This is a genomic window from Chryseobacterium endalhagicum (assembly GCF_016745235.1).
Classification (GTDB): Bacteria; Bacteroidota; Bacteroidia; order Flavobacteriales; family Weeksellaceae; genus Chryseobacterium; species Chryseobacterium endalhagicum.
The window spans coordinates 346,030-403,700 of sequence record NZ_JAELVM010000003.1; the positions used below are offsets into that span (position 1 = coordinate 346,030).

52 protein-coding genes (1 of these 52 running past the window's edge) are annotated in these 57,671 nt (G+C 38.8%); 21 read left to right on the top strand and 31 right to left on the bottom strand.

The genetic code is table 11. The annotated features are described in order from the left end of the window. A protein-coding gene (gene nhaA / locus JET18_RS17280; protein ID WP_202093087.1) for a Na+/H+ antiporter NhaA crosses the window boundary here: on the top strand, window positions 1-113 show its 3' end. Its footprint begins 1,066 nt before the window's first position; the window shows 113 of its 1,179 coding nt (coding positions 1,067-1,179); its start codon lies beyond the left edge, outside the window; the stop codon is at window positions 111-113. Here nhaA and JET18_RS17285 read toward each other — a convergent pair. Beyond that, complete coding sequence (locus JET18_RS17285; RefSeq protein WP_202093089.1) at window positions 110-1,123, bottom strand: YihY/virulence factor BrkB family protein; 1,014 nt, start codon at window positions 1,121-1,123, stop codon at window positions 110-112. The genes nhaA and JET18_RS17285 overlap by 4 nt on opposite strands. Window positions 1,124-1,531: 408 nt before the next feature. Further along, window positions 1,532-1,981, bottom strand: coding sequence for a DUF1569 domain-containing protein (locus JET18_RS17290; protein ID WP_202093090.1), 450 nt, complete (start codon window positions 1,979-1,981; stop codon window positions 1,532-1,534). A gap of 121 nt (window positions 1,982-2,102) precedes the next feature. On the opposite strand from JET18_RS17290, the gene JET18_RS17295 reads away from it, so the two are divergent. From JET18_RS17295 to JET18_RS17305, 3 genes are all read left to right on the top strand, one after another. Beyond that, entirely contained in the window at window positions 2,103-3,089 is a 987-nt protein-coding gene (locus tag JET18_RS17295; protein WP_202093092.1) for a GlxA family transcriptional regulator, read from the top strand. 278 nt (window positions 3,090-3,367) lie between these two features. Next, window positions 3,368-3,841, top strand: coding sequence for a 23S rRNA (pseudouridine(1915)-N(3))-methyltransferase RlmH (locus JET18_RS17300; protein WP_202093094.1), 474 nt, complete (start codon window positions 3,368-3,370; stop codon window positions 3,839-3,841). A gap of 69 nt (window positions 3,842-3,910) precedes the next feature. After that, complete coding sequence (locus tag JET18_RS17305; protein WP_202093097.1) at window positions 3,911-4,171, top strand: hypothetical protein; 261 nt, start codon at window positions 3,911-3,913, stop codon at window positions 4,169-4,171. A gap of 108 nt (window positions 4,172-4,279) precedes the next feature. Here the strand turns inward: JET18_RS17305 and JET18_RS17310 are convergent, their stop codons facing one another. The 4 genes from JET18_RS17310 to JET18_RS17325 form a co-directional block, all read right to left on the bottom strand. Next, on the bottom strand, window positions 4,280-4,735 hold the full coding sequence (locus JET18_RS17310; protein WP_202093098.1) for a tRNA (cytidine(34)-2'-O)-methyltransferase: 456 nt from the start codon (window positions 4,733-4,735) through the stop codon (window positions 4,280-4,282). A gap of 92 nt (window positions 4,736-4,827) precedes the next feature. Continuing rightward, a complete protein-coding gene (locus JET18_RS17315; protein ID WP_202093100.1) occupies window positions 4,828-5,643 on the bottom strand; it encodes a tetratricopeptide repeat protein in 816 nt (271 codons plus the stop codon). Next, window positions 5,640-6,206 (bottom strand): phosphatase PAP2 family protein, encoded by a 567-nt coding sequence (locus JET18_RS17320; protein WP_202093102.1) that lies wholly within the window; start codon window positions 6,204-6,206, stop codon window positions 5,640-5,642. The genes JET18_RS17315 and JET18_RS17320 overlap by 4 nt, the downstream gene beginning before the upstream one ends. A 4-nt stretch (window positions 6,207-6,210) precedes the next feature. Then, window positions 6,211-6,546, bottom strand: a complete 336-nt coding sequence (locus JET18_RS17325; protein WP_202093104.1) for a Sec-independent protein translocase subunit TatA/TatB — start codon at window positions 6,544-6,546, stop codon at window positions 6,211-6,213. A 581-nt stretch (window positions 6,547-7,127) separates the two neighbouring features. Between JET18_RS17325 and JET18_RS17330 the strand changes: the two genes are divergently transcribed. Beyond that, window positions 7,128-8,072, top strand: a complete 945-nt coding sequence (locus JET18_RS17330; RefSeq protein ID WP_202093107.1) for a hypothetical protein — start codon at window positions 7,128-7,130, stop codon at window positions 8,070-8,072. A gap of 275 nt (window positions 8,073-8,347) precedes the next feature. Here JET18_RS17330 and JET18_RS17335 read toward each other — a convergent pair whose 3' ends face one another. From JET18_RS17335 to secD, 4 genes are all read right to left on the bottom strand, one after another. Next, window positions 8,348-9,004, bottom strand: a complete 657-nt coding sequence (locus JET18_RS17335; protein WP_228728587.1) for a hypothetical protein — start codon at window positions 9,002-9,004, stop codon at window positions 8,348-8,350. 74 nt (window positions 9,005-9,078) lie between these two features. Next, entirely contained in the window at window positions 9,079-9,978 is a 900-nt protein-coding gene (locus tag JET18_RS17340) for a helix-turn-helix domain-containing protein (protein WP_202093110.1), read from the bottom strand. Window positions 9,979-10,032: 54 nt separating this feature from the next. Next, window positions 10,033-11,259 carry a TCR/Tet family MFS transporter gene (locus JET18_RS17345; protein WP_202093112.1) on the bottom strand — a complete coding sequence of 409 codons (1,227 nt, stop codon included), beginning with the start codon at window positions 11,257-11,259 and terminating at the stop codon, window positions 10,033-10,035. Between the two features lie 337 nt (window positions 11,260-11,596). Continuing rightward, window positions 11,597-14,512 (bottom strand): protein translocase subunit SecD, encoded by a 2,916-nt coding sequence (gene secD, locus JET18_RS17350; RefSeq protein ID WP_202093114.1) that lies wholly within the window; start codon window positions 14,510-14,512, stop codon window positions 11,597-11,599. A gap of 218 nt (window positions 14,513-14,730) precedes the next feature. Between secD and JET18_RS17355 the strand changes: the two genes are divergently transcribed. Beyond that, on the top strand, window positions 14,731-16,098 hold the full coding sequence (locus tag JET18_RS17355) for a PQQ-dependent sugar dehydrogenase (RefSeq protein WP_202093115.1): 1,368 nt from the start codon (window positions 14,731-14,733) through the stop codon (window positions 16,096-16,098). A 337-nt stretch (window positions 16,099-16,435) separates the two neighbouring features. On the opposite strand, the gene JET18_RS17360 is transcribed toward JET18_RS17355, so the two are convergent. The 4 genes from JET18_RS17360 to JET18_RS17375 all read right to left on the bottom strand — a co-directional run bounded on the left by JET18_RS17360 (window position 16,436) and on the right by JET18_RS17375 (window position 21,832). Then, window positions 16,436-17,644, bottom strand: coding sequence for a hypothetical protein (locus JET18_RS17360; RefSeq protein WP_202093116.1), 1,209 nt, complete (start codon window positions 17,642-17,644; stop codon window positions 16,436-16,438). Between the two features lie 8 nt (window positions 17,645-17,652). Beyond that, on the bottom strand, window positions 17,653-19,011 hold the full coding sequence (hemN, locus tag JET18_RS17365) for an oxygen-independent coproporphyrinogen III oxidase (RefSeq protein WP_202093117.1): 1,359 nt from the start codon (window positions 19,009-19,011) through the stop codon (window positions 17,653-17,655). A 217-nt stretch (window positions 19,012-19,228) separates the two neighbouring features. After that, window positions 19,229-20,245, bottom strand: coding sequence for a WD40/YVTN/BNR-like repeat-containing protein (locus JET18_RS17370; protein WP_202093118.1), 1,017 nt, complete (start codon window positions 20,243-20,245; stop codon window positions 19,229-19,231). A gap of 54 nt (window positions 20,246-20,299) precedes the next feature. Continuing rightward, the gene (locus JET18_RS17375) at window positions 20,300-21,832 is read right to left on the bottom strand and encodes an APC family permease (protein WP_202093119.1); all 1,533 of its coding nucleotides are present in this window, start codon (window positions 21,830-21,832) and stop codon (window positions 20,300-20,302) included. A gap of 166 nt (window positions 21,833-21,998) precedes the next feature. On the opposite strand from JET18_RS17375, the gene pnuC reads away from it, so the two are divergent. From pnuC to JET18_RS17400, 5 genes are all read left to right on the top strand, one after another. Then, window positions 21,999-22,676, top strand: coding sequence for a nicotinamide riboside transporter PnuC (pnuC, locus tag JET18_RS17380; protein WP_202093122.1), 678 nt, complete (start codon window positions 21,999-22,001; stop codon window positions 22,674-22,676). After that, window positions 22,673-23,362, top strand: a complete 690-nt coding sequence (locus JET18_RS17385; RefSeq protein WP_202093123.1) for a hypothetical protein — start codon at window positions 22,673-22,675, stop codon at window positions 23,360-23,362. The genes pnuC and JET18_RS17385 overlap by 4 nt, the downstream gene beginning before the upstream one ends. 90 nt (window positions 23,363-23,452) lie before the next feature. Next, window positions 23,453-24,220 carry a diaminopimelate epimerase gene (dapF, locus tag JET18_RS17390; protein WP_202093125.1) on the top strand — a complete coding sequence of 256 codons (768 nt, stop codon included), beginning with the start codon at window positions 23,453-23,455 and terminating at the stop codon, window positions 24,218-24,220. A gap of 30 nt (window positions 24,221-24,250) precedes the next feature. Next, window positions 24,251-25,276 (top strand): endolytic transglycosylase MltG, encoded by a 1,026-nt coding sequence (gene mltG / locus JET18_RS17395; protein ID WP_202093127.1) that lies wholly within the window; start codon window positions 24,251-24,253, stop codon window positions 25,274-25,276. Between the two features lie 170 nt (window positions 25,277-25,446). Next, the gene (locus JET18_RS17400) at window positions 25,447-28,029 is read left to right on the top strand and encodes a TonB-dependent receptor (RefSeq protein ID WP_202093128.1); all 2,583 of its coding nucleotides are present in this window, start codon (window positions 25,447-25,449) and stop codon (window positions 28,027-28,029) included. Between the two features lie 39 nt (window positions 28,030-28,068). On the opposite strand, the gene JET18_RS17405 is transcribed toward JET18_RS17400, so the two are convergent. The 4 genes from JET18_RS17405 to JET18_RS17420 form a co-directional block, all read right to left on the bottom strand. Further along, window positions 28,069-28,521 (bottom strand): adenylyltransferase/cytidyltransferase family protein, encoded by a 453-nt coding sequence (locus tag JET18_RS17405; protein ID WP_202093129.1) that lies wholly within the window; start codon window positions 28,519-28,521, stop codon window positions 28,069-28,071. 111 nt (window positions 28,522-28,632) lie between these two features. Then, on the bottom strand, window positions 28,633-29,652 hold the full coding sequence (galE, locus tag JET18_RS17410; RefSeq protein ID WP_202093130.1) for a UDP-glucose 4-epimerase GalE: 1,020 nt from the start codon (window positions 29,650-29,652) through the stop codon (window positions 28,633-28,635). Window positions 29,653-29,668: 16 nt separating this feature from the next. Continuing rightward, window positions 29,669-30,118 (bottom strand): hypothetical protein, encoded by a 450-nt coding sequence (locus tag JET18_RS17415; RefSeq protein WP_202093132.1) that lies wholly within the window; start codon window positions 30,116-30,118, stop codon window positions 29,669-29,671. A 19-nt stretch (window positions 30,119-30,137) separates the two neighbouring features. Beyond that, on the bottom strand, window positions 30,138-31,262 hold the full coding sequence (locus JET18_RS17420; RefSeq protein ID WP_202093134.1) for a DegT/DnrJ/EryC1/StrS family aminotransferase: 1,125 nt from the start codon (window positions 31,260-31,262) through the stop codon (window positions 30,138-30,140). An 86-nt stretch (window positions 31,263-31,348) separates the two neighbouring features. Here JET18_RS17420 and JET18_RS17425 point away from each other — a divergent pair, with 86 nt between their 5' ends. Continuing rightward, the gene (locus JET18_RS17425; protein WP_202093136.1) at window positions 31,349-32,953 is read left to right on the top strand and encodes a S8/S53 family peptidase; all 1,605 of its coding nucleotides are present in this window, start codon (window positions 31,349-31,351) and stop codon (window positions 32,951-32,953) included. A 325-nt stretch (window positions 32,954-33,278) separates the two neighbouring features. Here JET18_RS17425 and JET18_RS17430 read toward each other — a convergent pair whose 3' ends face one another. Continuing rightward, entirely contained in the window at window positions 33,279-35,813 is a 2,535-nt protein-coding gene (locus tag JET18_RS17430) for a phosphoenolpyruvate carboxylase (RefSeq protein WP_202093138.1), read from the bottom strand. Between the two features lie 217 nt (window positions 35,814-36,030). Between JET18_RS17430 and JET18_RS17435 the strand changes: the two genes are divergently transcribed. The 6 genes from JET18_RS17435 (at window position 36,031) to JET18_RS17460 (ending at window position 40,910) form a co-directional block, all read left to right on the top strand. Continuing rightward, the gene (locus JET18_RS17435; protein ID WP_202093140.1) at window positions 36,031-36,435 is read left to right on the top strand and encodes a putative periplasmic lipoprotein; all 405 of its coding nucleotides are present in this window, start codon (window positions 36,031-36,033) and stop codon (window positions 36,433-36,435) included. 14 nt (window positions 36,436-36,449) lie between these two features. Then, complete coding sequence (locus JET18_RS17440; RefSeq protein ID WP_202093141.1) at window positions 36,450-37,073, top strand: hypothetical protein; 624 nt, start codon at window positions 36,450-36,452, stop codon at window positions 37,071-37,073. Between the two features lie 636 nt (window positions 37,074-37,709). After that, complete coding sequence (locus JET18_RS17445; RefSeq protein WP_202093142.1) at window positions 37,710-38,873, top strand: iron-containing alcohol dehydrogenase; 1,164 nt, start codon at window positions 37,710-37,712, stop codon at window positions 38,871-38,873. Between the two features lie 302 nt (window positions 38,874-39,175). Beyond that, window positions 39,176-39,637: a lipocalin-like domain-containing protein gene (locus tag JET18_RS17450; RefSeq protein ID WP_202093143.1), complete on the top strand. Its 462-nt coding sequence runs from the start codon at window positions 39,176-39,178 to the stop codon at window positions 39,635-39,637. Window positions 39,638-39,700: 63 nt separating this feature from the next. Further along, entirely contained in the window at window positions 39,701-40,357 is a 657-nt protein-coding gene (locus tag JET18_RS17455) for a GDSL-type esterase/lipase family protein (RefSeq protein ID WP_202093144.1), read from the top strand. 115 nt (window positions 40,358-40,472) lie between these two features. Continuing rightward, window positions 40,473-40,910, top strand: a complete 438-nt coding sequence (locus JET18_RS17460) for a lipocalin family protein (RefSeq protein WP_202093145.1) — start codon at window positions 40,473-40,475, stop codon at window positions 40,908-40,910. A 22-nt stretch (window positions 40,911-40,932) separates the two neighbouring features. On the opposite strand, the gene JET18_RS17465 is transcribed toward JET18_RS17460, so the two are convergent. From JET18_RS17465 to JET18_RS17485, 5 genes are all read right to left on the bottom strand, one after another. Further along, on the bottom strand, window positions 40,933-41,778 hold the full coding sequence (locus JET18_RS17465) for a DUF5829 family protein (RefSeq protein ID WP_202093146.1): 846 nt from the start codon (window positions 41,776-41,778) through the stop codon (window positions 40,933-40,935). Between the two features lie 58 nt (window positions 41,779-41,836). Beyond that, window positions 41,837-43,189, bottom strand: coding sequence for a DEAD/DEAH box helicase (locus tag JET18_RS17470; protein WP_202093148.1), 1,353 nt, complete (start codon window positions 43,187-43,189; stop codon window positions 41,837-41,839). Window positions 43,190-43,390: 201 nt separating this feature from the next. After that, window positions 43,391-43,900, bottom strand: coding sequence for a hypothetical protein (locus JET18_RS17475; RefSeq protein ID WP_202093151.1), 510 nt, complete (start codon window positions 43,898-43,900; stop codon window positions 43,391-43,393). A gap of 238 nt (window positions 43,901-44,138) precedes the next feature. After that, window positions 44,139-45,788 (bottom strand): ABC1 kinase family protein, encoded by a 1,650-nt coding sequence (locus JET18_RS17480; RefSeq protein ID WP_202093153.1) that lies wholly within the window; start codon window positions 45,786-45,788, stop codon window positions 44,139-44,141. Between the two features lie 435 nt (window positions 45,789-46,223). Beyond that, a complete protein-coding gene (locus tag JET18_RS17485; protein WP_202093155.1) occupies window positions 46,224-46,427 on the bottom strand; it encodes a cold-shock protein in 204 nt (67 codons plus the stop codon). 179 nt (window positions 46,428-46,606) lie between these two features. Here JET18_RS17485 and JET18_RS17490 point away from each other — a divergent pair, with 179 nt between their 5' ends. After that, window positions 46,607-46,765, top strand: coding sequence for a hypothetical protein (locus JET18_RS17490; protein WP_202093163.1), 159 nt, complete (start codon window positions 46,607-46,609; stop codon window positions 46,763-46,765). Window positions 46,766-47,005: 240 nt separating this feature from the next. Beyond that, the gene (locus JET18_RS17495) at window positions 47,006-47,617 is read left to right on the top strand and encodes a class I SAM-dependent methyltransferase (RefSeq protein ID WP_202093165.1); all 612 of its coding nucleotides are present in this window, start codon (window positions 47,006-47,008) and stop codon (window positions 47,615-47,617) included. A 156-nt stretch (window positions 47,618-47,773) separates the two neighbouring features. On the opposite strand, the gene JET18_RS17500 is transcribed toward JET18_RS17495, so the two are convergent. Next, a complete protein-coding gene (locus tag JET18_RS17500) occupies window positions 47,774-49,282 on the bottom strand; it encodes a carbon-nitrogen hydrolase family protein (protein ID WP_202093166.1) in 1,509 nt (502 codons plus the stop codon). Window positions 49,283-49,370: 88 nt separating this feature from the next. Here JET18_RS17500 and JET18_RS17505 point away from each other — a divergent pair, with 88 nt between their 5' ends. After that, window positions 49,371-49,754, top strand: coding sequence for a hypothetical protein (locus JET18_RS17505; protein WP_090024423.1), 384 nt, complete (start codon window positions 49,371-49,373; stop codon window positions 49,752-49,754). Window positions 49,755-49,790: 36 nt separating this feature from the next. Here JET18_RS17505 and JET18_RS17510 read toward each other — a convergent pair whose 3' ends face one another. The 6 genes from JET18_RS17510 to purM all read right to left on the bottom strand — a co-directional run bounded on the left by JET18_RS17510 (window position 49,791) and on the right by purM (window position 57,536). Then, on the bottom strand, window positions 49,791-50,756 hold the full coding sequence (locus JET18_RS17510) for a hypothetical protein (protein ID WP_202093167.1): 966 nt from the start codon (window positions 50,754-50,756) through the stop codon (window positions 49,791-49,793). Between the two features lie 309 nt (window positions 50,757-51,065). Further along, complete coding sequence (gene guaA / locus JET18_RS17515) at window positions 51,066-52,595, bottom strand: glutamine-hydrolyzing GMP synthase (RefSeq protein WP_202093169.1); 1,530 nt, start codon at window positions 52,593-52,595, stop codon at window positions 51,066-51,068. A 175-nt stretch (window positions 52,596-52,770) separates the two neighbouring features. Next, window positions 52,771-54,009, bottom strand: coding sequence for a phosphoribosylamine--glycine ligase (gene purD, locus JET18_RS17520; protein WP_202093171.1), 1,239 nt, complete (start codon window positions 54,007-54,009; stop codon window positions 52,771-52,773). A gap of 88 nt (window positions 54,010-54,097) precedes the next feature. Next, window positions 54,098-55,615, bottom strand: a complete 1,518-nt coding sequence (purH, locus tag JET18_RS17525; RefSeq protein WP_202094352.1) for a bifunctional phosphoribosylaminoimidazolecarboxamide formyltransferase/IMP cyclohydrolase — start codon at window positions 55,613-55,615, stop codon at window positions 54,098-54,100. Between the two features lie 285 nt (window positions 55,616-55,900). After that, complete coding sequence (purN, locus tag JET18_RS17530) at window positions 55,901-56,467, bottom strand: phosphoribosylglycinamide formyltransferase (protein WP_202093173.1); 567 nt, start codon at window positions 56,465-56,467, stop codon at window positions 55,901-55,903. 76 nt (window positions 56,468-56,543) lie between these two features. Next, complete coding sequence (purM, locus tag JET18_RS17535; protein ID WP_202093175.1) at window positions 56,544-57,536, bottom strand: phosphoribosylformylglycinamidine cyclo-ligase; 993 nt, start codon at window positions 57,534-57,536, stop codon at window positions 56,544-56,546. Window positions 57,537-57,671 lie beyond the last annotated feature (135 nt).

Consider the following 57,671-nt stretch of genomic DNA (forward strand, 5'->3'; position numbering starts at 1 on the left):
TTCAGGATGAAGCTAAATTTGCCATTCTGATTGCATCATTCCTAGCAGCGGTTTTAGGATTTCTGATCTTAAGTGTAAGTTCCAAAAAAGATAAGGACGCGGTAGAAAACTAGTTTTTCTTCTGTTCTTCCAGTTTTCTTCTGTGCTCATCATCGCTTTCAAGGTTGGGCTCTGTAACCTGTGAATGGTAATGAATGGCTTCTTTTTTAATTTCATCTGAAAGAAGTTTCTCTATCCTCAGTTTTCTAAGGGCCATATTAAGCTCATTTCCGAAAAGAAGAAGATACACGTTCACATTCACCCAGACCATCAGCAGGATCATGCTTCCGATGGACCCGTAAAGAACGTTATACCGGGCAATATCTTTCACATAAATCGCAAAGATAAAAGTAGTGAGAACAAATAAAACCGTTGTTAAAATAGCTCCGGGAACCGCCTGTCTGAATCTGGCAATTTTCACCGTTCCCAGCCAGTAGAACAACGTCAGAAGGATAAAATAAAACAGCGGAAAAGATACAAATCCGATGATCTTGGAGAGGTTGTTCACCAGCCATGAAATATCATAAGCCGGCGTAAAAAGCTTCATCACGACTTCCACATAATACACCCCGAAAAGTGCCAGAAAGACAATGGTAATAAAGCCTATGGTGATAAAGAAGGAAAGAATGAATTCCTTTACATCGGTGAGCTTTTCATCTGAATTTTCATTAAATCCGTTAATCAGTGAAAACGTTCCGTTGGTTGCAAAAACAAGAGCCAGTATGATGGTAAGGTTGCTGATACCTTTCATATTCGGGATGATATTGGTTTCTATATATCCTCTTACATCGCCTTCCATATTGGAAGGAAAAACATTATGCATCAGCACTTCAAAAATATAAAACTGCAGCTTGTCATAATGCGGCATATACGGCAAAACGGAAAGCAGGAAGAGAAGAAACGGAAACAGACTGATGGTAAAGCTCCAGGAAATAGCGGCCGCCTTTCTCCCGATATTCCCTTTGAAAATCCCGGAAATATAAATCTGAAACATCTGCCAGAGCGATATTCCCAAAACAGGAAGATGGATACCGTCAAAAAACTCTTGAATTTTCAAGATAAATCTGGGAACTTTTATACTCATCTATTTGGTGTATTTCACTAAAAAAACAAACGTATTGGCATTACAAACAGGCTGTTTTAAATAGTCTTTCTACAAATATAAACATTTTCCCTTTTCCGCGTACACGGCTGAAACTGATCAATATGCACCGATTACAGTGAAAATATACGCTTCTTTCATTTTCACAAAGAAAATAGTATCTGAAAATGAATACAGACGGAGAAATTTTCCAATAAGTTAAATCTGAATCCGGGTTAAAAGTTAAGATTAAAAAGGCTGGAAGCTGGAAAAAAGAGGCTGGATGGACTATTGAACCTAATATAAAACAGTTACTTCTAAATTTATTAAAACAGTTTTAAAAAATTAATAGACCAGGCTGCAGTCTATCTTTGCACCTCCATTACTTCCTTCTTCAGACTTCCTAACCTTTTACGCATTAAACTGACGCAAGTGATGATCCATATGCTTGTACACAAAAATACCGATCTCTTCTTTTTTCATCTTTCCAAAAAAATCATGAATAAAATCCGGATTTGAGAAATGTTCATATGCCGCAATCTGATTCCTCCAGGTCTGTTTTTCGTGTTCCGTATCTCCATTTGCTTCTTTAATCGCAAAGCTTCCGGCCGGCATATTTTTCTTGATCGGTGTTTCATCTTTTACCATTCCCTTCAAAGCCATTTTTCCAAACAGCCAGCCTAAAAACTCCTGTTTGTAGGTCTGATTATTTCTCCCAAGTACCCAGTCATTCCAAACCGTACAGTGCTTCATCATCTGGAAAAGGTTCATTTTCCCCCATTGGGCGGTATTCTTTTGAGTAAGACTGTCGATCCTTGTGATCAGTTCTTCTCTTACATGATGATCAAATATTGTTTTCATAATAATTTCTTTCTGTAAAATTATTAAGGCTCCCAGAAAGTCCTGATCCGTAAAAATGACATTCAACAGGGTGTTTTGTGCCAAAAAACAGCTACCTTTAATCATCATATACCTGGAAACAATGAAACATATTTCAATCATAGTCTATCAGGGCGTACTGTCTACAGCGGTATCCAACACAGCCTCTCTTCTGATGAGTGCCAACGAATCTGCCGTAAGAAAAGGAATTCCAGCTCCTTTCAATATAGAACTGGTGGGCGTCCGGGATAAAACCATCCAATCCAATCTTCCCGTGCAGTTTTCCTGCAGCAGAATCATTTCTGAGGAATTTGAGACGGATGTTGTCATTATTCCGCCCATGAGTACGGAACCGGAACATATTGACAGCCTTCTGGCTGAAAACAATGATCTGATTCATTGGATCAAAGAAAAATATGAGCAGAAAAAACAGCTGATCAGTTTGTGTACAGGAGCTTATTTTCTGGCAGAATCCGGATTGCTGGACCATATGCCCGCTACTTCACACTGGGGCGCCATGGAAGATCTGCAGAAACGCTATCCGTTCATTGATTTCAAACCGGATCATGTGGTGACCCATTCAAAAGCAATTATTACCGGTGGCGGCGGTTTTTCATCATTAAATGCTATGCTGTATTTTATAGAACATAACTGCAGTAAAGAAATATCCGTTGAACTCAGTAAATTCTATGCACTGGATTACGGACGGACTTCCCAAAGTATTTTCACCGTATTTTCAGGCCAGCGGCTTCACGATGATCATGAAATTCATAAAGCACAGAGCTATATTGAGCAGACTTTTACAACAGATATTACAGTAGAACAGATTGCCGGCGAGGTGAATATGAGCAGGCGGAATTTCATCCGGAGATTCAAAAATGCAACCCGCCTGAATCCTATAGAATACATCCAGCGTGTGAAGGTGGAAGCTGCAAAAAAAGCATTTGAAACCGGAGAAAGCAATGTTGCCGACGTCACTTACAGTATCGGTTACAATGATTTAAAAACATTCCGAACGGTGTTTAAACGAATTACGGGACTTACCCCTGTGGATTACAGAAATAAGTATAAGAGTCAGGAGGTAGAGTGAATGGTGAATTTTGCTTCGCAAGTCAGTGGTGAATTTTTGAGGGTGAAGATTAGTCTTTAAAACTTAAAACTACCTTTGTCCTTTTACCGTATCCTTGGCAAGGTTTAAAACCTTGCCAAGGATAGTTCGAGATATCATCAGCTTTAGAAATTAGTAGCTAATTACAATTCTGAACTCAGGTTATCTTAAACGAAAACAGAGCCTTGGATTGAGATTGAACATCCAGTCCGTTTTAAATCTGCAAAAATGGTATCTTTGTCCTTTGAAACCCTTCTATCATGCGAATCAGCTTACTTTGTATCGGTAAAACAGATGACAAAGAGATCACTTCTCTGATCAATTACTATCTTACCCGCCTTCCCAAGCACTGGAATTTTGAAATCACTGAAATTCCTGATGTAAAAAATGCAAAAAACCTTTCTCCAGATCTTTTGAAAAAGGAAGAATCCAAGCTGTTCATGAATCATATTGACAAAAATGATCTGGTGATTATCCTTGATGAAAAAGGAAAACAGTTTACCAGTCGTGAGTTTGCCCAGAAAATAGATTCCTGGATGAATTTATCGGTTAAAAAAGTTCATATCCTTATCGGGGGCGCCTATGGTTTTTCTGAGGAAATTTATAACAGGGCCAACGAAAAAATGTCATTATCTAAAATGACATTTACGCATCAGATGATCCGTCTGTTTATTGTGGAGCAGCTTTACCGTGCAGACCAGATCCTGCAGGGCAAGCCTTATCATAATGATTAATTTTTTCCTGAACCAAAATTAATTTGTACTATTGGTATAATTATGGCAACGTAAAATAATAAATGATAGATGATAACAAAAAAAAGTCTTTTGAGTTTTGTTCTTTTTTTGATTATTCTTTACGCGTTATTACTGGTAATAGGCAGCATTAGTGCAGAAGACGGACATCCCGAAAAGGCATTAAATATAGTTAATACAGCAACTGCTATATTATTCAGTTTTCTATGGTCTTTGGGAAATTGGGGCTATGTTCTATTGGCAGCAATCCTTATTTTACTTTTTGCAGCTATTTACTGGATATCGGGAAAGCTAATCAAAAAAAATAATTAAATTAAGATTTGTTAAGGTAATTTTAAACATTAATAAAACACCTGATATTTCTATCCTGACTTCAGTAACTCCCCTCTTCGGGCTTCAAACTTCCTGACGGTATTATCCCTAAACTTTTAAACTAATCTGCCTTTTTGCCTCACCAACAACAAAAGCCACAGAATTCGCAATATTAAAGCTTCGGATCAGTTTTGACATCGGAATGGTTAAATGATTTTCGAAATGATCCAGCACTTCTTTACCCAAGCCCACACTTTCCTTACCGAACACCAGCCAGTCGCCATCCCGGAATTCAGTTTCCAGATAGGATTTTTCAGCATGGGAGCTCATTAAAAAAACACGGGAAGGATCGGTAATACAATGGATCCATTCCTCCACATTGGCATATTCTGTAACATCCAGATGTACCCAGTAATCCAGTCCGGATCTTCTCAGGTTTTTATCATTAATCACAAATCCAAAAGGGTGAACTAAGTGCAATTTACTTTCTGTTCCTACACATAATCGTCCTATGTTACCTGTATTGTTGGGTATTTCGGGTTCTACAAGAACAATATTCAACATCTATATATCTTTCTTTTTTAGGTTCAAAAATAGTGGAACTCTACGGTTCCACTATCTGTTTTAGCTGTAAACACAGCCTTGTTATTTTAGAATTATTTTTTTACGGTACATTTCGTATAATAATCCGCCAAAATAGCTTTTTCATAGCCTAAACTTACAGCTTTATCCAGATTTTCACAGGCTTCTTTAGGTTTTGCCGTATCAAACAGGATTAAAGCTTTCGTTACATAAGAGTGGGAAAACTTAGGGTCTATGGAAATGGCTTTCGTAATGTCTGTAAGAGCTTCCTTTGTTTTTTTCATTTTGAGATACACATCCGCCCTGCCATTGTACAGCAGTGATTCCGGTTTTTCGGAAATCAGCTGATTGTAATCTTTTAAAGCTCCGTCAAGATCGCCGTTATTTTTTTTCAGATTGGCCAGTCCTGTTTTGGCGAAAATATTATCAGGGGCAAAGGTTAGAATCTGCTTCAGATCATTTAAAGCAAGGTCTTTTTTTCCCTGGCTGTCATAGATCTTGGAACGGGTAAGATAAAATTCGGGATTCTCAGCATCGATGCTAAGCCCTTTGGAAATATATTCCAGTGCTTTGGTCTTATTTCCTTTCTGGCTGTTCAGTGAGGCAAGATTTGCATACACCGGAGCGGACAAAGGATTAGATTTTAAGGCTGATTCATAAGACTTTAACGCAAGTGTAGTCTTCCCCAGCCTTCTCTGAGCTGTTCCCAGATTATTGTAATATTCAGACTGAAATTTCTGGATCTGCTCTTTTTCTGCAAGCTTGGTGTACTGCTCTTCGGCGCATTTGTAGTCTGCTTTTTTAAAGCATTCCTCAGCTTTGGTTTTGTCCTGCGCGTAAAGATTGAATGAAAAGCATATGCATGCTGTAATGAGTAAAGTTTTTTTCATGAAGTTATAGTTTGTTTGTTGATGACTTTTTTGGCGAGTACTCCAAATATCACTCCCAATAAAGATCCAACAAACGCCCCCACCAAAATATCTATCGGGAAATGAACTCCTAAATATATCCGGCTGTAAGAAACTATTATAGCCCATGCAAATATAGCATATGGAAACCAATTGATTTTCTTTTTCAATAAAATACTTAAATAAGCGGCAAGAAAGAAGGTGTTGGAAGCATGGGCAGAATAAAACCCGTACTGTCCGCCGCACTTCACAATCCTCATAAAATGTTCCAGTGAAGGATCATGACATGGCCGCAGCCTGGCCACTCCAAATTTGAAAACACTGGCCAGCTGATCGGAAACTGTAACGCCCAGAGCAATGAATATAAGAATGAAAACTAATGATTTTAGTTTAAAATTTTTATATAAAAAATAAAGAAATATAATGTAAAGCGGTACCCAGATCCATGTGCTGGAAATAAGCATCCAAAACTGGTCGAACGAACTGTCGCCCAAATTATTAAGGTATAGAAAAACCTTTTTATCTTCCTGAATGATTTCCTCCATAAAATTATCTGCTTACAGGCCCTTCGTATGTTTCGTCGTCGGCAGGTTTTAATTTTGGAGGTTCATTAGCTGCAGAAGGTTCATTGGCTATATTTTTCTCAATATCCTTCATAGGATTGAAATCTTTTGCCGCATCTTTTACCTTCTCTATTTCACGCTTGATCTCGGAAACAGGATTATCCGTTTCCTTCATGATCTCCGTTTTAATGTCTTCCACTGCACCACGCATTTTCCTAACGCCTGCTCCTAAGTCACGCGCTATCTGAGGAAGTTTATCCGGACCGAATAATACAACAATCGCTACCGCGATCAGTGCCATTTCTCCAATGCTTAATTCCATGCGGTAAAATTACAAAAGATTATACAGTTATTTGCGGTAAAGTATAATTTTTAAACAAATTTTAAGATTCGGGGGGTTGAGTTGGAGGGTTTGAGAGTTTTGGAGTGAATGGGTTGCGGTATCAGTTGCTGGTTGCTGGTTGCTGGTTGCGAGTTTCTTGATCTCGGTTTTCAGGTTATGAGTTACAAATTTGGAAGTCACGGGGTGTTGGAGTTGGAGGGTTTGAGAGTTTTAGAGTGAATGGGTTGCGGGTTGTCAGTTGCGGGTTGTCAGTTTCTTGATCTCGGTTTTCGGGTTATAAGATATGAATTTGGGAGTTATGGGGTGTATGATTTGCTTAGGGATTCGTGAGTTTAAGGTTTGAGCCTATAAATTCGGAAGTATTGAATAAACGACAAATATCGGTAGCTGAGGCTCTCGAAGCTACCATTCACCACCAACATCACAACTTCAGCCCGCAACCCGCAACTCCACTATTAAACTCCACACAACGTTCAGTTAACAAATATTTAATTCAAACAAACGAGACTTATTGTAAAATTGAGTATATTTATTACACATAAAAAACCATATCTATTACTATGAAAAAACTTGTAACTACTTTTAAGCTTTTTGCCGTGATATCGGTATTAACGCTTACTGCCTGTCAGAATGAAAACAGCGAAATGGTACAGGAAGCTCCTGCTGCCAAAGTAACGGGTGCTGACCTGAAAAAAGAAATCACTCCAGGATTAAAGGTTGTTCCGGACAATGTTCAGGTTCAGATTAATGATTCCAAGAGTAATCTGGAAAAGTATCTGAAAAACGACCTTCAAATCACTGGAATTACTGTTTTAGGAAAACTTTCAACGCAGAAAGGGATTGAAATCTCTCAAACTTTAGTTTCTGACAGAGAACAATTTACTGCAGAAGGAAACATTCTTGAGCCTGAAACGGTAAAAGTGGGAAAAATCGGGACTTTATTTTCCGGAGATCAGTTATCTGAAGCCCAGAAAGGAATTAAAGAAGCTGCCTCCGAACAGATCAAAACCGGGACTGATGTTCTGGAAATCTCGTGGAACCACAAGGGACAGCAGTTCACTTCTTTATGTTTTTATAATGAATCAGGAATTATCTGGGACAATATATTTTCCGGACTTGTCATGATGGACACCAGAGGAAATTCTGAAGTTTCACCTCTTGATGCCCAGGCTAAAGTATCATCCAAATGGTTCAAAGAATGGTGGACAGCGAAATGGCTTTGGGGTTCGAAAAGAGGAGAAATCGGGTACCAGATCACTATTTATTATTCCGGATCTACAGTTTCCAATGTTGATGTAAGCGATTGGGGGAATATCAGCTTAGGAAAAGCAAAAAGTGAAAGCAAAGTTACTAAGAGAACGGGTGCTTACGGACAGTGCAGATACGCACTTGGACTTTGTACTCCTACAGGTTCTTTAAGCTTTAACACAAGCAATTTCTCGGTATCATTTTCAGGACTGGGAAGCAATATCGTAAGCAACGGAACGAAATCATTGTATCCGTAAACATTCTGAACACATTATTATATTTTTCAATAGAAAATGGGGAAGCTTTTGGGCTTCCCTGTTTTATTGACCGCAGCAAGATTAAAAGGCTGGAAGATGGAGGACGGAGGCTGGAAGTTACTCTTGGATCATAAATATTGAACAGCTACCATTAAAACTGCTTCTAAAAATAATAAAGCCAGGCTCCATTTCTACTTTTGACTTCTATAACTTCCCTCTCCGGGCTTCTGCCTTCCTTACCTTTTACAAACAGAAATTCTTATCCCGGGCTCCGTTTAATTAAATAATCTCACCGCTGCAAAAACTCCATAATTCTGCTTGCTTTCTTTGATCGGGCCATAGCTGTCGAAGTTCGCTCCGGCACCAAACGTTACCCATTTATAGCTCATCCCAAGCCTGAGCATTAAATAACTTCGGGCATGCCCGCCATCTTTAATGGTTTCGGAGTATAACCCCTGAATACGGGAATACAAATTCCAGTTTTCACTGATTTCAGGTTTATACTCCATCATGATAAAACCTTCTGCGATACTGCTTCCGGAAAATCCTATCAATCTGGGATTAACGACCAGTAAAAAATCTTTAAAATTCTTTGAATACATGAATCCGGCAGTAGGCCGTAATCCTGTGTTGGGCGTGTAATGAGAACCACCTACGAGACGAAGGTTTCTGATGACCTCAAAAGTAATATTGGCCTGGATCATGGCATCTTTGGAATGATCTTCAGACCATTTTGAAGAAATATTGGCCACACTGAAGAAACCGAATCTTTTACTGCCTTCAAACCCTTTATTAACGGTCATCTGGGAAGCCAATCCTTTATTTCCGGCCAAAACTTCAAATATGACAGGCGGATTTGAGGCGGGAGTTTCAGTCTGGGAATACAACAGCACAGGAATGAAGCCTGCTGCTAAAAGTATTATTTTTTTCATGCTTTAACAGTATCAATTGTGTTTACAAAATTCTGAAATACAACAAAATACGGTTAGAACAGATAAATCTATTATCAGGACAAATCAATCCCTTTCCGGTAGTCGGAAGGACTTATGCCACTGTGTTTTTTGAAAAAGCGGGAAAAATAGGAAACATCTTCCACACCCAATGCAAAGGAAATTTCCGACACCGAATAATGAGGTTGGGAAAGAAGTGCTTTCGCTTCCATCAGCAGGGATTCGTTGATAATTTCGGAAGCGGTTTTTCCTGTTGTATTTTTTATGGATTTGTTTAAATGATTCGGGGAAACATGAAGCAGATCTGCATATTCTTTCACTGAATGAAGGTTTTGAATCTGGCTGGTGATCAGCTTACGAAACCTGAATACCAAGGTTTCATTCGCAGAAAGGTTTGGACGGGGAAGGTTGTCTATGAAATGCCGGATCTCGCCCAATAACGTGAAAAGATACAATCTGATAAGATCAAAACCCTGATTTTGCCGATAAAGTTCCTCCATCTGCCGAAGAAGAGTACCAATCCTTTCCTGATGCACCTGATCAGGAAAAAGAGTGGGATTATACAGAATTTCAGCATGATTCAATATATCCTGTAAATATTTAAGGCCGGGTCCGTCTGCAATAAATTCATTGGAAAAGTGACAGTAAAATCCTTCTACATCAGGTGTATAACGCAAAAATGTCCGGATCTTATACGGCGGAAGCAGCATAATCATCCCCTTTTCTACCCCGAATATGCTTGAACAAACCATTTTCTCTATACTCCCTTTGGTAATGAAAATAAAATCATTGACCGTTTTACGGTGTGGGCGGGAAGGAATTTTCCCTTCTTTCAAGATATGGAGCGGTTCTATAAAAAAGTCATTCAGTTCTTTTTTTGCCGTGGATTTCCCGGTCCAGTCTATATCAAGGATTGAACTAAATTCATCAGGTTTATACTGAGGGATACGGCTCATAAGATGTATTTTGTTAAAGCAATTTAATCTTTTCCTTCAAGAACAGGAATCAGTTTAAACCTTTTTATTCCCTTTTTTCTGAAAGGCATAATACGTCATCACTACACTTACTGCCATTAAAACAAAGGCAAGGAAGAACGGTGCTCCGGAAAATTCAAACGGTGCTTCATCATGGGTAAAATAGTAAAACAGATTGGTCATCAATGGAGGCCCTATAATGGAAGTAGCACTCATCAGGCTGGTTAAGGCTCCCTGAAGCTCTCCCTGTTCATTGGAAGGAACACTTTTCGTGATTACGGACTGAAGTGCAGGTCCGCAGATCCCACCCAAACAGTAAGGAATCAGAAATGCAAACATCATCCACCCTTCGGTAGCAAAAGCAAAGAGCAGCATTCCTACTGCATATAGAGCCAACCCGTAATAAATACTTTTCTCTTCTCCTAACCTTGGAGTTGTCCAGCGGATCAGAACGCCCTGAACCAAACCTACTAAAAGTCCGACCGCTCCCAATGAAAGCCCAACCATTCTTTCGGTCCAGCTAAATTTATACATGGTGAAAAAACTCCAGTTGCTCTGTACAGCGTGTCCGGCAATATAGATTAAAATCAGGGCAACGATAAGTCCTGAAATTTCAGGATGCTTTCCTAAAAACTTAAATGAACCAACAGGATTCGCTCTTTTCCAGTCGAATTCTCTTCTTTTATCTTTATCTAAACTTTCCGGCAGAATAAAATAACCATACAGGAAATTTAGCAGACACAAAACCGCTGCTGCATAGAAAGGTACTCTGGCACCGTAATGCCCCAGAACGCCGCCCAATACAGGCCCGATAATAAATCCAATCCCGAATGCAGCCCCAATAAGTCCAAAGTTCTTGGCCCGGTCTTCATCTGTAGAAATATCAGCAATATATGCACTGGCCGTTGTTACACTGGCTCCTGTGATCCCCGCAATAACCCTTCCCAGGAAAAGCCACCAGATCGTCGGCGCCAGAGCCAGGAAAATATAATCGACGGCAAACCCGAAAAGCGAAATCAGAATAATAGGCCTCCTTCCGTATTTATCGCTCAGATTTCCTACCACCGGAGAAAAAATGAACTGGGTAAATGCATAGGCAAAACCAAGCCAGCCGCCATATTTTGCCGCTTCACTGATATCTGCGTGGATGAGCTCCTCAATCAATTTAGGAACTACAGGAATAATAATTCCCCATCCTGTAATATCAATCAGTAAGGTGATAAATATAAAGCCAATGGCTGCTTTTTTCTTTGAGTTTTCCATAGTGGTGCAAAATTAATCAAATCTGAAATATAATGGATCTAAATTGTGAGGGATTTGAGATACGGGGTCTTGGGTGTGTGAGGTTCGGGTTTAAAGGTTGCGGAATATGGGTTTGTTGTAATTGACGGGTGTAAAATGGTAGCTTCGAGAACCTCAGCTACCGGCTATTTGTCGTTTATACGATACTCCCGGGCTTACTTTACAGACCTTCATACTCTAATACTCTAATACTCTATCACGCTCCAACCCCGTAACTCTCAAACTCGAAACCCGCACCCCGAACAAAAAAAAGACCGCCTCTTTCGAAACGGTCTTTACTTATTTATTGTAGTTTATTTTACTTTGTAGCAAGTCCTTCTTTGGTGCTGGTGGATTTACCATGTACGTCTTCTTCTTTCCCCGTTTTAAGGAAATCGTACGCGATAGCCGATGCAATAAAGATGGATGAATAGGTACCGAATCCAATACCAATCAACATCGCAAACATGAATCCTCTCAGGTTATCTCCACCAAAGATGAAGATCGCCAGGATCACAAGGATCGTTGTGAATGAGGTGTTGAATGTTCTACCTAAAGTACTGGAGATAGAGTCATCAAATAATCCTGCTAATGTTAAAGATTTCTTCTCTCTTAAATATTCTCTAATTCTGTCGAAGATAATTACGGTATCATTGATTGAGTATCCTAATACGGTAAGGATCGCTGCAATGAAATCCTGGTTGATCTCCATGTTGAACGGCATATATTTGTGAAGCAGTGAATAAGCTCCAAGGATAATTACCGCATCGTGGAATAGGGCTGCTACCGCACCAAGAGAGAACTGCCATTTTCTAAATCTTACAAGGATATAGATAAAGATTCCCGCAAGGGCCGCCACTACTGCAAGGATACCGTGAGTTTTGATATCGTCTGCTACCGTAGGTCCTACTTTTTCAGAAGAGATGATCCCTGCGTGTTCTTTATCAGCAGATTTGAAATCTGATAAAGTAATTCCTGCAGGAAGATTGGATTTAAGACCTTCGAATAATTTTTGCTCGATGATCTGGTCAGCTTTTAAAGATTCATCTTCAATCAGATAATCGGTAGAGATCTTTAACTGCTTGTCGTTTCCAAAAGTTTTAGCTTCTACGGAAGAGTTCTTCCCGTCTTCAGTTTTGAATGTTTTTACTAAAGCTTCTTCAACATCATTGGCATTAACCGCTTTGTCAAATCTTACCACATAGTTTCTACCACCGGTAAAATCAATACCGTATTTGAAACCGTGCGTTGCAATGGAAACAATACAGATCACTGTAAGCACTGCAGAAATGATATAAGCATATTTTCTTTTTCCGATGAAATCGATCCATGTATTTCTGAACAGGTTTTTCGTAGGTGCTGTCCATACGGAAAGACCTTTTCCTTTGTTCAGTCTGCTGAAGATCATTACTCTTGAAAGAAGTACGGATGTGAATAAAGTCATCACGATACCAATCATAAGAGTTAATGCAAAACCTTTAATAGGTCCTGTTCCGAAGAAGAATAGTACAACTGCAGTTAGTAACGTTGTTGTATGTCCGTCGATAATCGCATTCAATGCATGTTTGAAACCGTCTTTGTATGCTTCAAGAATGCTTTTTCCTGCGAATAGTTCTTCTTTTGTTCTTTCATAAATAATTACGTTCGTATCTACCGCCATGGCCATTGTAAGTACAATACCCGCGATACCAGGAAGCGTAAGTGTAAAGTCTCCGGAATCCATAATTCCGAAAATATAGAATAAGTTGATGATCATTGCAATTACAGCGTACACTCCTGCACCACCGTAATAGAAAATGATATAAACAATGATAATTAAGAAGGCAATGGCAAATGAAATCACACCCGCGTTGATAGATTCCTGTCCTAATGAAGGTCCTACAACAGTAGCCTGAACTACTTTAGCACCTGCCGGTAATTTACCAGCACCAAGAACGTCTACCAATTCTTTAGCTTCCTCCTGAGAGAAGTTACCAGAGATCTGAGTTCTACCGTTAGGGATAGCACCCACAACATTCGGAGCGGTATACACTCTTCCGTCCAATGTTACTGCAACTGGTCTTCCTACGTTTTTCTCAGTTAATGTTTTCCATTCTTTAGCACCTTTAGAGTCCATCTGCATGTCTACCACTACTCTGCTCAGCTCATCATAGCTGATGCTTGCCGTTTCAACCGCACCGTCTACCGGAGCTTTCTGGTTGATATTCCCTCTGATGGCGTACAATACCAGACTTTCGGAATCCGTAGCTTCCGGCTTGTAGCCCCACATAAACTGGGTATATTTAATGTTTGCTGGACGTAAGGACTGACCTACTTTGCTGTTCAGGATCTTGTTTACAACCGCTGTATCAGATAGTTTTACACTTCCTACAGCACTTTGAGTCATTGATTTCCCTCCCTGCAAGATGTTCATGAAGTTGACATTTTTAGCCACTCCCATTGAATCACCTTTGATAGCCACCATCGTAGACAGTGTCTGGAAATAAGGAGCAACCTCATTGATTTGCTGTACTTCCCAGAACTGAAGTTTTGCAGACGTCTGAAGCATTTTCTTCACTTTGTCAATATCCTTCATACCAGGCATTTCCACTGAAATTCTTGCCGTACCAGGAACTCTCTGAACGTTAGGCTGGATCGCTCCAAGCTTATCAATTCTGGTTCTGATTACTTCAAAAGCAGTCCCTACAGAAAGGTCGATTCTTCTTTTGATGATGCTTTTTACCTGATCATCAGAAGTATTGTACTTAATCTCTGATAAATTTGTATTTCCGAAAAGTTCAGGATCAGCAAGCTTAAGGTTGGTTCCTTTTGCTTTATTGATCGCCTCAAACTGGTCGAAGAAATTATCAATATAAGATTTTGTAGAATTCTTCTGAACTTCATCTGTCTTGTTTAAAGCCTCGATAAGAACAGGGTTGGTAGAATAATTCGTTAAATCATTCACCAGGTCTCTTTGGTTAATTTCCAAAAGAACGTTGATCCCGCCTTTAAGGTCAAGACCAAGTTTCATTTCCTTGTCTTTGGCTTTAGTGTAATAAAGTTTTGTGAATCCCAGGTTCAAAGTATCTTCTTTAGAAAGTCTTGCGATTTCTTTCTGATACTTTTCTGGATTGTCTCCTGCAACAGCAGTCGCCTGCTTTTCAATTTTGCTGGCGTACCAAGTTGGTAATAGCTCATTTAAGCAAATTAACCCTAGTACAATAGCAACAATTGTAATAAGTCCTTTTCCTTGCATTTTGTTATAACTACGTTAAATTAAGTCGGCAAATATAATGATTTTATTATTATTTTATGAATTTTTTAACAGCAGAAATGGTTTATTTTCAGATATATCGGGGTTTTAATTTCTATTTAAGATTTAATAATTATTCTTCCTTATCGTAATGAAATTTTCAAATTTTAATTGGTATAAAATTTTCATTCACTTATCAATACACTAAATATCAAAATATTATGAAAAAACTATTTTTTACCTTAAGCATTTTTACCTCTTTAATCCTTAATTCTCAAAGTATTAATTTGGTAGAATTTGCATCGGGATTTACCAGTCCCGTTGAAATTACGAATGCAGGAGACACCCGTCTTTTTGTCGTCCAGCAAGACGGAATTATTAAGATCGTACAGCCTAATGGAACAACGAACAGCGCTGATTTTATCAATATCAGCTCCAAGGTTCTTTATGGCGGAGAAAGAGGTCTTCTAGGGCTTGCCTTCCATCCCCAATATTCCACAAACGGCTATTTCTTCGTTTATTACAACAATACCGCGGGAAATATTATTGTGGCGAGGTATTCGGTCAATTCTACCAATCCGGATATTGCCGACCCAACTTCAGAAAAAATACTGCTGAATATTCCAAAACCATTTGACAATCACAATGGAGGAAGCATTCATTTTGCCCCTGACGGAAATTTATGGATCGTGACAGGAGATGGCGGAAGCGGAGGAGACCCCAATAACAACTCCCAGAATAAAAATTCACTTTTGGGAAAAATGCTTAGGATAGATGTGAATGCAACGGGTCCATATAATATTCCACCGGACAATCCATTTGCAGGAGCGGTGGCCGGATCTGATGAAATCTGGGCTTACGGACTCAGAAATGCATGGAAATTTTCGTTTGATACAAATACCGGCAATGTCATGATCGCGGATGTGGGCCAGAATGCCATTGAGGAAATCAATAAGATGCCTGTTACACAGGCGGGAGTCAATTACGGATGGCGCTGCTACGAAGGAAATTCGGCTTACAATACTGCAGGATGTGCAGCTATGTCTACGATGACCTTCCCTGTGGCCGTTTATAATCATTCCGGAGGAAGATGTTCCATCACGGGAGGTTATGTGTACCGTGGAACCCAGTATCCTTCGCTTCAGGGGAAATATATCTTTGCTGACTACTGCTCTACCCAGATCGGAGTTTTAAATGCTGATAATTCTATCGTTTGGAGCCCGGCAAGTTCAGGGAATAATTTTTCAACCTTCGGGCAGAATTCCCAGAAAGAGCTTTTTGTAGCTGCGGTGACCAGTGGAAAAGTATTTAAAATCACGACGGGAACTCTAGCGACAGATGAAACAGTTAATTCAAATTCCATATACATTCATCCTAATCCTGCTTCCGAAAAAGTATTTGTGGAAGGCTTGGATATGATCAACAGTACAGCAGAATTGTTCAGTACGGAAGGAAAATTAGTTTTGGATAAAGCAAAAATTGAAAATGACGGAAGTATTGATATTACAGGAATTCCTCCGGGAGTTTATTATCTGATCATTAAATCGGGAGAGGTTAAATCTTACAGCCAGAAGCTGATTATTAAATAGTCGAGGTTCGGGATTCAAGGTCCGGGATTCGGGATTCGGGATTCGGGATTCGGGTGTTGAAGTTTGAGGGTTCGAGAGTTAATGGGTTTGAGAATGTTGTCAGTTGCTGGTTGGTAGTAATTAAGTTAATGATTTATTGTCTGAAATCCGACGTCTTGGTTCTTGGTTCTTGGTTCTTGGAATCTAAAATTCACCATTCACTTGCAAAGCAAAACTCACCATTGACATCTTCCAACTTCAATCTCAGCCTTAACCTAAAAGTCTCATGTCTGAAATCTGATGTCTTGCATCTTGGCTCTTGATTCTTGACTCTTGACTCTTGAGTAAATAAAAAACTCTAAGGCCTCAATATTCGTTTATTGGGGTCTTTTTTTAAATAAAGAAAAGCTGTTGTTATGAATACAGGAAGCAGCAAAACACATCTTTCAAGTTTCGGAATCCTTTCTATTTCATTTTCAAAAAGAGTATTCTGAAAAACGGCTACAAGAACCGCTGAAACAATAAAAAGTAAAATTTCAAACCATGAAAGCTTTTCGTCCGGAGTTTCCACATCGGAAAATCTGTTGCTTACAATCCAAAATCCGAGGAAAAGCACCATAAAAGGGAATGCCCATATCCTGAAACTGTCCCAGGCAATGGCATGAAGCAGAAGCGGAAATAAGGAAACCGCTATCAGAAGCAGAAGAATGTATTTGTTTACTTTCCTGAATTCCCTGCATGCAAGCCAGATGACAAACAAGATAGGAAGTCCGAACTTAACCGTATTTCTAGAAAAAAAGAGCCTGTCTATAAAAAACCGACTTTCCTGTTTAAGATAAGTTCCGAAACTTTCTGTATAAGCAGAAGAGATCATCTTTGCCACAGGTCTGCTTATAAAGCCGGTACTTCTAAGGTAATGAAAAATTAACTGCTGATTTTCTTTCCCGTACAATTCCTGATAAAAAGATACAGAAAGAGTAGCTACAACGGGTAGAAACAGAAATAAGCCTGCTTTTTTGAACATTTCTGATGACAGAACCCATGTTTTACCCGGCATTTCATACACCAGAAGTGCAAAAAGGCAAACGGGAACCATCAGAAAAAATGAGATCTCGTGTACAACAACACAAAATACGGTAAGCAGCGACGCCAGAAAAACTTTTTTATGCCTGATCAAATAAACCGCCAGTATGGTCAGAAGGAAGATCAGATGATCAAGATAGCCGATAAGATGTGCAGAGAGCACTACATATTGTGAAAGAAAAAAGACCAGATAAAACAAAACCTTTCTGATGCTGTATTTCTGCAGCGTATGACGGACAGCAATAATGAGTAATGCCGTATACAGCAGCAATAAAATAACGGCAGACAGAATCTGGATATTCAATAGGTTTTTCTCAAAAAAGAAACCGAAAATTTCTCCGGCAAGTCCCCTCTTTATAAATCCAAACCGGTAATCCATCAGCCAATGGGCCTCAGACCACTGATTGGGAAGTCTTATGGTTTTAATCACACTGAAGGCCAGCGCATATACATACAGAAAAACGATCAGGAACTTCCGGTTCATATTTATTTCTATATCGTCATGGAGAAGATCCTCGTTTCCGGTTTATTTCTCATCATCCTGAGATCAAAAACCATAGCCACATTCCTCGTAAATGCTCTTCCTTTTTCAGTAATTTTAATCTGATTATCGTAAATCTCCACCAACTCGTCTCTTTCCATTTCTTCCAGCATCTCCAGGGCATTTTCAAGTCCCGGGAAGGAATTCTTATCGGTAAAAGTGGTTTCAAGCTGACACATCAGGTTGAGAATATGTCTTCTTACGGTAAGATCCTCTTCATCAAGAATATGTCCTTTTACAACAGGAATCTGTCCTTCTTCTACAATTTTCTGATACTCTTCCACCGTTTTTACGTTCTGGGCAAAAGCATACCATGAATCTGAGATCGCAGACATTCCAAGCCCTACCATCAGCTGGGTATTGCTTGAAGTGTAGCCCATAAAATTCCTGTGAAGTTTTTTCTGAATCAGGGATTGGTAAAGATCATCGTGCTCCAGTGAGAAATGATCCATTCCCACCTCGATATATCCTAAATCCTCAAGAAGTTTTTTTCCATCTTCGTACAGACGGCGTTTTTCTTCACCACTCGGAAGGTCATTTTCATCAAATCCTCTCTGCCCTACTCCTTTTACCCATGGAACATGTGCATAAGAATAGAAAGCAAGCCTGTCCGGTTTCAGTTCCATCGTTTTTCTGATGGTATGTTCCATCGCCTCCCAGTTCTGGTGCGGAAGTCCGAATACCAGATCATGGCTGATTCCTCTGTAGCCTATTTCTCTCGCCAGCTCGGTAACTTCTTTTACTTTTTCATAAGACTGGATTCTGTTGATGGCTTTCTGAACTTTAGGATCGTAATCCTGTACTCCAAAACTCACTCTTCTGAAGCCAAGATCATATAAGGTCTGAAGATGATCTTTGGTGGTATTATTCGGGTGTCCTTCAAAAGAAAATTCAGGATGTTCTGCAATGTCCACTGTTTCAAAGATCCCTTCCAGTAATGTTTTTAAATTTTTCGGTGAAAAGAAAGTGGGCGTACCACCTCCCAGGTGGAGTTCTTTCAGCTTCGGTCTTTCTTCAAAAAGTTCAAGATAGAGCTTCCACTCTTTCAAAACGCTTTCCAGGTATGGAATTTCAACGCTATGCTGTTTCGTAATACGTTTGTGGCATGCACAGAAAGTACACAGTGCCTCGCAGAACGGCAGGTGGATATAAATAGAAATTCCCTCCTCTGCATTGCTCTCATGAAAAGACCTGATCACACTATCCCTCCACTTTTCGGGCGAAAACGTAGTTTCATCCCAATAAGGAACGGTAGGATAAGATGTGTAACGCGGCCCGGGAATGTTGTATTTATCTATTAAAGAGTTCATCTGAAAATTTAAGGTATTATTGAATCATGAAATCTGACTTCCCATCAGTTTCATTCTGCAAAATTAACCATTAGTAATGAATTTTAAACCATGAATTATATTAGGCCGTATTTTATAATGAGTCTAAATACGACGGTTGCTGGAATTTCCCGGATAATGATAAATTCTATACGTAAGATTTAAAATTCTGATTTAATTAATTTAAAAAAAACAAAATCTAGTTAAATTTTAACTTCATCACGGAAATCTTACTGTTTCCAGCCAGGACAACAGTGCTATTGTCCACCCAGTCGCAAACGAAAAAGCCTTTTTCATCGGAAATTTTCTTCCAGGTTTTTCCAAAGTCGGAAGAATAACTGATATGCTGATCGCCCACCGCTATAATCTCCTTCCCTTTGGAACCCGGTTTTATCTTTACACAGGTTGTATAGCCTGCATTCTGGCCTGAAGCCTGAATCTGCCAGGTCTTTCCGCCATCTGTGGAAGTGGCAATATTATTTACGTTAGCAGCCTGTTTGGTATAATCACCGCCTGCTGCAATTCCGAACTTCTCGCTGTCGAAATCTATAGAATACATTCCCTGTGAGGATTCTCCCTGAATAAAAGGCGTTTCAAAAATGTCCAGTTTTTCATTCTTTACATCCATTCTCAAAATCCTTGATGCTTTTCCTCCGGTAGCGATCCATAAGAAATCTTTGGATGAAGCAATATTGGTATTGCTGGCTGCAAAGGCTGCTTCACCAGGATTCAATTTCAAACTGTTATTGAACATACTCCACTTTCCTTTTTGGTACACCGCCAGCTTCAACAGATTATCCTGATCCGCATCACTAAAGGTATAAGCCAACTGATCATTCACGAAATGCAGGGCATCATAAAAAGCAGTTTTTACAGTATCTGTATAAACAATTTCCGTTTTCAGGTCTTTTTTATCAATTTTATAAAAATAAGCCGGACTTCCAACGTTGATGGCAAAAAAAGATTTTTTATCCTGTCCCAGCGTCCGGAATTCCAGTTTTTTATCAGACAGTATGATTTGTTTCTGATTTTTGGAATCTTTAAGATCTACATACCCGAATTTGGAATCTGTTCCGCTGTACCAGACCTTATTATCATACAATTCAACAGCTCTTATACTTATTTTTTCATTCAAAATAGGAGTAAGACTCTCAATCTGCTGGGAAAATGCCAACAGCCCCACGCAGGAAAATAAAAGGGAAAATGTTTTTTTCATAAGTAACAAAAATAAAAAATCCGCAGAATATCTGCGGATTGTGATTATATTTTTTTAAGGTTTTTCCAAAGGCTCCTGTTCTGCTTTAAAAGTTTCTCCATAGCCTCCGTTCTGAAGCTTGGAATGTTTTTTACTGTACAGGAAGTACACAAAGAATCCTATGATCAGCCATGCAAAAGAATACATCTGTGCTTCTTTGCTCAGGTTGAAGATCAGATAAACGTTGATCGCAATACCTAAACACGCGATTAAAGGAAGTGCAGGCACTTTAAAGTTTCTCTGAAGGTTCGGTTCTTTCACTCTTAATACCCAAACGGCAACACAAACCATGGTGAACGCAAATAAAGTTCCGAAACTTGTCATGTGTGCAAGATCATTAATTGGCGTCAATGAAGCAACAATAGCAATCACTACTCCCAAAATAAGAAGGTTCTTTGTAGGAACTCCTGTTTGAGGGTTTACTTTTGAAAAAGTAGCTGGAATCAATCCGTCTTTGGACATTCCTAAGAAAATTCTTGACTGTCCCATAATCATTACCATCAATACGGAAATCAATCCTACAGTAGCGGCAATGGTGATAATATATCCTGCCCATGCATATCCTGCAATATCAAAGGCATATGCTACAGGAGCTTTGATGGCATCAGGATATTTTCCAAGCGGATTAAAGTCCGTATAATGCATCATACCTGTCAACACCAAAGAAACAAGGATGTATAATAATGTACAGATGATCAACGAAGCGATGATGGCAAATGGTACATCTTTTTTAGGGTTAATCGCTTCTCCCGCCTGAGTGGAAACCGCATCGAAACCTACATAAGCAAAGAAAATGGCGGATGCCCCGGCCACTACTCCGGCCAGACCATAAGCGGAGTGCGAGACGCCGTTTTCTGTAATGGTGGTAGGCTCAGGAATGAAAGGAATCCAGTTTTTAAATGGCTCTGCAGAGTTTAAAATAATAAATGCTCCGGCAACGATCACAAAAATAATAGCGGAAACTTTAAGCACTACAATAAAGTTATTGGCTTTGGCTGCTCCTTTTGTTCCTCTTACAAGAATTGAGATCACAAAGAAAACAATTAAAAATGCCGGCAGGTTCATAGAGAAGCCGGAATTTCCTGCAGCAATATAAGTCTGTGGGTCCGTTGTAAGATAATCCGGAAGATGCAAACCAAACATTTTGAGGAGCTTTCCAAAATATCCCGACCAGGAAACGGCGACGGTCATAGATCCCATTGCGTATTCCAGTATAAGCCCCCATCCGATGATCCAGGCAAAAATTTCCCCTACTGTTCCATAAGCGTAGGCGTAAGCCGAACCTTCTACCGGAAGAATGGAAGCGAACTCTGCATAGCAAAGTGCAGCAAATACACAGGCGATCCCCGCAATTACGAATGATAGTGCCAGTGCAGGCCCTGCATTATAATAAGCACCCGTTCCCGTAAGTACAAAGATTCCTCCTCCGATAATTGCTCCGATCCCGATAGCAGTAAGGCTCCATTTTCCCAGAACACGTTTCAGCTGACTCTTTTTGATATCGGCTTCATAGGCGCTCATTGGTTTCTTAACCCAAATTTTAGACATGTTTTTTTATTTAATTAAAGATTTACGAAAATATAAAAATTTTATAAACCTTAACGTTTATTGATAAACTTTCATGATTTATTTTAAATAAAAGGATTTAAAAATCTGATTTACACATTATTTAAATTATTTTTAAAAGTCTCATTTTTTACGTATTTTTGATCGCATGAATTTATATGATCTTTTCGTCAAGCCGTATGAAAACTACAGTGCTGTGCAAATTCTGCTTGAAGCTTCCGGTACATTTTTCGGAATTTTAAGCGTGTATTTTTCAATTAAAAAAAATATCTGGGTATACCCTACCGGCATTGTTTCTACGCTGATCTATGTTTATATTCTGTTCAATTTCGGACTGCTTGGCGACTGTATGATCAATGTATACTATACGGCAATGAGTATATACGGCTGGATTTTATGGTCAAAAAATTCCGAAGATCATATTCACGTGGAAGTTACGTGGGCTACAAAAAAGGAAAGAATATTGGCCACATTCCTATTTATAATAAGTCTCGCGCTGGTTACCCTTATTTATTATTACAAACCTTATATTGACAATCAGTTTTCTATGGAAGGAACCCATCTGGGTTTATATCATCTGGACTGGGCCAACTGGCTGGATGTTTTAACAACTTCAATATTTTTAGTGGGTATGTGGTTTATGGCCAGACAGCGCATTGAGAACTGGATTTTCTGGATTATCGGAGATCTTATTTGTATCCCGATGATGATTTTTAAGGAGCTTGGCATCACTTCGGTTCAATATTTGGTATTTACTATAATGGCTATCCTCGGATACCTTAACTGGAAAAAAAGTTTAAAAGAAAAAAGTACAATAAAGTCATGAAAAATTTATTTAAAATAGCACTCAGTATCGTAGCTATTAGCAGTTTAACCTCATGTCTGGCAGCATATACAGACGGATATTCGGATAATGGGTACGGAGATCCTTATTATAATAACGGATATTATTATGCTCCTTCCGGATATTACGGAAATGGCGGTTATTATGGAAATGACGGCTACTACTATAGAAACGACGTTAATTACTATTATGATAACGGTGTTCCTTATTACTATTATAATAATGGAAACGACCGACGAAAAGTATACGTGGAAAGAAAAACCACTGTAACTTCTTCAAGATCCAACGGATTCCGAAATACAGGGAATAATAACAATGGAGGCAGAACCAACAGTAATAACGGAGGTTTCAGCAATGGTAACAGAACCACCAGCAACAATGGCGGATTCAGAAGTTCGAACAGTAACAACTCCAATAACAGCCAGCGACCGCAGAGCAACCAAAACAACAGCGGCTTCAGAGGACAAAACACGAATTCGAATACTCAGAGACCTCAGACCAATCAGAATAACAGTGGTTTCAGAAACTCGCAGCAGAACCAGAACCAAAGTACAACCAGACCTGCGGAATCTTCCAACAGCGGTTTCAGGGGAAGCACAAGCACCCAGAACACTCAGCAGAACAGCGGTACTACAAGACAGCAGTCCAGCGGAGGCGGATTTAGATAAAACGATTATAAATAAGAAAACGGACAGCTAACACTGTTCGTTTTTCATTTTAAATATATTAATTTTGCTCGTTAATTTTAGACTAAAAATATGGAATTTTATAAATATCAGGGAACGGGAAACGATTTTGTCATGATAGACAACCGTGACCTGCAGTTTCCCAAAGAAAAGGATCTTATAGAAAAATTATGTGACAGACGTTTCGGAATTGGTGCCGACGGTCTTATCCTTCTGGAAAATGATGATGCCTATGATTTCAAAATGGTATATTATAATTCAGACGGCGGCGAAAGCACGATGTGCGGAAACGGCGGAAGATGTCTGGTAGCCTTTGCTTTCTTTCTGGATATTTTTGAAGACAAATGTAAATTCATTGCTACAGACGGTGAACATGAAGCTGAAATCTATAACGGGATCATTAAATTAAAAATGATTGATGTGGATACTATTTCAGGGGACGGTGAGGATACGGTAATGAACACGGGATCTCCCCATTATGTAAAATATGTGGAAGATCTGGTGAATTACAACGTTTTTGCCCAGGGAAACGGGATCAGAAATTCAGAAAAATATAAAGAAAAAGGCATCAATGTAAATTTTGTAGAAAAAATTACGGATGATGAAATTTTCGTAAGAACCTATGAACGAGGCGTTGAGGACGAAACTTACAGCTGCGGAACAGGAGTTACCGCTTCTGCTTTAACTTTTCTGCAAAAACATAATCTAATCTCTGTAAAAGTTAAAACTTTAGGTGGAAATCTTAAAGTTCATGCTGAGAAAAACGGAAATTCTTTTCAAAATATTTGGCTGGAAGGTCCTGCGAAGCAAGTTTTTAGAGGTAAAACAGATCTTATTTAAAAACAAACTTTTAATCAACTCTTTTTAATAATGAAAAAAACGGTTCTCATTATCGCTCTGCTTGTTTTTGGAGCGGCTGGATTTTTTGGTTTGAGATTCTATAATAAATATTACGGAAACAACGTGGAAAAGGACGGTTATGTTCTTATCCCGCATAAAGCAAATTTCAAGCAGATCCTTGATTCTGTGGGGCCGTACGTAAAAGATAAAGAAGCTTTTGAAGCGGTGGCCAGAGATAAAGATCTGGAAAAATATTTCAAGCCGGGAAGGTATCATTTTCAGTCCGGGGCGGGAAATACCAATCTTGTGAACATGATCAAAGCTGGAAATCAGTCTGAAAACAGTTTCAGAATCGGAGATTTCGGGGATATGTACCAGATGATCGGTAAGGTGACCAAAAAGACGGAGCTGGATTCTTTGCATTTTGTGAATGATCTGAACCAAGTGGCCGTAGAAAAAGGCTATAAAAATGCGGAGGATCTGAAGAAATATTTTTTCATTGATACGTATAATTTTTTCTGGACGGTAAGCCCGAGAGAATTCTTCAATAAATTTGATGAGCAGTACAATGAATTCTGGACCAGCGAAAGAAAAAATAAGGAACAGCAGTCCGGTCTTACCAGAGATCAGATCTACTCGCTGGCATCTATTGTTTATAAAGAATCCGGGGGTAAAAAGGATGAAATGAAGACCATCGCCGGATTATACCTGAACCGTTTCAGAAAAGGAATGAAATTACAGTCTGATCCTACCGTGATTTATGCAATCAACAAGCAGACTAATTTTAAAGAGCCGATCAAAAGGGTTTTATATAAACATTTGTCTACCCCATCACCGTACAATACCTACGCGAATGCAGGAATTCCTCCGGGACCTATCTGTGTAGTAGATAAAAACTCTGTTGATGCTGTTTTAAGCCCGGAGAACAATAATTATATATTTATGTGTGCTGATCCTGCAAGATTCGGTTTTCACAAATTTACGGACAGCGCCGAGGAGCATGCCATCAATGCAAAAGCGTATCAGGACTGGCTGAATTCCAAAAATATTAAATAGGAAATAAATTTAACGTTATTTTAACAATACAATAATTAACTTTTAACAATTACATACGACTTATACATCTATAAATAATACATAAATCTTAACATTCTGAAAATTAACCCAATTAATAATTTCACAATATTAAGGCTTATAAATTCATGATTTTACACAAAAAATACCTTATGAATCAGACGGAAATTGTCAACATTTTCACAAAAAAAACACTGGCGCTTACTTTTGTACTTTCAGCGGCAGCCATGGCTTTCGCACAGGAAAAAGCCGGGGTTACGGGAATGATTGTCAACAAGAACAACCAGCCGGTTCCTTATGCTTCTGTGACGTTCAGCAATAAAGTGAACAAAACATTAAGCGATGCTGTATTGACCGATGAAAAGGGACAGTACAGCCTGGAATTAGCTCCTGGAAACTATGATATCACAGTAGAAGCTATCGATTACAAGAACAGCACTATTACTAAAAATATTGCGGGTGCCGGAAATATCGGAGCCTTATCTATAGAGCCTGAAGCGACCAGTACGGTAGGTGCAAAAACACAGGAAATCCAAGGTGTAGTGATCACAGCTGCTGCCACAAAAGCTTATAAAGTTGAGCTTGACAAGAAGACGTATGATCCTTCGCAGGATATTGTAAGCAAGGGCGGAAACCTTCAGGATGTTCTTACCAATGTTCCTTCTGTTTCTGTAGATACGGATGGTACGGTTTCTATGAGAGGAAATACCAACGTAAGGTTTCTGATTAACGGAAAACCATCTTCTCTTCTGGGTGTTGATGATGGAGCGAATGCTTTACAAAGTATTCCGGCTGATCAGATTGAAAGAATTGAAGTGATTACGAATCCTTCTTCTAAATTTGAAGCAAGTGGTACGGCAGGTATTTTAAATATTATTCTGAAAAAAGATAAGAAGCTGGGCTTCAACGGAAGCGTTACAGGAAGTATAGGCTATTTGCCGAGAACCAACCTTAATGCTAACCTGAACTGGAGAAAAGGAAACTGGACCTGGTTCGTGAATGGCGGCGGCGGCTATCAAAGAAATGAAAGTACCAGCAGGAATTTAACGATAAGAAAGGATGACATCAGCGCACTGGATCCAACCAAAGCATTTCCTTTTACACAGTATTCCAATCAGGATGGTAAAACCAAAAGAGAGGGTGACAATTACAATTTGAATGCTGGATTTACCCATGATTTCAGTGATAAAACCTCGATTAACTTTTCCGGTATGATCAGAAGTTTTGATAATGATTCAAAAACGCTGAATACTTATAATGAGATCGTGTATGCGAATCCCACTACATATAATAATATCCTAAGAGAAAGAAACAGCTTCGGAAACAGTAAAAACTTCGCAACACAGTTCGACCTTGGCCTGGACCAGAAAATCGGCGATAACGGACAGCTTCTTGCTGCTTCTGCCAGCTACCAGACCAATAAAACTGACGGGGTGAACCAGATTGTTCAGACGTCTTTTAAAGATGGCGTTCTTCAGTCAACAGGGAATTCCATCAACAATGTGACTACGAACTCCCAAACGGATACTTTTATAGGAAAACTGGATTATGAGCTTCCGATAGGAGAACAATCAAAATTTGAAGCCGGAGCACGTTACGATTACAATAAAAATACCTACGATTATTTTGTAGATCAGAGCAATAATGGAGGTACAGCTTTTACAAGATATGATTTTACGAGTAACACGGTATATTCTGAGAATATTTTAGGAATATATGCGCAGTTCAAAAGCAAGATCGGAGAAAAATTTGCTTATCAGGTTGGTTTAAGAAGTGAAACCTCTAAAATTGATATTAACTTCCAAAACTATGATGAAAACGGAAATCCCAAGTATACACCGGAAGTCAATAAAAACTACACCAAGCTCTTCCCTTCCGTATTCTTAAGCTATGATCTTGCAAAAAACAATCAGTTATTACTGAATTACTCTAGAAGGATCAACCGTCCAAGAGCTTTTTCTTTGATTCCGTTCATGTCTTTTGATGATGACCGAAACTATTTCAGAGGAAATCCTGACCTTAACCCGACTTATGAGGATTCCTTCGAATTTGGTTATAACCTTTCCAAGAAAAAATTCACGTTCAATCCAACAATTTATCTGAAAAGATCCGAGGATGAGCAGAACAGATACCAGTATGTTGATGAAGCCGGAGCTGTCAATACCATTCCTTTCAACGTAGGAACCGAAACCAATTACGGTTTGGATCTTAACGGAACGTATGACCCTTTCAGCTGGTGGAAAATGATGCTTTCCGCAGATTTGTACGGATATAAAAATACAGGGAGTTATAATTTATTCCCTGATAATCCGAAAACATTAAATGACTTTTCAGGTACAGGTTTTTCATACAGACTTCGTTTCAACAATACATTTAAGCCCACTAAAAACCTAAGCGTCCAGCTTCAGAGTTTCTACAGAGCAGGTGAAAAAACAGCGATGAATAACAGAAAAGCGATGTATGGATTCGATTTGGGAGCAAGCCAGACCATCTGGAAAGGAAATGCTACCATCGGCTTTAATATACGTGACATCTTCAATACAAGAAAAATGCGAAATTATACCAATAATGCGCAGTTTACAAGAGAGATGGAAATGCAGTGGCAGCCAAGACAGTTTGCCCTATCTTTCACTTACAGATTTAAGCAGGGTGAAAAAGTAGACACGAAACCGAAGGTTAAAAAAGATATTAACTCCAATACGAACGGAGACGACGACCAGCAAGGTCCAATGTAATACACAAAAAAATCCCGAAAAATATTTTCGGGATTTTTTTTATTTTACAGCTTCGGTTTGTTCGAATTTTTCTTTTTCAGCTTCGTAGATTCTTCGCCTGAGGTCGCTGGTAGAAAACCTGTGGTCTCTTTTGTTGTAAAAGATCTCAATACCTTTCTCTTCACAATATTTTTTACCGGTAAAGTCTCTGTCCATATAATCATCTCCAATGATTCTGACATCAATGACGAATGATTTCAGGATATCCTGAAGGTCTTCCTCCGTGTAATAAGGGATGATTTCATCTACAGCGTTGACAGCCTTTAACTGGATGTATCGCTCTACAATGGTCTGGCTGGGCTTGTTCTTATTCGGACGGTCGTGAGACGGGTCGATCTGAAGCCCTACTATTAAATAATCGCATACTGTTTTAGCTTCTTCAAGCATTTTGATATGTCCTGCATGCAGGAGGTCAAATGAAGAAAATGTAATACCTATTCTCTGTGTCTTCATATTAATGTTGATTAAAATTCCCTTATTAAAAATCCAATTTTACAATAAAAACGGGAAATTCAGGGAAAAGATTTAGTAATTTTTTATTAATGTTCTTTTAAGTTCCTTCTATCAAACGGTCTTCGATTCCAGATACTGCTGCCATTTCCAGGCTGTTCTTAAAGATTCTTCCAAAGGGGTCTCAGACTTCCAGTGAAGTTCTCTTTCAGCTTTAGTAACATCTGCGTACGCAATGGTGATATCACCTTCTCTTCTCGGGCAGATCTGGTAAGGAACCTTCACATCGTTTGCTGTTTCAAAAGCTTTCACCACTTCCAGTACTGATGAACCTTTTCCTGCTCCCAGGTTAAAAATATCAATCACTGTCTGCTCATTACTTTCCATCAGCTTCTTCAATGCACTTACATGGGCTTTCGCAAGATCAACCACGTAAATATAGTCCCGGATAGGTGTTCCGTCCGCCGTATCATAATCATCTCCCCAAATGTTCAGCTTTTCACGGATTCCTACCGCAGTCTGCATCACATAGGGAACCAGATTATTAGGCACTCCTATCGGAAGTTCACCTAATTTCCCGGAAGGATGGGCTCCAATCGGGTTAAAATATCTTAGAAGAGAGATTTTTCTCTGATAAGCTTTTGCAAAATCAATCAAAATTTCCTCTCCCATCTGCTTTGTTTTCCCGTAAACACTTTCCGGAAGTTTCAGGGGGGTATTTTCAGTGATCGGCATTTTTTCCGCCTGTCCATACACCGTGCAGGAAGAGCTGAAAATGAAATTGGAAATTCCTCTTTCTTTAAATTCCTGAAGAATATTGATGAGCGTGAATAAATTATTTTCATAATAATCTACCGGCTTTATCTGGCTCTCTCCTACTGCTTTGGAAGCAGCAAAATTGATACATCCTTCAATCTGGTGAGCGTCAAAAACCTGAGTCAGAAGTTCTCTGCGTCTCAGATCAAACGGATAAAAAAACGGCTTCTTGCCTGTAATTTCCTCAATGTTCTTTAAAATAAACCTTTCTGAGTTGGACAAGTCATCTACAATAACCACTTCATAGCCATTATTGATAAGTTCCACTACCGTGTGGGAACCAATGTATCCAAGTCCTCCTGTAACAAGTACTGCCATTTTTTAATAATATTTTTTAATCATTGTGTTTTCCCATTTCTTCTATTTCGTCATAGAATTCTTTATACTTAAATCTTTCTACAATATAAAAATATACACCAAAAAAAAGAATGAAAAGAAAGAAAGTTATAAAGTCCTCTCTTTCTATATCTGAATTCTGATTGTTTAAAAGATTCACCTCTGAAAGCTTAAATAAAAAGAAACCAATCATCATTATCAAGTTTAATCTAATAATTAATAATGCTTTCTTCATATTAAAAATTAAAGAGATCAATGATAAAGTATTGATGATTACAGCAACAATAATAGAAAAGAAATAGAAAAATTCAACATGTTGAAAATTCCAATTTTTAATCGTATGACTGTATTCTTCTTTAAAATTAATTGTTAAAAAAAATATGATAATTATATTAACAACTATAGAAAATATATGTAAAATATTACTTCTAAATATTTCCTTTTTCATTTCTCTTTAAAACAGGTTGCTATGCCATAAACTCCAACACCGCATCCGTAATATACTTCAGCTGCTCTTCGTCTAATTCCGTATGCATCGGCAGGGAAATTACCTGATCCAGAAGCTTATCGGTATTCACAAAATCTGCATCGTTGCTTTCCTGATAGTAGGCTTTCTGCTTTCTCAATGCTACCGGATAGTAGATCATAGCCGGAATTTCCTTTTCTGTAAGGAATTTCTGAAGCTCGTTACGTTTTCCGTTAAGGATTCTCAGCGTATACTGGTGGAATACATGGGTAGAACTTTCTGATCTTTTTGGGGTAAGAATATGTGCATGTCCTGCAAATGCCTCATCGTAAAAATCAGCGGCTCTTCTTCTCGCTTCGTTGTAAGAATCAAGGTGAGGAAGTTTCTTTCTTAAAACCGCAGCCTGAATGCTGTCTAATCTTGAATTCACTCCTACCTCATCATGATAATATCTTTCATACATCCCGTGGTTTACAATTCCTCTTAAACGGTGCGCCAGTTCGTCATTGTTCGTCGTAATCGCACCTCCGTCACCATAGCATCCTAAATTTTTAGAAGGGAAAAATGAAGTGGTTCCCACCGTTGCCATAGTTCCTGCATATTTCTGAGTCCCATCTGAAAACGTATACTCGGAACCTATTGCCTGAGCATTGTCTTCAATCACAAAAAGATTATGCTCTTCTGCAATTTTTAAGATTTCTTCCATATTGGCACACTGTCCGAAAATATGTACCGGAATAATGGCCTTTGTTCTTGGCGTAATCGCTTTTTTAATTTCTTCCGTAGAGATCGTGAATGTATCGTAATCTACATCTACCAGCACTGATTTCAGTTTAAGCAAATGAATAACTTCTACTGTAGCGGCAAAAGTAAAATCGGCCGTGATTACTTCGTCTCCTTCTTTCAGGTCCAAAGCCATCAGCGCGATTTGCAAAGCATCTGTACCGTTCGCACACGGGATCACATGCTTTACATCTAAATAAGATTCCAATTCATTCTGGAAAGACTTTACTTCAGGGCCGTTGATAAAAGCCGCAGAATCCATTACATTCAAAACTGCATTGTCTACATCATTCTTTATTTTGTAATACTGACTTTGCAAGTCAACCATCTGAATTTTTTTCATAAATAAATATTTGTGTAAAAATAAGGAATTTAAAATCCTATCAAAAATTTTATTGATTTTGTTTTATCTTTATAAAAAATAACTTTATGAAAAAACTTTTATTCTTTTGTCTTTTAACGGGTTACTCGGTTGTAAATGCGCAAACAGAGCTTGTTTTTGTTTATTTTACCGATAAACCGAATAAAGCTGCTTTTTACGCCAATCCACTGTCTGAACTCAGTCAAAAATCCCTTAACAGACGTACTTCGCTGGGAATTTCACTGAATGATCAGGACGCTCCCATTGAGCAGTCTTATATCCAGAATCTTCAGAACCTTGGTTTTACCGTTACAGATTATTCCAAATGGCTCAACGGGGCAGCAGTAAATGCTACTCCTTCACAAATAACTATATTACAGGGACAGCCTTATGTTTCATCTGTCGGACGCTTTGCCAGAAATACTTCTTCTGTTCCCAAAACAGCAGCCCAGAACAAGTGGAATTCCACTTCTGATACTCAGAATGAGCTCACCCTTTTTAATTATGGCTCAGGCTCTGCACAGATCGACCAGATCAATATAAGACCGCTGCACCTTGCAGGATTTACAGGAACCGGAGTTTCCATCGCGGTTATTGATGCCGGATTTCCTTACGTTAATACAGGTTCGGCTTTTGCAAGAATCCGGAACAATAATCAAATCAAAGCTGTTTATGACTTTGTGACGAAAAGCAACAACGTTTACAGCACCTCCATCAGCAATCATGGCTCGGCAGTGTTGGGCGCTATCGGAGGCTATATTGAAAATACGTTTGTAGGCTCTGCACCGGATGCCGATTTTTACCTGTACCGCAGTGAAAATGCTGTAGGAGAGATTCCTGAAGAGGAACTGTACTGGATAGAAGCGGCGGAAGAAGCAGACAGAAAAGGTGTAGACATTATTACAGCATCTCTGGGATACAATGTTTACGATGATACGAGATACAGTTATACTTATTCAGATATGAACGGAACCACTTCCTTCATCGCCAGAGCAGCAGAAATTGCCGCTGATAAAGGAATTTTCGTTCTTGCGGCCGCAGGAAATGCCGGACAGCAGCCATGGCATTATCTGATGACCCCATCCGACAATCCAAAGGTATTCAGTATAGGCGCAGTGGATGCCACAGGGAATTCATCAGCTTTTTCATCTTACGGTCCCAATGCACTGGGTATTGTAAAACCTGACGGAAGCGCCAGAGGAAGCGCAGCGGCAACAGTTAATAACAGTACTTTAACTGCAGTTAACGGAACTTCCATCGCAACCCCTATCGCTGCAGGCGGCGTAGCGTGTTTTCTGCAGGCTTTTCCTTCAATGAACAGGGAACAGATCAAAACAAAATTACGTCAGACCGCATCCCTTTATCCCAATCATACCGACCAGATGGGCTATGGTATTCTTAATTTCGGAAGCATTTACAACCAGGTTTTAAATACCTCTGAAATAGTGAAAAAAGAAAAATTTGCCATTTTCCCGAATCCGGTAAAAAATATTTTAAATATAGCTTCGGAAAGCGAAGTTTTATCATTGGAAATTTATGATAATTTAGGGAAGCTGATCAGGAAAAATAAAGATCAGAAATCTGTAAAAGTGGAGGATTTTCCAAAGGGAACGTATTATCTTAAAATTCAGACGAAGGATCAGGTTTTTTATGAGAAATTCCTGAAGGAGTAGTTTTTTTGTGGTTTGTTTTTTAAACACAAATTACACTAATGCTTTGCACGAATATCACAAATATTAATATGAACCGGAAGTTTTAGAAAATGGAATTTATTCCGTTTTTAATGATAATAAAAGATAGCAATACTATTTTATTTCCCGCAGATTTCTCAGATGACACAGATTTTTATTGCGACAAAGATATTCAATAGGAACGGGCTTTAGCCCGTTTTACTTTAATGATGAAGCCAATGGCTTTAGCCAAAATCTAAAATGCACCCGTTTATTCGGTTTTAAACAAAAGAAAACGCCTCTCCATCGAAAGGCGCTCTTTTATCAGTTATGCTGAGTTTCTGCTCGCATTAATATTCCCGAATAATGATCTTGTCACCAGCTTCTCGTAAGCTTCTTTATTGCCTTCTCCTTTCTGGATCTTCATCAGTGCATACTGCTGGATACTCAACAGCGGCAATACAATCTTTTCACGGATCTTGACCGATTTTCTTGAAAGCGGATCTTCTTCCTGCAGCATTTTAAATCCGGTAAGCTCAAGCATAATATCTCTTGAAAGTGTATATTCCTCAAAAAGGACATTCCAGAATGCTCCGAATTTCGGATTGTTTTTGATGTAATAAGTCAGTGGAAAGTAAGATTTATTCATACTCATCATAGAGTTCAGAACCAGAGTTTTAAAAAAGTCGGAGCCTTTATACAGTTCTTTTACTTCTTCCAGTCTGCCCTGTTCCTTCATCTGCTGCATAGCAAATCCGAATCCGAAAAACCCGGGAACATTCTGCTTCAGCTGAGACCATGATCCCACAAATGGAATGGCTCTCAGATCTTCAAACTTCAATTCGCTTCCGTTTCCTCTTTTGGAAGGGCGGCTTCCGATATTGGTTTTTCCGTAATATTCCAGGGTACTCATTTCCTGAAGATACGGTACAAACATAGGATGGGCCTTAAGATCTGAATATTTTTTATAGCTGATCTCTGCCAGTTCAATAATCAGTTTTCTTTCTTTTTCGGTGAGATCTTTTTTTGAGTTTTTAAAGACGTCATTCTCCACTCCGGCTGTCAGAAGCTGCTCAAAATTGTATTTCGCCTGTTCCTTATTTCCAAAAATACTGGTGATCGTCTGTCCCTGTATCGTCAGTTCTATTTTATTGTTTGCGATGGTATTTCCCTGGGAAGCATAGAAATCGTGGGTTTTCCCGCCTCCCCTTGCCGGCGGACCGCCTCTGCCGTCAAAGAATACCACTTTAATTCCATTCTGAACGGAAAGTTTAGTTAAGACCTCTTTCGCCTTATAAATTTCCCAGTTGGCCTTTAAATATCCGCCGTCTTTTGTTCCGTCTGAAAAACCGAGCATGATGGTCTGCTGATTTCCTCTTCTTTCAAGATGTTTCTTATAGACAGGGTTCTGATAGAGTTCATTCATCACATTTTCAGAGTTGGCCAAACCTTCCATCGTTTCAAAAAGGGGAACAATATCCATTTGAATTTCCTCATCCTGGTACCCGCAGATTTTGAAAAATGCATAGACATTCATCACATCTTTTACCGCATCGGAATTGGAAATAATGTAGCGGTTCATCCCTCTATGCCCGTTCAGCTGCTGAATTTCGGCAACCTGAGAAACCGTCAGCAATGTATCTTTCACAATATCTTCGAACTGGTCTGCATTGACTTTATTGCCAAGCTGGATCAGTGTATTGAACTTTTCTTCCTGAGAAGCATCAGTGTTTCCGGATACTTTTGCAAAAACCTCATCAATCACTTTCTGATGAATTCTGCTGTCCTGACGTACATCCAGCGTTGCAAAATGAGTCCCGAAAATTTTCACACGGTCCCTGAAATTTGCCAGAAGATCTAAAAACAGGAAATTGTGGTCATTCACCAGTATTTTTTCAGCTTCATCCGTTCTTTTCAGAATTTCCTGTGCTGTGATGATCTTTCCGTTAAAGATCGCTCCGTAAAGCTCGTCACTCAGCTGGGTCAGTATTTCTGAAACGCCTCTGAAACTCAACCTTCTTCTTATAAATTTCAAATGGCTGTAGTAAGATTTCAGAATGGCGGATCTCAATTCTTCTGCGACTCTTTTGGTAACATCAGCCGTTACGAAAGGATTTCCGTCCCTGTCCCCACCCGGCCAGAAGCCAAGCTGGATAATATCTTCGTGCAGATGGAAATGTCCGTTGCCAAATGTCTTTTTAATCTTGGTAAAAAGCTCTCCTATCGTGTCATAATACACGTACCTTAAATAAGAAATAATGCTCAAGGCTTCATCTATCGGAGTAGGTTTTTCTTTATTTACAAACGGCGTTTTCCCTAACTGCTGCAGAAGCATATCGATCTGCGTCACCGAATCGCTGGTAATGGCACCTCTCAGATCCTGAATAATCCTCTGGACTGAACTTGGATAAAATTGCGTCGGGTGTGCTGTAAATACGACTTTTACGGTAAAATCTTTAAGCTTTTCACGAACTTTTTCAAGCTTATGATCCTGGTATGAACGTTCGAAAAGATTGGTCACCGTTCCGCTGTCACTTTCAGAATGAAGGTTCGGAAACGCTGCATCTTCTATACTATCGAACAAAACCACCTGTCTTTCGATATACTGTATGATCTTAAAAAGCAGTTCCACTTTCTGCTCTTCCGTCTGGAGATCGGTATGGTTTTTAAAGAATTCTTCGACGATTTTCTCCGGGGTTTTGCCCTCTTCATATCCGTTTCGGCTTTCCTCGTAAAGGAACGGGAGAAGCATCCCGATATTGGTCATTTTATCATAAGGCAGGCTCATAAATAATGAATTGTAGATCTGGAACTTATTCTCCACGATCTGCCTGAATTTTTCTGCTCGTTGGTCGTGTATCATATAACAAATGTAATGGATTTTGAAATTAAATGAATTGACAAATGACAAAAAAACGGAGTACTTCGAAATAAAAATCAATATTTCTTATGGACTTCCTGTACATTGAACACAGATTTTAAAAATAATCAGAACGGTTGCGACAATTCAGGCTTATTATAATTTTGAATGCAACAGTTTAATGATTAATTTTACTTTTACAGAAATTAATCAGCATCTTATGAAAAACATATTTATATTCTTTTTAATGGCTTTTGTTTTCACAGGCTGTGGTAAAGATTGCTATAATCCTCCTCAGACGATCGCTTTTAAATTCGTTGATTCCAATGATGAAAATCTGATCACGAACGGAATACTGACGATGTATTCAATTAAAGATGAAAGCCAGACTGAAGTACAGTTAACCAGAACATCTGACGATATGGTGATTTTAGAAAATGTAGGGGCTTATAATGGGATTAAAAAATATACTTTTCAATCTAATGTTAAAACTTTTGAATTTTCCATACATTCCTCAGAATTTAATGCAGGCTGCGATGGCTATCAGATCAATAAATTAACATTTACAGGTGTCAATATTGCTGTAACGGACGAAAAAGGATATTATAAAATTGTACTGCAATAGTTTAAACAAGAATTATGAAAATTATTCCGATCATTTCTTTTCTGTTACCAGGCTTACTGCTTTCCCAGAATACAGTTCCCTCCGATTTCAAAAAAATTCCGGAAATCCTTGATAATATCGAGCTCCTTTACCCATTTATTGTTCCGGATAAAGAATATGCATACTGGAGAGTACTGACCAATGATCCGGATCCCGACAAAGCTATTATCTACGAGAGCCAGATGCCGGATTTCATGACGATCAACGAACCTTTTCCTGAGAAAGGTTTTTTCCAGAAATGTCTTGGTGAAAAATGTTTTTCCTATATTCTTGCCTGCAAAAAGGAGAGATCCGTTTATTTTACCAGTGAACAGCAGCTGAAGGATTTCATCGGCAGTGTGGATAATCTTCCTGAAGCTATTTTACTCGCTAAAACGTATGGCTTTTCAGTGGATTCCACCGATAAATTAAGCAGCTCTTATAAAATTGAGGATAAACATATCGCTCTTTATCTTTCAAAGACTAAAGGCTGTCCTGAAATTAAAGAATCTTACATTATAAAAATCAATAGAAAAAGCGGGAAACTTGAATCAAAAAATAACGGCATCTATTTTAAGGGTGAGAATTGCGATACTTCTGCCCAGAGTTTATCAAAATAAAAAGAGAAGCCTGGAAATTCTGGGATTCAGGTTTTCGGGTTATGGGAGAGAGAGTTTGAGAGTAAATGAGTTGCTGGTTACTGGTTGTCAGTTGCTGGTTTAGAGTTGATCAGTTGAGCATACCATTCACTTGCAAAGCAAAATTCACAATTGACATTTCACAAATCTCAAAGTCCCCAGTCTGATATCTGAAATCTGATGTCTTACATCTTGGCTCTTGATTCAGAGAGCTGCTGGTTTAGAGTTTATCAGTTCAACATACCATTCACTTGCAAAGCAAAAGCAAAATTCACAATTGACATTTCACAAATCTCAAAATCTCCAGTCTGATGTCTGAAATCTGATGTCTTACATCTTGGCTCTTGATTCAGAGAGTCATTTGTTTTCAGTTGTTTGTTGCTAGTCTAGAATAAAAGTTTATCGGTTCTGAATACCATTCACTTGCAAAGCAAAATTCACAATTGACATTTCACAAATCTCAAAGCCTCCAATCTGATGTCTGAAATCTGATGTCTTACATCTTGGCTCTTGGCTCTTACATCTAAACTATAAAACACTGCAATAGGAATTTTAAAACTTCATTAACTCAGTTTTCGCATTGCTTTCCGTAAATTTGAATCAAATAAATTTAGAACAATGCTTAATTTCGAATTTAAAAATCCAACAAAAATACTTTTCGGAAAAGGTGAGATCGCTAAAATCTCCCGTGAGGTTCCGAAAGATGCTAAAATCCTGATGATCTATGGTGGCGGAAGCATCAAAAAAAACGGCGTTTACGATCAGGTAAAAGAAGCTTTGAAAGACCACGAACTCTATGAATTCGGAGGTGTTCCCGCAAATCCTGAGTATGAAGTGCTGCTGGACGCTTTACACTTTATCAAAGAAAAAAACATCAATTATCTTCTGGCTGTAGGAGGAGGATCTGTAATCGACGGAACTAAATTCCTTTCTGCGGCGGCCAATTATAATGGTGAACCCTGGGAAATCCTCAGAAATTCAGTAAGAACTTTTGAAGGGGAAGGAATGCCTTTCGGAAGTATTCTTACACTTCCTGCTACCGGCTCTGAAATGAATTCAGGATACGTGATCTCCAGAAGAGAAACCAATGAGAAGCTATCCTCCGGCGGACCGGGACTTTTCCCGCAATTTTCAGTTTTAGATCCGGAAGTGATCAGAACCATTCCAAAAAACCAGATCGTTAACGGAATCACAGATGCCTATACCCATGTTCTGGAGCAGTATATGACAGCGCCTTCGTCTGCCGATCTTCAGGAAAGAATTGCAGAAAGTATCCTTATCAGTCTTCAGGAAACCGCGCCTAAAGTTCTTGGTGATGATTTTAATTATGATGCGGCCGGAAACTTTATGTGGTGCTGTACGATGGCTCTGAACGGACTGATCCAGAAAGGAGTGATCACAGACTGGGCAGTACACGCCATGGGACACGAGCTGACCGCTTATTTCGGGATTGACCACGCAAGAACTTTAGCTGTTATTGCTCCTTCCCACTACCGTTACAATTTTGAAACGAAGAAAGGAAAACTGGCTCAGTATGCGGAAAGAGTCTGGGGAATCAAAGACGGTACTTTAGAAGAAAAAGCAGAGCAGGGCATCAAAAAAATGGAAGAATTTTTCCACAGCCTGGATATTAAAACCAAGCTGTCCGAATACACGGAAGATTATAAAGGTACTGCCGAAAGAGTGGAACAAGCTTTTAAAGACAGAAACTGGTCCGGCCTGGGCGAATATAAAAAACTGACGCCTGAGGATGCTTATAAGATTGTGGAGATGAGTTATTAGAGTTTCGGGGTACGAGATCCGGGTTTCGAGATTCGGAGTGCGGGTTTTGAGTTGGAGAGTGTGAATTCAGAAATACTGATTGAAGTACAAATATCTGGTGGCAGAGGCTCCCGAAGCCACCAGTCGTAATATCCCGCGTACCCAAACCCAAATCCCGAACCCCGCAACCCGTATCTTACATTCATTTAGCCTCCGCACAATATAAATTCCAGTTATTTATAAACATTCGTTTAAAAAAGCACGATTTCATTATAGATATTTCAAATTTATTTATATTTTAGCATATTCTTAAATTTGTGAAAATGAAAAAACAGCTACTTTTATTTGCCTTTTCAGCTTTGGCACTAACTTCCTGTAAAGATGACAATATCGAAGCTTATGAATTGGAAATGATGAGCGGAGACTGGAAAATCAGTAAAAGGGAAATCATTTCCGGAAAAGACAATAAAACAGTACTTTACACTGAAACCATTTCTGACTGCGAATCTAAAAATATTCTGCACTTCAGAACCGATTATTATACAAGTTATACGTACTTTACCGAAGTCGGCCTTGAATGTCAGATGGGCGGAAAAAATGAAGGACAGTATACGTACAGTGAAGAGTCTAAGCTGCTAAACATCAAAAACACCAATGATACCGAAAGAAGGTACAGGGTGGAAGTTCTTACCAGCAAAGATATGAAGCTGGCACAGCTGTTCGGTGCTATTGATTTTAATAATGACGAAACAGACGATCTATACTACATTACCTACAAAAGATAAATACAGACTCCCGATAAACCGGGAGTTTTTTATTACTTTTATACGATATTAAAATTGATTACAATGAAGAAGATTCTTTCAGCATTTCTGTTGCTGTATTTTACCGTTGCCTTTTCTCAGGAAAAAAAGCCCATGTTCTGGCAGGACATTCAGAATTTCAAAAAAGCAGATCAGGACAACCCGCCGCCTAAAGATGCCATCCTTTTAATAGGAAGCTCTTCTTTCACAAAATGGACGGATGTAGCCGATTATTTCCCTGATAAAATAATTATCAACAGAGGGTTCGGCGGTTCAAGAATGACAGACCTTAATGATTTTGCGGATGACCTTTTAAGTCCTTATCAGCCTAAACAGATCATCATTTACTGCGGAGATAATGATTTTGCAGATAATCATGACCTGAAAGCAAAAGTTGTCGTAAAACGGTTTAAAACCTTCTACTCTAAGATCCGGGAGCGGTTTCCCAATATTGAGGTAGATTTTATTTCCATTAAATATTCTCCGAGCCGCGAAAAGCTATGGCCGCAGATGAAGGAAACCAATAAGAAGATTGCTGCTTTCATGAAAAAAGAGCCTAATGCAGAATTCATCGATATTACCAAAGCCATGGAAGATTCCACCGGAAATGTGCGAAGAGATCTTTTTGTGGAGGATATGCTGCACCTTACTCCGGGAGGATATGAGGTTTGGACCAAGGTCATGAAACCATATATGAAATAATTCAATAAAAACTTCAGTTCAGACTGGAGTTTTTGTTTTTTAATCGGGTATTCATTCGTATAAAACAGGCAGTCATTATTTTTTATTTACTTTGTACTACCAAATTGCAAACACTATGAAAAAATTATTATTGACAACATGCCTGTCGGCTTTTCTCCTCATCTCCTGTAACAATGATGATCAGGCAGATTCTCCTATCTTGGGAACCTGGAAAGCTGCAAAAAACATAACTATTTCCGGAAGCAACGGTGTGATACTGCTGCAAAGCCCAATAACGGGATGCGATGCAGGAGCAACGTATGATTTCCGGGCCAATGGTGATTTTGAATACAGAAGCTCATGCACGAATTCATGGGAAACCGGAACGTTTAAATACAGTGAAGGCAGTATGGTAATTACCTTCTATATCAATGTGGATGGCAGCGATAATCAGATGGGTACGGAGAATTTACATTCCCTCACGAGCAATGAAATGCAAACCATCACCGGTAAGGCAGATTATGACAATGACGGCGTTCAGGATATTTCAGTTATTTCTTATGTCAGACAGTAATTGAAAAGCATGATCTTATCTGTTACTTAAATTTCATGATAAGCTCTTTATTCCTGCTTTCGAGCTGAATTTTTCCCAGTTGAAGCTTCTCTTTCAGCGTATTCTGAGTTTTTAATCTCAACTCTCTTATTGCTGTCGTTTTTCTGTCTGTCAGATGAAGCGTGATCTCAATGGAGTCTACCTCAAAGGTTACGGATTTTTTACCCGAAGCTTTTATTTTTATTCCGAAAGAGGCCAGCTCTTCAGTGATTTTTTTGTAATCTTCCGTACTGCATTCAAGCACAATCCCGGAAAGGTCTTTTATTTCTTTGTTGGTATTGATTTTCTTTTCCAGGAAATCTTCTCTGGTAAAAGAAGTATAAGGCGTACCATACAAACGGGTCAGGAAATCAGGATTATAAAAGGCATACCATGTAGCAACGCTGCCTTTAAGCTTTGTGTAATAGGCGGAATACCAAAGCATCTTTTCATTTCCAAAACTCCATTTTGCTTCTGATTTTTCAAATTTAAGTCCTTTTTTCTTCAGTTTACTTTCAATATCATCAGAAAACGGCGCATGAACATCCCAGGAAAATCCAATGCCTATGGCTCCTTCTTTCTCACCAAATTTATTGTCCGGTCCCATAATTTCAAGATAGGTAGAGCCTCCGCGCAAATAAGCTGTTGTACTTTTTCCATCCACAGGATCAAAACCCGGTAATCCCTTATCAAAATTGCCCCAGTTCATTAACTGTTTACTGGCTTTAATTTCCTGAAAAGAAACCGAATCCAGAACAAAATACATATGATTTAATTTCAGTACCTCATCCTGCCCAAAAACTTTACAGCCAGACATCAGGAGAAAAATAAATAAACAAAGATTTTTCATGAATTAATATCGTATTAACTCCTAAAGCTAACAAAAAAATCCTTGAACGGGATTTTTTTTATTTCTTTTTCTTGGATTTTGATATGGCTTTCTGCTGGGCTCTGTTAGCTCCAAACTTCTTGGGAGCCTTTCTTTTTGATGGTCCGCCCCAGTTTTCCTTTTTATTTTTATCCTTTTTTTCGTGGAATGCTCCTCCTCCTTCATTCAGCTTTACCTGAGCAGGATTTTTCATAATGATCACATCTTCTTCGGAAGCGATCTTCTTAGGATTTATTTTTACTTCCGCAGGGAAATCATTAAACTTCAGATCTTTATCCATTAACAGCTCAATATCAAGAATAGAAGCTTCTTCTTTCTTAGTCACGAAAGTAATCGCTTTACCGTCTTTGTCCGCTCTACCCGTTCTTCCTATTCTGTGAATATACTGTTCAGGGATCTCAGGCGTTTCAAAGTTGATGACGTGGGTAATATTCGAAATATCAAGACCTCTGGCCATTACATCGGTTGTGATCAGTCCTCTTACTTCTTCATTCTCAAATTTTTTCATGGCTTTAAGCCTGTAATTCTGAGATTTGTTGGAGTGGATCACATCAAACTGTTCAGGGAAAAGCTCATCAATTTTCGAGAATAAAAGGTCTGAATTCTTCTTATTATTAGTAAAGATCAGCACTTTGGACATATCCTCGTTATTCTTTAATAAATGCTCAAGAAGATTGATTTTGGTATTAAAGTTTTCTACTTTATATCCTGTCTGATCAATTTTTTCAAGTGGCGTCCCCGATTTTGCAAGTGAAATTTCTATCGGGCTGGCAAAATACTGGTCCAGCATTTCATCTACTGCTTCCGTCATGGTAGCCGAGAAAAGAATGTTCTGTCTCTTCGGCTTCATCATTTCGAAAATGTGGGTAAGCTGCGGTCTGAAACCTAAATTCAGCATCTCATCAAACTCATCAATGATCAGCTTCTGTACTTCTCTTAATGAAATGGCATTATCAATGGCAAGGTCCATTACCCTTCCAGGCGTTCCTACCAGGATATCGCAGCCGTCATTAAACAAAAGTTTCTGTGTATTGATATTTTTTCCTCCGTATATTCCGATTACCCTTGCGGTAATATTTTCTGTCAGTTTCTCAAGGACTTCGGAAACCTGTACTACCAATTCTCTTGTAGGAACAAGAATCAGAACGGTAGGATTTCCTGTTTTATTATATTTCCATGTTTTCAGAACCGGCAGAAGATAAGCTAATGTTTTACCGGTACCCGTCTGTGCAATTCCCATAACATCCCTTCCTGAAAGTATTGGCCCTATACTTTTCTCCTGAATGGGTGTAGGTTCAAATAATTCCAGATCCGCTAAAACATCAAGAACTTTAACCGGCAGGTCAAAATCCGCAAAAGTGAGTTTTTCCATGGTGCAAAGATAGGTATTTAAATTGAGAGGATGCTGGGTCGGGTTTGAGAGTTGGAGAGTGAGAGGGTTTTTGAGTCTCAAGGTGAGGGATAAAAGGTCTAGGGTTAAGCGTAGATGCAATAGAATTACAATTTTCACCGCCAATTTCTAACTTCTAACTTCTAACTTCTAACTTCTAACTTCTAACTTCTATCGCAAAACTCAATTCACTTTCACGCTCTTACTTTTAATTTTAATATCATCATCTTCCCAAGTACTTGAAGTGATGATCACATATCCTTTCTTTTTAGGATCTTTTCTGATCGGAAATTTCTCTTCTTCCCATTGTGAACAGTGTGTGGAGATAGAGGGTACTAAAGGCTTCCAACCTGCCTTATCAAGGGTATATACATGAAAGCCATGCCAGCAGCTGGTACACCAGCCCGGATAAAAACCAATCTCATCTTTTCCGTCTTCATTAAGATCTCCCAGATTGTACAACCCTCCATTATTCGCAGGTGAAATGATAAACGGTTTTATTTTTTTATCACTGAAATAGACTGTTGTTTCACATTTTCCATCACATTCATCCGTACAATCATTTACTTTGGTGTAGGCATATTCCTTTGTTCCGTTGCCGTCAAAATCTCCAGACAGACCTTTTTCAGCAGCTTCCTGAGCTATGAAAAGTGAACTGAAGAATGTCATCGTGGTTAAGATAAGTTTTTTCATAGGGTTGCGTGTTTCGAGATTCGGGGTTTCGGGGTGCGTGTTCCGAGTTCCGAGTTTCGGGTTTCGGGTTTCGGGTTTCGAGATGTGGGGTTTGGGGTGAGTTCTATATTTTTAAGCTTAAGTGGAATAAAATTACAATTTTCAGCATTAACTTCTAACATATTAACGCGAATCCCGAATCCCGGATCACGAAAACCCGCAACCTGCATCTCTAAACCCGGAACCCGGAACTCGAATTCTATTTCCTCGTCACTCTCAGCAAAAGCACCAGAACCAAAATCACTGAAAATACAAAGCCCAATACCGCTACCAAAGACAGTTCCCCTATCCTTGGGCCGGATTCCGAAACAAAAACAATAGCAGTGGCTATAATATTTGCGCCCAGAATCATGGCTAAAATTAAATTGACAACGCTTGATTTAATCAGCTGGTTGGTCTTTTCAATATTTTTAATCTCACTGGATACGGTAAATTTATTGTCGTCCAGCTTTTGAAGAACCGATCTGAGCTCTTTAGGAATTTCATCTACATTATCCGTGAAATTCATCATCCGGTCCATTCCTGTTTTTAAAAGATTCTTAGGACGTATTTTTTTGGTTAATATTTTTTTGGTGTAAGGATGAAGACTTTTCACAATATCCAGATCAGGATTGATGGTTCTTCCTACTCCTTCTATCAGGCTGATTCCTTTGAATAAAAGATAAAAATAATCCGGCATATGCAGCCTGTTGTCCTTTAAAATATCTTTCATTTTATTGATGATCACCTGAACATTGATGTCCTGAAGCGAGGAACTGTGAACAAAATTCAGAATGTCTTCCACATCATTTTCAAAACGTCTTTCATCGGGAATTTCATAGCTGACCGCCATTTTTTTGAGATGACGAACGATTTTATGTGAATTTTTAGCGACAAAACTTACAATAAGGTTTTCAAGAATTTCCTTATCGTTCGGCTGAATTTTTCCTACGGCACCAAAATCAATGAAAACTATTTTCCCATCCTTCCTTACTAAAATATTACCGGCATGCGGATCGGCGTGAAAAAATCCATAATCGAGAATTTGGGAGACAAACAGCCTCAATCCTACTTCAGAGACTTTCACCGGATCAATATTATGGGCTAAAAGACCAGCTTTATCGGTAACCTTGATCCCATCGATGAATTCCATACAAAGAATATTGTTGTTGGAAAATTCTTCGTAGATCTTAGGAACATAAGTTTCTTTATTATTTTTGAAATTACGGGCAAAGTGCAGGATATTTTCCTTTTCATTGATCAGGGAAACCTCTTCCAGCAAAGATTTTTCAAAAGTGGAAATCGCCTGTTTAAGATTAAGCTTCTCCCCGATTTCGGAATAGGCAGACACCAGTTTTTCCAGATCTTTTATCAGCAGCAGGTCATCTTCAATAACGTTCTGTACATCCGCTTTTTTAAGCTTAAGAATAACGGGGCTTCCATCCATCAAAACAGCTTTGTAAACCTGCGCAATGGATGCCGTGGCTAAAGGCTCTTTCTGAATTTCCTGAAAATGGTCCTTAACAGATATATTGAATTCATTTTCAAGAATTTCTTCCACATCCATATCTACAGTATCCACTTTGTCCTGAAGTTTCTGCAGCTCCTGGATCAGTTCCGGAGGAAGTAGATCTTCCCTGTTGCTGAAAGTCTGCCCCAATTTTACAAATGTAGGTCCGAGCTCTTCCAGCACCAGCCTGATTCTTTCATATACTGTCCCTTTTGAAACCACTTCATCAGAATCGGAAGGTTCCTGTTCCTGCTTATTTCCGGTATTCATACGGGCCAGCATATCTTTAAATCCGTATTTGCTGAGGACGGAAATAAGCCTTGCTGATCTTTTCAGTTTTCGTTGCTGCTTGTCAAACATATATTTCTGGATAGTTGGTGCAAATTACTCCAAAAATTGTTCCTATTGCTATTTTAATTTTTATTTGAATGGTAAATCTTGGTGTTTAAACAAAATAGAATTATCATTTTAACACGGAGGAAATAATAAATATTTCAGACTTATCTTATTATACATTTTTTAAACGCAAAGTTCAATCATGATTCTCCATATTAAAAGATGAGCAAAGAATTATGGCTTCGCCATTGATGAAGCAGATGGTTTATGCAAACGCTTCATCAAATCAATCTACGATTGATTTCTTCTTTGCATCCTTATATTATTAATAGAATTGATTCTTTGCGTGAAACAATTTATGGGAAAGGTTAATTATTACAAATGATTTTACAAAGTCAAAGGCCACAAAAAAAGCCGCCAAAAATGGCAGCTTTATTTAACAATATCTTTAATAAGTGATTATCCTACTACTTTAACATTGTCTGCTTCAGGACCTTTTTTACCTTCTTTAATATCATATTCCACTGCCTGTCCTTCTTTTAAAGTTCTTAGGCCTGAAGCTTGAATCGCTGAATGATGGCAAAAAATATCATTTCCGCCCGCGTCCGGTGTAATAAAACCAAAACCTTTGGTTTCGTTGAACCATTTTACTGTTCCTGTCATTATATTATATTTAAATTGATTAGTGAAGATAGTAATTTCATTATTATTCTGAGCAAAAGATTTGCATTATTGTATATTTTTTTCAAAAAACCCTGTATTAAAGTAAATAAAACCATTAAAAACACGTTATACTATTTTAATATTTATCTTTACTAAACTAACCTATAAAATATTACAAAATGAAAAATTTACGCAACAGCAAACTGTCAAGAGAGCAATTAAAAGGAATTTCCGGAAGCGGTATCATTATCGGGAACTGTTCCAATGAATGCTGCCCAACCGACGGAAGGCCGAGATGTCCGAGACTGATCTGCCCTGCAGTGATTTGTCCGCAATAGTAGATGTAGAGAATTATTTAATTTAAATACGGAGCAGAAATTTATCTGCTCTTTTTGATTAAAAACTGTTAATCTTTATTTTAAACCATTAAGAAGAATTTAAGGAGTAAAGAATCATTAAGATCAATCATCCTGATTTTTTAAGATCTTGACGAAAACGTCTTAATATTCTTAACAACTTATGTTATCTTAATGGTTCAAAAAATAAAAGTTTAAACAAATTTATTTACAAAAAACCTCATGGCAGCAAAAGTTCCCGGAACGGAAGGATATGACAGTATTCCTGATCAATTCATTGAAGCTACGCTATCAATAGATTTCACTGAACTGCACCGAGATTTCCTTCCTTTTATTCCTCAAAAATCGGGAAAAGTTCTTGATCTTGGAGCCGGAATAGGGAGAGATGCCTCTGTACTTTCTTCTATGGGCCATGCGGTCACAGCTGTAGAGCCGTCTGAAAAACTTTTTGAGGCCGGAAAAAATTTATATGCTCATGATGCGATTCACTGGATCCATGATTCACTACCCGATCTGAAGCGTTTAGATGCTGACCTGAAGTTTGATTTTATTCTTTCATCGGGTGTATGGCATCATCTCAATCCGGATGAACAGCAGCTTTCAATAATAAAAGTTTCAGAGCTTCTTGCAGAAAACGGAATTTTTGCTCTCAGTTTAAGGAATGGTCCTGCCGGCGGGGGCAGCTGCGTTTATCCAACTTATACAGACCAAACGAGACATCAGGCTGAGCAAAACGGATTGAAAACCCTGTTATTGCTGGAAAATCAACCGAGTCTTCTTCCGGGAAAGGAAAATGTAAAATGGTCGCGGCTGGTATTTCAAAAAAGCTCATAAAAAATCCTGCCGCAGGGACAGGATATTTTTTAATTCAGTTTCAATAAACACTTCGACTTCGCTCAGTGTGACATCGCTAATAGCAGCCTGTTTTTGGGAGCTGCTTGAAGATATTTTTGATCATATTCTTCCTACAACAAGTTATAGTTATATGTTTTACTTAAGGTAGGTTTCATAGAGATCTTTTCTACGGTCGTTCATCACCTGAACGGAGCCGTTATGATGAAGATCTTTCAGCAGATTAAGGTCAACGTCTACGATAAGGGTCATTTCCGTATTCGGAGTGGCTTCTCCTTTCACTGCATTGGATGGAAAAGCAAAATCTGAGGGCGTAAACACAGCAGCCTGACCAAACTGGATGTCCATATTGTTCACCCCCGGAAGGTTTCCTACACAGCCGGCAATTGCGACATAACATTCATTTTCGATAGCTCTTGCAGCAGCACAATGTCGTACTCTGATGTAGGCATTCTGCGTGTCGGTAAGGTAAGGTACAAAGAGAATTTTCATGCCCTGATCCGCGAGAATTCTCGGCAGTTCGGGAAATTCTACATCGTAACAGATCACAAGACCTATTTTCCCGCAGTCGGTATCGAACACTCTGATCTCGTTTCCGCCTTTCATTCCGTAGTATTTTCTTTCATTGGGCGTGATGTGGATCTTCCGGTATTCATCGATGCGGCCGTCACGGTGAAGCAGGTAACTTACATTGTACAGATCATTGTTGTCGGGATCAAAAACAGGCATACTTCCGGAAATAATATTGACATTGTAGCTGATGGCCAGTTCGGAAATTTTATTTTTGATGTCCTCACTCAATTTAGCCAATTCGATCATACTGTCTCTTTCTGAAAGCTTGTTGAAAGGTGCCAGCAGCGGCGTATTGAATAGCTCCGGGAAAAGGACAAAGTCCGATTTATAGTCGCCCATCACATTGACAAAAAACTCCACCTGCTCATAAAAAGCATCGATGTTTTTAAAATGTCTCATCTGCCACTGCACCAGTCCCAAACGGATAATGCTGTCCTGCATGGTATTGGGCTTTTTGCTGTAATAGATGTTATTCCATTGGAGCAAAACGGCATTTTCCAGAGATGATTCATCTTCCGGAAGATATTTTTTCAGAATTTTTATAGGAAGAAAATTATTGGAAAGCTGGAAAGACAGTACGGGATCGTAAATTTCCTTGTCTCTCACTCTTCGGATGTATTCTCTCGGGGAAAGTTCGTCACTGTATTTATGGTAGTTCGGGATCCTTCCGCCCAGAATGATCGATTTCAGATTAAGCAGTTCGCACAATTCTTTTCGGGCATCATACAGTCTTCTTCCCAGACGCAGTTCACGAAACTCAGGATCTACAAAAACCTCGATTCCATAAAGAACATTTCCAGTTGAAAGATGGGTATTGAATGTATAATTTCCGGTAATATCCACATAGGTGTGGTCATCTCCGAATTCGTCATAATTCACAATAATCGAAAGGGCTACAGCAGCCAGTTTTCCGTCTACGGTAATGCAGATCTGGCCTTTAGGAAATATCCGGGTGAGTTTTTCTATGCTTTTTTTAGACCAAATAGATTCGGACATCTGCGGATAGGCGCGTTTCATTGTAATTACCAGTTCATCATAATCCTGAAGGGTCAGGGCTCTTGTTTCTATTTGCATTTGACGTAATTTTACTTAAATTTAGTGAAAATATTTAACTTAAATCCTTAAAGGAAAGCAGTTCACAATCATTTAAATTAATTTAACAGTGGATATTACTCAAAACATACAGGAAGCAATCAACTCAAATACAAATTGGAAGCACTCTGATTTCGAATCAGTAGTAGATGCTTTGTCTTTGAATTATCATGTTGATATTGAAATAAATGCAGAAAAATTCGGCGTTTTAAGTTCAGAAGAAAAGATTATAGGATATGTTCATTTAAATTACCCGATCATCTTTTTAGAAAACACATATTCTCAACAAATAAAATCCATCTTAAGTAGCTATGATATACAGTATATTATGGTCAGTACGTTAGATGACCAGTGCTTATCAGTAGATCCGGAGATTTATAATACTTATTTTGATTACATGAGGGATTTAGACAATTTTTCTGCTGATGATTTTTACTTTTATAATGTAACCTAATGAAAAGGAAATTATGTAGTATTAATAAGTTCTATTTTAGTTCACTACCCCAAATTTCTTATTTTTAAAATCAAGGACAATAACATTATTGACAAAAAATGCATTTCCGGTAAGACCGTCTACATTCTCGGTGGTATTGAATTCCTGAAGTCTTTTGTTATCATTATACCAGGCATAATCATTTTCCAGTTTTCTTTTTCCCAGGTATACTTTTTCTTTGATCGGTCTTCCATAAAATTTCACTTTCTCACCCCACGAGTTGGCAATAATCGTATCTGTTTTAGCGGTTTGATCTACCAGTGAAGTCCAGAGTTCTTTATTGGTATTGATCGGAAATAAGCTGGCTCCGGTATCGAATAAAAACCAATGGGTTTCCCCTGCAATAGTCAGTGGAATATGGAGTCTGCCATTATTGGATTTGGCATCTACAAACGTGGTCACTTTTTTCCAATGACTGTCCAAAGAATCAAGCACACACATTCTTTTGTTTGGATAATCGATGATCAGGATTTTGTTGTTAAACACATCAGCGCCTAAAGTTCCGATATGTTTTGGTTTCTTCGTAAATAAGGAATCTTTGGCGATTTTATCTCCGTAACCTGCTTTATAGAACAGATTATCTTTTGACAGTTTTCCTAAATGATAGATCAGTCCTTTTGTTTTGTACACATTTTTCCCTCCGTTATCTGTAGATTTTGAGCTTTCTATGAGGAAGTTCTTGATTTCACTTTCTTTGTAATAGCTGTCTATTGTATTTCCGTAGATGAGGGTTGCATCACTTCCAAGGTCGAACTGGAGGGTAAAATCTGCATTTAAATCATTCACTTTCACCGGAACGAGCATGGCTACTTTATCAAAATTCTTTCCTGAAATTTTCGCCGCATACCATGAAAAAGGAAACCAGGGATAGCTGTCGGCAGAAGAAATATTTTTATTGGCAGCTGTACAGCCAGTCAAAGCCCAGCTAAGGCCGATGATTATAAGCAGAAGTTTTATTTTCATTTTCCGGAATATGAGTTTGGGTATTAAATGTATAATAATTCTGAGGATAAATAGTTTTTAATTTATTTTTTCTTTATCTACTGAAAACAAAGGCTTTAGTGCATGCTCAAATACACTTCGACTTCGCTCAGTGTGACATTGCTAATAACAGGCTGCTTTGGAACTTTGTCGGTCTGAGCGAAGTCGAAGATTTTTTTACAATATCACTCTTAAATAAACAACGGGTAGAAATATCATTTAATACTAATAAAAAATCCTGCTTATAAAGATATAAACAGGATTTTTTTATTTTAAAGAAATTTAGTGAGATTATTCCCACTCAATCGTTGCAGGCGGCTTGCTTGAAATATCGTAAGCTACTCTGTTGATTCCTTTTACTTCGTTGATAATTCTGCTGGATACGGTATCCAGGAACTCGTAAGGAAGTCTGCTCCACGTTGCCGTCATAAAGTCGATGGTGTTGGCAGAACGAACTACTGCTGTGTATTCGTAGGTTCTTTCATCTCCCATTACTCCTACAGATTTTACAGGAAGAAGTACTACGAAAGCCTGAGATACTTTTTCGTAAAGGTCATTTTTGTATAATTCTTCAATGAAAATATCATCCGCTTCCTGAAGGATTCTCACTTTGTCAGCATCTACAGCGCCCAATACTCTGATCCCTAATCCAGGACCCGGGAAAGGGTGTCTGTGTACCAAGTGATGCGGAATACCTAACTCCTCACCTACTTTTCTTACTTCATCCTTGAAAAGCTCTCTTAGCGGCTCTAACAATTCGAATTCCATATCTTCAGGAAGTCCTCCCACGTTGTGGTGAGACTTGATCACTGCAGATGGTCCGTTTACAGACTGGCTTTCGATAACGTCAGGGTAAATGGTTCCCTGAGCCAAGAATTTAGCGCCTTCAATTTTATGGGATTCTTCATCAAAAACGTGAATAAATTCGTTTCCGATGATCTTTCTCTTTGCTTCAGGATCGTCTACTCCTGCCAGTTTTGAAAGGAATCTTTCTTTGGCATCCACCATTTTAATGTTCATATGGAAGTGTTCTCCATAGTTGTCCATTACTTTCTGGCCTTCGTCTTTTCTTAATAACCCTGTATCTACGAAGATACATGTCAGCTGATCACCGATCGCTTTGTGAATTAAAACCGCAGCTACTGAAGAGTCAACGCCTCCTGAAAGTCCAAGAATCACTCTGCTGTCTCCTACTTTTTCACGGATTTCCTCAACTGTTTTTTCGATATAATTGGTCAGTTTCCAGTTTTTCTCAGCATCACAGATGGCAAAAACAAAGTTTTCAAGCATCTTTCCGCCTTCTTCTGTGTGAGATACTTCCGGGTGGAACTGTACGCAGTAGATTTTTCTGTCTTCATTGGAAATAGAAGCCATCACTCCTGATTTTGCATTCAATTCAAAACCAGCAGGAAGCTCTCCTACTTCGTCAAAGTGACTCATCCATACAATAGAATTCTGAGTCACACCTTTTAGCAAAGCATTTTCTTTGATGATATCCAGGTGTGCTTTTCCGTACTCTCCTTTTTCCCCTTTGTTTACTTTTCCGCCTAAAAGATGAGCGGTAAGCTGCATTCCGTAACAAATTCCCAACACAGGAATCCCTTGCTCATACAACTCTTTTTCTACCAGGTGAGCATTTTCTGCATTCACAGAACTTGGTCCACCGGAAAGGATAATTCCTTTTGGCTGTTTTGCTAAAATATCCTGTAAAGGTGTATTGAAAGGAAGGATTTCAGAATATACCCCCATCTCACGGATTCTTCTTCCGATAAGCTGGTTGTACTGTGATCCGAAATCTAATATGATAATACCGTTGTTCATTTTATAAATGATAATTGATGATTGATGATTGATTAATGATATCAGATACAAGATGTCAGACATCAGATTTCAGACATGGACGTCTGGTATCTTAGATCTTGCATCTGGTATCTAATATTGACTGTGTTACAAAAAAAGACTTGGAAATGTTCCAAATCTTTTTTCGTGATTTATTTTAAAACTTTCCGATGTCTTCTCTGTAGAATCCGTAATCGAAATGAATGTGGGCTGCATCTTCGTATACCTTTTTGCGGGCATCGTCGTAGGTAGCTCCTGTAGCCACAACGTTCAGAACCCGTCCGCCGTTGGAAACCACTTTATCTCCTTTTCTTACGGCACCTGCGTACAGAAGTTTGGAGTGTTTCAGTTTGTCTTCGCCTACAATTTCGTATCCTGTTTCGATGTTTCTTGGGTAACCTCCGGAACACATCACAAGACATACTGCTTTTTCGTCTTTAAACTTAAGCTCGATATCTTTTCCGTCCATACAGTCCTGGATCACATCAAGAAGATTGTTTTCCATTAGTGCCATTAACACCTGAGTTTCAGGATCTCCGAATCTCATATTGTATTCAAGAAGGTAAGTTCCGTTCTTAGTGACCATCAATCCGAAGAAGATGATTCCTTTAAAGCTGAATCCTTCTCCTTTAAGACCGTTAATGGTAGGCTCAAGGATATTTTTTTCAAAATCAGCATAGTGCTCCTGTGTAAAATCAGGGCTTGGCGCTACAGATCCCATACCTCCTGTGTTTGGTCCTGTATCACCGTTTCCGGCTTTTTTATAATCTTTTGCAGCGATACAAGGGAAAATCTTTTCACCGTTTGAGAATGCAATGATTGAAGCCTCAAAACCTTGTAAATATTCTTCGATAACCAGACGGATTCCCGCATCTCCATAAATTCTTCTGATCATGAAATCATGGATCGTAGCTTCAGCTTCTTCAAGGTTATCACAAATGACAACTCCTTTTCCGCCTGCCAGACCACTAGCCTTGATTACCAAAGGATACTGCTGTGTCTGCACATACTCTTTAGCATCATTGTATGAATCAAATACCACTGCTTTAGCGGTTTTGATATCATAGGTCTGCATAAATTTCTTAGAGAAAGCCTTACTTCCTTCCAGACTTGCTACTTTTTGGTTCGGTCCGAAAACTTTAAGATCGTGCTTTTTGAATTCATCCTTCAACCCTGCAACAAGCGGAGCCTCCGGGCCTACGATCGTAAGATCCACCTTTTCTTTAATGGCGAAGTCTCTCAGTTCTTTGATTTCGGATAAATGAACATTTTTCCCTATTACATCGGTGGTAGCATTACCATTAGCAAAAAACATTTTAGAAATTCTCGGGTCATTCTGAAGCTTTGCTGCTAAAGCAGATTCTCTACCGCCTTCACCTATGATTAATATTCTCATACTTTATTTATTATCTAGTCTAATTTACAAATATATAATTTTGAATGCTATAAAAACAATCCCAAATTATTTTTTAATTCTATTTTAATTAGTGTAAAAAATGTCTAACACCAGTAAACATCATTGGAATACTGTGTTCATTAGCAGCTTCAATGCTGTCCTGATCTTTTACACTTCCACCCGGCTGGATGATTGCTTTGATCCCCTGTTCTGCACAGAAATCCACTACATCACGGAAAGGGAAAAATGCGTCAGAAGCCAATACAAGATCTCCGGAGAATTTCTCTTTTGCTCTTTCAATAGCCTGCTGCGTAGCCCAGATTCTGTTAACCTGTCCGCCACCGATTCCGAAGGCCTGAATGCCATTGGAAACAACGATTGCGTTTGATTTTACATATTTTACGACTCTCTGAGAGAAAAGAAGGGCTTTTTTCTGCTCTTCTGATGGCTGTACCTCAGTTACCACTTTGATATCATCAGAGAAATGGGTGTCATTATCCTGAACCAGGATGCCACCGTCGATCTTCACCCAGGTCTGTTTGTCAGAAACAGGGTTTACGATTTTTATGATTCTAAGGTTTTTCTTTTTTCTTAAAACTTCAAGAGCAGCTTCATCAAAATCCGGAGCCATTACGATCTCAAGGAATGTTTTGTTTAATTCTTCAGCTGTTGCTGCGTCGATCTTGTAGTTCATTGCAACAATTCCGCCAAAAATAGAAACCGGATCACATTCGAAAGTTTTCTGATAGGTTTCCAAAGCTGAAGTTCCGATGGCTACTCCACAAGGGGTAGAGTGCTTCACTGCACAACAGGCCATTTCTTCTTTGAACTCAGTGACAACTTTCCAGCAAAGGTCCATATCACGAAGGTTGTTGAAAGAAAGTTCTTTACCACCCAGCTGTTCGAAATCTTTCATCGCTCCGTTCTCAAAGGTAGAAACGTAGTAAGCAGCAGTCTGGTGAGGGTTTTCGCCGTATCTTAAATCTGATACTTTTTTGTAGGAAGCATTAAGATAAGTTGGATATTCTTCATCTAAAAGCATTCTTGAAATAGCAGCATCATAAGCTGAAGTAAGGTTGAATACTTTTCCGGCAAGTTTTTTACGGGTTTCAATGTATGAATCTCCGTTCTGTTCCATTTCAAGTCTTACTGTTGCGTAATCTTCCACATCAGTAATTACGGTAACGGAATCGAAATTTTTAGCTGCCGAACGAAGCATTGAAGGGCCTCCGATATCGATAAACTCTACTTTTTCGTGTAAAGAAATGTCTTTGTTTACATTTTCAAAGAAAGGGTAAAGGTTTACGATCACCATGTCGATCAGATCTATTCCGTGCTCCTGAACGGTTCTCATATGCTCTTCATTGGCACGAACAGCCAAAAGACCTCCGTGAACTTTCGGGTGAAGGGTTTTCACTCTTCCGTCCAGCATTTCAGGGAAATTAGTCACCTCATCAATCTGAATCGGATTTAAACCAGCGTCTTTCAAATGTTTGAAGGTTCCTCCTGTGGAGATCAACTCATAATTCTGGGCTTCCAGAAACTGGGCGAACTCTGTCAATCCGCTTTTGTCTGAAACACTGATTAAAACTCTCTTTTTACTCATTTTTACTTTCAGTTTTTCGCAGGGTTTCATCCTGCGTTTGTTTAATTTGTCCTTGGGGATTTTTTTTACATAGGATTTCATCCTATGCTTGATTAAATCGTCCCTTCGGGACTCTTGCTTTCAATTTTTACTTTTTACAGCTATTTCAAACTGTAGCCCGGCCTTTCACCCCCGGACTTATTTTTATTTACTTAGATTTCTTTTTTAATGTAACAATGGATCAGTCTAGCAATGTAACAATGAATTTAATGGGTAAACTGGTACATTGTTATATTGGTACATTATCTATTGATTTCCTAACACTTTATTGATCGCTTTCGGAAATATCTCATATTCAATATGATGAACTTTTTCTGCAACGGTGTCCGGAGTATCTTCAGCGGTTACTTCAAAAGATTTCTGAAGAATGGCTTCTCCTTCGTCAATTCCCGGAGTTACAAAATGTACCGTGGCTCCACTTTCTTTTTCTCCGGCTTCAATAACTGCGTTGTGAACATGCATTCCCCACATTCCCTTTCCTCCGAATTTCGGAAGCAGTGCCGGGTGGATATTGATGATCTTTCCCGTCCAGTTTTCACAGAATTCAGGTTTTAAAATGGATAGGAATCCTGCCAATACGATCAGATCTGTATCTTTTGGAATGACATTCGCCAGTTCACTGCTGAAATTCTTTCCTCTTGGAATCAGAATGTTGTCTATGTTATGATTTTTGGCTCTTTCCAGTCCGTAACATTCTCTGTCTGCCACTACCAGAGATACTTTTGCATTTTGGATCTCTCCACTCTCAATAGTATCTATGATTCTCTGCAGATTGGTGCCGGAACCTGAAACGAGTATAACTAAATTTTTCATGCTGTTAATGTAACAATGTATCAGTCTAGCAATGTAACAATGAATTCAATTGGTACACTGGTACATTGATCAATTGTTATATTGCTAAATCAATCTTTTCGTTTTCTTCCGTGATCTCTCCGATTTCGTAAGCATCGTCTAAAAGGTGTAATACTTTCTCGGCGTGGTCAGCATCAGCAACGATGATCATTCCTACTCCCATATTGAAAGTTCCGAACATTTCTTCACGGGATACACCGCCTCTTTTTTCCAGTTCAAGCATTACGCTAGGAATTTTGATTTTGGCAGCATCAATGGAAGCACAAAGTCCTTCAGGAATAATTCTCGGAACGTTCTCATAAAGACCACCTCCTGTAATGTGAGCGATACCGCATACTTTTACTTCTTCAAGAACTTTGTGGATTTCTTTGTAGTACAGTCTTGTAGGCACTAAAAGAGTTTCGTATAAAGGTTTTCCTTCGAATTCTTCTTCAAAATCCGGGAATACTTTTCTTACCAGTGAAAATCCGTTAGAGTGGAATCCTGAGCTTGGAAGGGCAATGATCTTGTTTCCTGCTTTAATTGTAGAACCGTCAATGATCTGATCTTTTTCAACGATCCCTACACAGAATCCTGCTACATCATAATCTCCCGGCTGGTACATTCCAGGCATTTCGGCAGTTTCCCCACCAATCAATGCACAGTTGTTATCTTTACATGCTTCCACCATTCCAAGAACGATTTCGGCAGCAATTTCTGAATCAAGTTTTCCACATGCCAGATAATCCAAAAAGAATAATGGCTTGGCACCGTGGCAAAGGATATCATTGGCACACATCGCGAAACAGTCGATACCGATAGAACCGTATTTTTTGGTATCCAATGCTACTTTAAGCTTTGTTCCTACTCCGTCTGTTCCAGAAACCAGCACAGGATTTTTATATCCTCCGATCTCATAGAAAGCACCAAAACTTCCCAAATGGTTCAATACATTTGAGTTGTGGGTTTCTCCAACCGCTTTTTTGATCTTGTCAACCGTTTTGTATCCTTCTTCTTTGTCTACGCCTGCTGATTTGTAAGTGTTGCTCATGTTTAATAATTTATAATAATCTAGCAATGTAACAGTCTAATTAATGTAACAATGAATTGAATTGTTAGATTGATACATTGATCAATTGGTACATTATATCTTTACTTTTTATCAGATTTTCGAAAATAAAAAAGC

What these genes read in the sequence shown, in the direction of transcription:
- JET18_RS17375 (WP_202093119.1), bottom strand. Translation starts at nt 21,832, where the DNA reads ATGTCTAAAATTTGGGTTAAGAAACCAATGAGCGCCTATGAAGCCGAT.
- pnuC (WP_202093122.1), top strand. Translation starts at nt 21,999, where the DNA reads ATGAATTTATATGATCTTTTCGTCAAGCCGTATGAAAACTACAGTGCT.
- JET18_RS17435 (WP_202093140.1), top strand. Translation starts at nt 36,031, where the DNA reads ATGAAAAACATATTTATATTCTTTTTAATGGCTTTTGTTTTCACAGGC.
- JET18_RS17285 (WP_202093089.1), bottom strand. Translation starts at nt 1,123, where the DNA reads ATGAGTATAAAAGTTCCCAGATTTATCTTGAAAATTCAAGAGTTTTTT.
- JET18_RS17315 (WP_202093100.1), bottom strand. Translation starts at nt 5,643, where the DNA reads ATGAAAAAAACTTTACTCATTACAGCATGCATATGCTTTTCATTCAAT.
- secD (WP_202093114.1), bottom strand. Translation starts at nt 14,512, where the DNA reads ATGCAAGGAAAAGGACTTATTACAATTGTTGCTATTGTACTAGGGTTA.
- JET18_RS17495 (WP_202093165.1), top strand. Translation starts at nt 47,006, where the DNA reads ATGGCAGCAAAAGTTCCCGGAACGGAAGGATATGACAGTATTCCTGAT.
- JET18_RS17360 (WP_202093116.1), bottom strand. Translation starts at nt 17,644, where the DNA reads ATGAACCGGAAGTTCCTGATCGTTTTTCTGTATGTATATGCGCTGGCC.
- JET18_RS17405 (WP_202093129.1), bottom strand. Translation starts at nt 28,521, where the DNA reads ATGAAGACACAGAGAATAGGTATTACATTTTCTTCATTTGACCTCCTG.
- JET18_RS17340 (WP_202093110.1), bottom strand. Translation starts at nt 9,978, where the DNA reads ATGAGCCGTATCCCTCAGTATAAACCTGATGAATTTAGTTCAATCCTT.
- JET18_RS17310 (WP_202093098.1), bottom strand. Translation starts at nt 4,735, where the DNA reads ATGTTGAATATTGTTCTTGTAGAACCCGAAATACCCAACAATACAGGT.
- dapF (WP_202093125.1), top strand. Translation starts at nt 23,453, where the DNA reads ATGGAATTTTATAAATATCAGGGAACGGGAAACGATTTTGTCATGATA.
- guaA (WP_202093169.1), bottom strand. Translation starts at nt 52,595, where the DNA reads ATGAACAACGGTATTATCATATTAGATTTCGGATCACAGTACAACCAG.
- JET18_RS17330 (WP_202093107.1), top strand. Translation starts at nt 7,128, where the DNA reads ATGAAAAAACTTGTAACTACTTTTAAGCTTTTTGCCGTGATATCGGTA.
- JET18_RS17485 (WP_202093155.1), bottom strand. Translation starts at nt 46,427, where the DNA reads ATGACAGGAACAGTAAAATGGTTCAACGAAACCAAAGGTTTTGGTTTT.
- JET18_RS17430 (WP_202093138.1), bottom strand. Translation starts at nt 35,813, where the DNA reads ATGATACACGACCAACGAGCAGAAAAATTCAGGCAGATCGTGGAGAAT.
- JET18_RS17460 (WP_202093145.1), top strand. Translation starts at nt 40,473, where the DNA reads ATGAAAAAATTATTATTGACAACATGCCTGTCGGCTTTTCTCCTCATC.
- JET18_RS17300 (WP_202093094.1), top strand. Translation starts at nt 3,368, where the DNA reads ATGCGAATCAGCTTACTTTGTATCGGTAAAACAGATGACAAAGAGATC.
- JET18_RS17320 (WP_202093102.1), bottom strand. Translation starts at nt 6,206, where the DNA reads ATGGAGGAAATCATTCAGGAAGATAAAAAGGTTTTTCTATACCTTAAT.
- JET18_RS17470 (WP_202093148.1), bottom strand. Translation starts at nt 43,189, where the DNA reads ATGGAAAAACTCACTTTTGCGGATTTTGACCTGCCGGTTAAAGTTCTT.
- JET18_RS17295 (WP_202093092.1), top strand. Translation starts at nt 2,103, where the DNA reads ATGAAACATATTTCAATCATAGTCTATCAGGGCGTACTGTCTACAGCG.
- JET18_RS17420 (WP_202093134.1), bottom strand. Translation starts at nt 31,262, where the DNA reads ATGAAAAAAATTCAGATGGTTGACTTGCAAAGTCAGTATTACAAAATA.
- JET18_RS17440 (WP_202093141.1), top strand. Translation starts at nt 36,450, where the DNA reads ATGAAAATTATTCCGATCATTTCTTTTCTGTTACCAGGCTTACTGCTT.
- JET18_RS17500 (WP_202093166.1), bottom strand. Translation starts at nt 49,282, where the DNA reads ATGCAAATAGAAACAAGAGCCCTGACCCTTCAGGATTATGATGAACTG.
- hemN (WP_202093117.1), bottom strand. Translation starts at nt 19,011, where the DNA reads ATGAACTCTTTAATAGATAAATACAACATTCCCGGGCCGCGTTACACA.
- purD (WP_202093171.1), bottom strand. Translation starts at nt 54,009, where the DNA reads ATGAGAATATTAATCATAGGTGAAGGCGGTAGAGAATCTGCTTTAGCA.
- JET18_RS17450 (WP_202093143.1), top strand. Translation starts at nt 39,176, where the DNA reads ATGAAAAAACAGCTACTTTTATTTGCCTTTTCAGCTTTGGCACTAACT.
- JET18_RS17445 (WP_202093142.1), top strand. Translation starts at nt 37,710, where the DNA reads ATGCTTAATTTCGAATTTAAAAATCCAACAAAAATACTTTTCGGAAAA.
- JET18_RS17290 (WP_202093090.1), bottom strand. Translation starts at nt 1,981, where the DNA reads ATGAAAACAATATTTGATCATCATGTAAGAGAAGAACTGATCACAAGG.
- JET18_RS17345 (WP_202093112.1), bottom strand. Translation starts at nt 11,259, where the DNA reads ATGGAAAACTCAAAGAAAAAAGCAGCCATTGGCTTTATATTTATCACC.
- JET18_RS17335 (WP_228728587.1), bottom strand. Translation starts at nt 9,004, where the DNA reads ATGAAAAAAATAATACTTTTAGCAGCAGGCTTCATTCCTGTGCTGTTG.
- JET18_RS17480 (WP_202093153.1), bottom strand. Translation starts at nt 45,788, where the DNA reads ATGTTTGACAAGCAGCAACGAAAACTGAAAAGATCAGCAAGGCTTATT.
- JET18_RS17490 (WP_202093163.1), top strand. Translation starts at nt 46,607, where the DNA reads ATGAAAAATTTACGCAACAGCAAACTGTCAAGAGAGCAATTAAAAGGA.
- JET18_RS17385 (WP_202093123.1), top strand. Translation starts at nt 22,673, where the DNA reads ATGAAAAATTTATTTAAAATAGCACTCAGTATCGTAGCTATTAGCAGT.
- JET18_RS17400 (WP_202093128.1), top strand. Translation starts at nt 25,447, where the DNA reads ATGAATCAGACGGAAATTGTCAACATTTTCACAAAAAAAACACTGGCG.
- purM (WP_202093175.1), bottom strand. Translation starts at nt 57,536, where the DNA reads ATGAGCAACACTTACAAATCAGCAGGCGTAGACAAAGAAGAAGGATAC.
- galE (WP_202093130.1), bottom strand. Translation starts at nt 29,652, where the DNA reads ATGGCAGTACTTGTTACAGGAGGACTTGGATACATTGGTTCCCACACG.
- JET18_RS17465 (WP_202093146.1), bottom strand. Translation starts at nt 41,778, where the DNA reads ATGAAAAATCTTTGTTTATTTATTTTTCTCCTGATGTCTGGCTGTAAA.
- JET18_RS17475 (WP_202093151.1), bottom strand. Translation starts at nt 43,900, where the DNA reads ATGAAAAAACTTATCTTAACCACGATGACATTCTTCAGTTCACTTTTC.
- JET18_RS17425 (WP_202093136.1), top strand. Translation starts at nt 31,349, where the DNA reads ATGAAAAAACTTTTATTCTTTTGTCTTTTAACGGGTTACTCGGTTGTA.
- JET18_RS17305 (WP_202093097.1), top strand. Translation starts at nt 3,911, where the DNA reads ATGATAACAAAAAAAAGTCTTTTGAGTTTTGTTCTTTTTTTGATTATT.
- JET18_RS17355 (WP_202093115.1), top strand. Translation starts at nt 14,731, where the DNA reads ATGAAAAAACTATTTTTTACCTTAAGCATTTTTACCTCTTTAATCCTT.
- purH (WP_202094352.1), bottom strand. Translation starts at nt 55,615, where the DNA reads ATGAGTAAAAAGAGAGTTTTAATCAGTGTTTCAGACAAAAGCGGATTG.
- mltG (WP_202093127.1), top strand. Translation starts at nt 24,251, where the DNA reads ATGAAAAAAACGGTTCTCATTATCGCTCTGCTTGTTTTTGGAGCGGCT.
- JET18_RS17325 (WP_202093104.1), bottom strand. Translation starts at nt 6,546, where the DNA reads ATGGAATTAAGCATTGGAGAAATGGCACTGATCGCGGTAGCGATTGTT.
- JET18_RS17455 (WP_202093144.1), top strand. Translation starts at nt 39,701, where the DNA reads ATGAAGAAGATTCTTTCAGCATTTCTGTTGCTGTATTTTACCGTTGCC.
- JET18_RS17510 (WP_202093167.1), bottom strand. Translation starts at nt 50,756, where the DNA reads ATGAAAATAAAACTTCTGCTTATAATCATCGGCCTTAGCTGGGCTTTG.
- JET18_RS17415 (WP_202093132.1), bottom strand. Translation starts at nt 30,118, where the DNA reads ATGAAAAAGGAAATATTTAGAAGTAATATTTTACATATATTTTCTATA.
- JET18_RS17370 (WP_202093118.1), bottom strand. Translation starts at nt 20,245, where the DNA reads ATGAAAAAAACATTTTCCCTTTTATTTTCCTGCGTGGGGCTGTTGGCA.
- purN (WP_202093173.1), bottom strand. Translation starts at nt 56,467, where the DNA reads ATGAAAAATTTAGTTATACTCGTTTCAGGTTCCGGCACCAATCTGCAG.